General features: G+C 41.3%; 39 protein-coding genes (1 of these 39 running past the window's edge). 9 read left to right on the top strand and 30 right to left on the bottom strand.

The features are described 5' to 3' along the window. The 4 genes from DXB73_RS11705 to DXB73_RS11690 form a co-directional block, all read right to left on the bottom strand. A protein-coding gene (locus tag DXB73_RS11705; protein WP_118691252.1) for a leucine-rich repeat protein crosses the window boundary here: on the bottom strand, positions 1-633 show its 5' portion. It extends 3,384 nt beyond the left edge of the window; the window shows 633 of its 4,017 coding nt (coding positions 1-633); the start codon lies at positions 631-633; the stop codon falls past the left edge of the window. Positions 634-658: 25 nt separating this feature from the next. Next, positions 659-2,329 (bottom strand): Ig-like domain-containing protein, encoded by a 1,671-nt coding sequence (locus DXB73_RS11700; protein ID WP_182448243.1) that lies wholly within the window; start codon positions 2,327-2,329, stop codon positions 659-661. Between the two features lie 30 nt (positions 2,330-2,359). Continuing rightward, the gene (locus DXB73_RS11695; RefSeq protein ID WP_118691251.1) at positions 2,360-3,337 is read right to left on the bottom strand and encodes a cohesin domain-containing protein; all 978 of its coding nucleotides are present in this window, start codon (positions 3,335-3,337) and stop codon (positions 2,360-2,362) included. Between the two features lie 378 nt (positions 3,338-3,715). After that, positions 3,716-6,709, bottom strand: coding sequence for a cellulase family glycosylhydrolase (locus DXB73_RS11690; RefSeq protein ID WP_118691250.1), 2,994 nt, complete (start codon positions 6,707-6,709; stop codon positions 3,716-3,718). 991 nt (positions 6,710-7,700) lie between these two features. On the opposite strand from DXB73_RS11690, the gene DXB73_RS11680 reads away from it, so the two are divergent. Both DXB73_RS11680 and DXB73_RS11675 read left to right on the top strand, forming a co-directional pair. Continuing rightward, a complete protein-coding gene (locus DXB73_RS11680; protein WP_182434074.1) occupies positions 7,701-8,261 on the top strand; it encodes a sigma-70 family RNA polymerase sigma factor in 561 nt (186 codons plus the stop codon). Next, on the top strand, positions 8,258-9,784 hold the full coding sequence (locus tag DXB73_RS11675) for a DUF4362 domain-containing protein (RefSeq protein WP_118691247.1): 1,527 nt from the start codon (positions 8,258-8,260) through the stop codon (positions 9,782-9,784). Before DXB73_RS11680 ends, DXB73_RS11675 begins: the two co-directional genes overlap by 4 nt. 298 nt (positions 9,785-10,082) lie before the next feature. On the opposite strand, the gene DXB73_RS11670 is transcribed toward DXB73_RS11675, so the two are convergent. Continuing rightward, positions 10,083-13,247: a CotH kinase family protein gene (locus DXB73_RS11670; RefSeq protein WP_118691246.1), complete on the bottom strand. Its 3,165-nt coding sequence runs from the start codon at positions 13,245-13,247 to the stop codon at positions 10,083-10,085. 371 nt (positions 13,248-13,618) lie between these two features. Here DXB73_RS11670 and DXB73_RS11665 point away from each other — a divergent pair, with 371 nt between their 5' ends. The 3 genes from DXB73_RS11665 to DXB73_RS11655 all read left to right on the top strand — a co-directional run bounded on the left by DXB73_RS11665 (position 13,619) and on the right by DXB73_RS11655 (position 16,498). Then, entirely contained in the window at positions 13,619-14,119 is a 501-nt protein-coding gene (locus DXB73_RS11665) for a PH domain-containing protein (RefSeq protein ID WP_022025905.1), read from the top strand. Then, positions 14,109-15,860, top strand: coding sequence for a PH domain-containing protein (locus DXB73_RS11660; protein ID WP_118691245.1), 1,752 nt, complete (start codon positions 14,109-14,111; stop codon positions 15,858-15,860). Before DXB73_RS11665 ends, DXB73_RS11660 begins: the two co-directional genes overlap by 11 nt. Positions 15,861-16,009: 149 nt before the next feature. Next, positions 16,010-16,498 carry a DNA-deoxyinosine glycosylase gene (locus DXB73_RS11655; protein WP_118691244.1) on the top strand — a complete coding sequence of 163 codons (489 nt, stop codon included), beginning with the start codon at positions 16,010-16,012 and terminating at the stop codon, positions 16,496-16,498. On the opposite strand, the gene DXB73_RS11650 is transcribed toward DXB73_RS11655, so the two are convergent. Continuing rightward, on the bottom strand, positions 16,495-19,290 hold the full coding sequence (locus DXB73_RS11650; protein WP_182448242.1) for a M56 family metallopeptidase: 2,796 nt from the start codon (positions 19,288-19,290) through the stop codon (positions 16,495-16,497). The genes DXB73_RS11655 and DXB73_RS11650 overlap by 4 nt on opposite strands. 33 nt (positions 19,291-19,323) lie before the next feature. Next, positions 19,324-19,689 carry a BlaI/MecI/CopY family transcriptional regulator gene (locus DXB73_RS11645; RefSeq protein WP_118691242.1) on the bottom strand — a complete coding sequence of 122 codons (366 nt, stop codon included), beginning with the start codon at positions 19,687-19,689 and terminating at the stop codon, positions 19,324-19,326. A gap of 237 nt (positions 19,690-19,926) precedes the next feature. Here DXB73_RS11645 and DXB73_RS11640 point away from each other — a divergent pair, with 237 nt between their 5' ends. Then, complete coding sequence (locus DXB73_RS11640) at positions 19,927-20,826, top strand: alpha/beta hydrolase (RefSeq protein WP_118691241.1); 900 nt, start codon at positions 19,927-19,929, stop codon at positions 20,824-20,826. A 44-nt stretch (positions 20,827-20,870) separates the two neighbouring features. Beyond that, positions 20,871-22,988 (top strand): methyl-accepting chemotaxis protein, encoded by a 2,118-nt coding sequence (locus DXB73_RS11635; RefSeq protein ID WP_118691240.1) that lies wholly within the window; start codon positions 20,871-20,873, stop codon positions 22,986-22,988. A gap of 3 nt (positions 22,989-22,991) precedes the next feature. Here the strand turns inward: DXB73_RS11635 and DXB73_RS14580 are convergent, their stop codons facing one another. The 12 genes from DXB73_RS14580 to DXB73_RS11580 all read right to left on the bottom strand — a co-directional run bounded on the left by DXB73_RS14580 (position 22,992) and on the right by DXB73_RS11580 (position 35,731). Further along, positions 22,992-23,165: a hypothetical protein gene (locus DXB73_RS14580; protein WP_182448511.1), complete on the bottom strand. Its 174-nt coding sequence runs from the start codon at positions 23,163-23,165 to the stop codon at positions 22,992-22,994. Between the two features lie 2 nt (positions 23,166-23,167). Beyond that, positions 23,168-25,054 (bottom strand): leucine-rich repeat domain-containing protein, encoded by a 1,887-nt coding sequence (locus DXB73_RS11630; RefSeq protein ID WP_118691239.1) that lies wholly within the window; start codon positions 25,052-25,054, stop codon positions 23,168-23,170. 98 nt (positions 25,055-25,152) lie between these two features. Beyond that, complete coding sequence (locus tag DXB73_RS11625; RefSeq protein WP_118691238.1) at positions 25,153-25,923, bottom strand: hypothetical protein; 771 nt, start codon at positions 25,921-25,923, stop codon at positions 25,153-25,155. 811 nt (positions 25,924-26,734) lie between these two features. Next, a complete protein-coding gene (locus tag DXB73_RS11620) occupies positions 26,735-27,568 on the bottom strand; it encodes a MetQ/NlpA family ABC transporter substrate-binding protein (protein ID WP_022025899.1) in 834 nt (277 codons plus the stop codon). Between the two features lie 57 nt (positions 27,569-27,625). Beyond that, positions 27,626-28,291, bottom strand: a complete 666-nt coding sequence (locus DXB73_RS11615; RefSeq protein ID WP_118506543.1) for a methionine ABC transporter permease — start codon at positions 28,289-28,291, stop codon at positions 27,626-27,628. Further along, on the bottom strand, positions 28,278-29,282 hold the full coding sequence (locus DXB73_RS11610; RefSeq protein WP_118506544.1) for an ATP-binding cassette domain-containing protein: 1,005 nt from the start codon (positions 29,280-29,282) through the stop codon (positions 28,278-28,280). Before DXB73_RS11610 ends, DXB73_RS11615 begins: the two co-directional genes overlap by 14 nt. 218 nt (positions 29,283-29,500) lie before the next feature. After that, on the bottom strand, positions 29,501-29,911 hold the full coding sequence (locus DXB73_RS11605; protein WP_022025896.1) for a hypothetical protein: 411 nt from the start codon (positions 29,909-29,911) through the stop codon (positions 29,501-29,503). A 45-nt stretch (positions 29,912-29,956) separates the two neighbouring features. Continuing rightward, the gene (locus DXB73_RS11600; RefSeq protein ID WP_182448241.1) at positions 29,957-31,579 is read right to left on the bottom strand and encodes a peptide ABC transporter substrate-binding protein; all 1,623 of its coding nucleotides are present in this window, start codon (positions 31,577-31,579) and stop codon (positions 29,957-29,959) included. Between the two features lie 148 nt (positions 31,580-31,727). After that, positions 31,728-32,747 carry a dipeptide ABC transporter ATP-binding protein gene (locus tag DXB73_RS11595; protein ID WP_022025894.1) on the bottom strand — a complete coding sequence of 340 codons (1,020 nt, stop codon included), beginning with the start codon at positions 32,745-32,747 and terminating at the stop codon, positions 31,728-31,730. Further along, positions 32,740-33,783 (bottom strand): ABC transporter ATP-binding protein, encoded by a 1,044-nt coding sequence (locus DXB73_RS11590; RefSeq protein WP_207665550.1) that lies wholly within the window; start codon positions 33,781-33,783, stop codon positions 32,740-32,742. Before DXB73_RS11590 ends, DXB73_RS11595 begins: the two co-directional genes overlap by 8 nt. A 98-nt stretch (positions 33,784-33,881) precedes the next feature. Further along, positions 33,882-34,799, bottom strand: a complete 918-nt coding sequence (locus DXB73_RS11585; protein WP_022025891.1) for an ABC transporter permease — start codon at positions 34,797-34,799, stop codon at positions 33,882-33,884. Positions 34,800-34,813: 14 nt separating this feature from the next. Beyond that, the gene (locus tag DXB73_RS11580; RefSeq protein ID WP_022025890.1) at positions 34,814-35,731 is read right to left on the bottom strand and encodes an ABC transporter permease; all 918 of its coding nucleotides are present in this window, start codon (positions 35,729-35,731) and stop codon (positions 34,814-34,816) included. 373 nt (positions 35,732-36,104) lie between these two features. On the opposite strand from DXB73_RS11580, the gene DXB73_RS11575 reads away from it, so the two are divergent. Continuing rightward, the gene (locus DXB73_RS11575) at positions 36,105-37,121 is read left to right on the top strand and encodes an NAD(P)-dependent oxidoreductase (RefSeq protein WP_118691236.1); all 1,017 of its coding nucleotides are present in this window, start codon (positions 36,105-36,107) and stop codon (positions 37,119-37,121) included. Positions 37,122-37,222: 101 nt separating this feature from the next. Here DXB73_RS11575 and DXB73_RS11570 read toward each other — a convergent pair whose 3' ends face one another. From DXB73_RS11570 to DXB73_RS11560, 3 genes are all read right to left on the bottom strand, one after another. Beyond that, on the bottom strand, positions 37,223-37,819 hold the full coding sequence (locus DXB73_RS11570; RefSeq protein ID WP_118691235.1) for a 50S ribosomal protein L25: 597 nt from the start codon (positions 37,817-37,819) through the stop codon (positions 37,223-37,225). A 166-nt stretch (positions 37,820-37,985) separates the two neighbouring features. Next, the gene (locus DXB73_RS11565) at positions 37,986-38,210 is read right to left on the bottom strand and encodes a hypothetical protein (RefSeq protein WP_118691234.1); all 225 of its coding nucleotides are present in this window, start codon (positions 38,208-38,210) and stop codon (positions 37,986-37,988) included. 250 nt (positions 38,211-38,460) lie between these two features. After that, positions 38,461-39,819: an MATE family efflux transporter gene (locus tag DXB73_RS11560; protein ID WP_182448240.1), complete on the bottom strand. Its 1,359-nt coding sequence runs from the start codon at positions 39,817-39,819 to the stop codon at positions 38,461-38,463. 336 nt (positions 39,820-40,155) lie between these two features. Between DXB73_RS11560 and DXB73_RS11555 the strand changes: the two genes are divergently transcribed. Continuing rightward, on the top strand, positions 40,156-41,238 hold the full coding sequence (locus DXB73_RS11555; protein ID WP_118691232.1) for a histidinol-phosphate transaminase: 1,083 nt from the start codon (positions 40,156-40,158) through the stop codon (positions 41,236-41,238). 141 nt (positions 41,239-41,379) lie between these two features. Here the strand turns inward: DXB73_RS11555 and DXB73_RS11550 are convergent, their stop codons facing one another. The 8 genes from DXB73_RS11550 to DXB73_RS11515 form a co-directional block, all read right to left on the bottom strand. Beyond that, positions 41,380-42,561, bottom strand: a complete 1,182-nt coding sequence (locus DXB73_RS11550) for a PucR family transcriptional regulator (protein ID WP_022024510.1) — start codon at positions 42,559-42,561, stop codon at positions 41,380-41,382. A 118-nt stretch (positions 42,562-42,679) separates the two neighbouring features. Then, on the bottom strand, positions 42,680-44,008 hold the full coding sequence (locus DXB73_RS11545) for an MATE family efflux transporter (protein ID WP_118691231.1): 1,329 nt from the start codon (positions 44,006-44,008) through the stop codon (positions 42,680-42,682). A gap of 137 nt (positions 44,009-44,145) precedes the next feature. Continuing rightward, complete coding sequence (locus tag DXB73_RS11540) at positions 44,146-48,192, bottom strand: glycoside hydrolase family 2 TIM barrel-domain containing protein (RefSeq protein ID WP_182448239.1); 4,047 nt, start codon at positions 48,190-48,192, stop codon at positions 44,146-44,148. Positions 48,193-48,290: 98 nt separating this feature from the next. Further along, positions 48,291-49,352, bottom strand: coding sequence for a hypothetical protein (locus DXB73_RS11535; protein WP_118691229.1), 1,062 nt, complete (start codon positions 49,350-49,352; stop codon positions 48,291-48,293). 14 nt (positions 49,353-49,366) lie between these two features. Then, the gene (locus DXB73_RS11530; RefSeq protein ID WP_118691228.1) at positions 49,367-52,729 is read right to left on the bottom strand and encodes a family 16 glycoside hydrolase; all 3,363 of its coding nucleotides are present in this window, start codon (positions 52,727-52,729) and stop codon (positions 49,367-49,369) included. A gap of 137 nt (positions 52,730-52,866) precedes the next feature. Next, on the bottom strand, positions 52,867-53,682 hold the full coding sequence (locus tag DXB73_RS11525) for an AraC family transcriptional regulator (RefSeq protein ID WP_118691227.1): 816 nt from the start codon (positions 53,680-53,682) through the stop codon (positions 52,867-52,869). A gap of 268 nt (positions 53,683-53,950) precedes the next feature. Continuing rightward, positions 53,951-54,958 carry a phosphate acetyltransferase gene (gene pta / locus DXB73_RS11520; RefSeq protein WP_118691253.1) on the bottom strand — a complete coding sequence of 336 codons (1,008 nt, stop codon included), beginning with the start codon at positions 54,956-54,958 and terminating at the stop codon, positions 53,951-53,953. Between the two features lie 119 nt (positions 54,959-55,077). Further along, positions 55,078-57,396 carry a lectin like domain-containing protein gene (locus tag DXB73_RS11515; RefSeq protein WP_182448238.1) on the bottom strand — a complete coding sequence of 773 codons (2,319 nt, stop codon included), beginning with the start codon at positions 57,394-57,396 and terminating at the stop codon, positions 55,078-55,080. Positions 57,397-57,671 lie beyond the last annotated feature (275 nt).

The following is a 57,671-nucleotide window of genomic DNA, read 5'->3' as shown; positions in this document are numbered from 1 at the left end:
ATCCTCATTGACATCACAAGCTTTCTCGTTAATAGTCTGCTCATATCCACCTGCTATCTGTCTTCTCATCATAATGACATCTGTAGAATTAATTTTGTTGTCCTCATTAAGGTCACCCGGTGTAAATGCAGAAATTCCAATTTCGCCGTCTTCTGTTTTTACATCTACAGCATTCAAATCTGCATCAACCATATCTCCAGCGTCACAAGATACACTAATCTTATAGCTTTCTCCTGATTTTGCAGTGTCGCTCACCTTAAAAGAAAGTTTTAAGATGGTGCCATCTTTGATGTCATCCGCTGTTATTTCCTGTCCATCCCATACGAATTTACATGGAGACTGTATTTTTCCCGGTTTTGTCAATACTAGAGAGGAGAACGCATCTCCTGCAGTTGCATCAGTAAGCGTCAGACCCTCATCATATTTCAAACTAACAGTTGCTCCTAATATTCCCGGATTATCTTTTACATCAACAGTAACATCTACTGTTGCACCAGGCTTCGCTGTCTGACTTTGCACAGAAAGTGTAACCTGTTTTTTAGCTGTGTCTGCCTTTACATAATGCGACGGACAACCGGTCACAATCATAGCAGCAGCAAGCACACTGACAATAATTTTTTTTGCTATTTTCATAAATGCTCCTTTCTCACATCTAATGTTAAGATGCGTCTTTTACTATAGTTATTGTTCCATTGCGCAATTCCAGATCAATTGGCATTAAATCGCCATCTACAATATCACCGGAATTATAATAAAATCCAATGTCATACTCTCCTTCTGCAGCTTCTTCCGAAACATCAAAGGTCAATAACAGCATTACACCGTCTTTTACATTATCTTTGGTGATTGATTCACCATCCCACGTAAATTTGCAATTATTTTTTAGGATATTTGCCTTTGTCATAACTAATGCATCTTTAAGTGCATCTCCATTGGAGGCATCTGTTAACGTCAGAATTTTGTCGTTATAATCTATCCCCAAAGTCATGCCCAAAATTCCAGGATTGCTATTAATATACACCGGTACTTGTACTGTTTTCGCTCCCGGAAACGTCTTTACGTCTCCGACAATAATTGCCGAAGTCATATCCTTCTCATACATTGCTGTGACAATCAAATCCTCTGTCACGTTATCATATGCCTTATCCCATGATTGGAAATTATAACCTATTCTCTTTGGAACATTTGGTGCAACTGCAGCTTTCCCAATCTCCACAGTTTCTTCTTTCAGTACTGTATTGTCATAATCCACAAACTTCACCTTGAACGGTCCTGTAGGACTTGCCGTAGGCTCACTACTTGGCTTAGCACTTGGTGCTACCGTAGGCTGCACTGTCGGTTTACTACTTGGTGGCACTGTTGGTATTGTTGTTGCCCCTGGGTTCTTTGTTGGTTCAGGTTGTCCAGAAGACGAAGGTAACTGTATGTATTTTAGTCCCTCAAAACAAAAGGAAACTGATATTACATCACCTTTGTTCACAGGTATTTTCTGCGTACCAAGTGTTTCAGATGCATCATCAACATAGTCATATGGATTTCTTAACTCAAAACGATAATACCCACTTTCATCACTATCAAACCACCCTTCACCCAATTCGAGAGAACGATCATTGATCTTAACTTCTGTAACGAAACCAAACATTTTATCTTTAACATCGTTATATTTCATGTTGGTATCAACCGTCAATACCGCAATATCTGTGTCTGCATTTTGTACAGTATATGTTGCAGTATATGTTCCATCCTCTGTAATATAAACTGCACCATCTTGATAACCAAATCTATAATCTTTCCAATTCTTTCCAGCATATCCTATTGCTGCCTTAACTGCCGGTCCGATTGGCTCTGGAGATGGTGTTATTGTTGGCGCATTTGTCGGAACCGGTTGTGTAGAAGCTTTAGGAGCTTCTGTAACACTTGGTTGTTTTGTCACAATCGGCTTCTTCGTTGCTGTCGGTCGCTTCTTTATTGGCTGCACAACGATGCGGCAAGAAGCCTTTGCTTTTTTGTTTTTCTTGGAAATAGCAGTGATTTTTACTGTACCAGCTCTTTTTGCCTTAACAACACCTGAATTGCTAACTGTCGCAATACGTTTATTGCTAGATTTCCATTTCACTTTTTTGGTTGCTTTATTGGGCTTTACTTTCTTTACTTTTAACTTATGCTTTTGCCCAACAAGCATCTTTTTGGTTTTCACAGACAAATATATTTTTTTTGGTTTCTTTGTCTGTTTTGCATCTGCATTTGGTGCAATACTTAACACAGTCAAACACATGATCAGACCAATTGCCAGATGCTTTTTCATCTTTGAAACATAATCAAGTTTCATCACTATCCCTCCTTCTGTATTTTTTGACCATTAATGTGTAATTGTTATTTTTCCATTTGCGATTAATGGTGACACGGGCAATAAATTTTTATCTATCACATCTCCTTCCTCATATTTTATTTTTATTTGATACACTCCCGAAGTCGTTGACTTAGGAATGTCAAATAACAACTCTGCTATCTCTCCATCCTGAATTTGATAGTCCTCAATCTGCTGCCCATCCCACATACATTTACAGCCATTCTTTAATTTTCCTGCTTTTGTTAATGTCAAAATATCTTTGAAAGCCTTTCCATTTTTAATATCTTTCAATTTCAGCCGGCTGTCATCATAATATACAGACCAAGTCATTCCCAAAATTCCAGTGTTGTTTGCTATTTTTACCGGTACCTTCACATTAGTTTGTCCTGGCTGCACTTTAACATTTGCAACTGTTATCCTAGTTACCGTATTGTCTTCTTTATAAAGTGCTTTTATCTGTAAATCAGATTTTATATGTTCATAAGATTTATTCCATTTATCAAAACGATAGTTCTTTCTTTCCTTTACTATTGGGGGTGTTGCATTTTTATTTTGTAATACAATTTCTGCTTTTAACACATTATTGTCGTAATCAATAAATGTAACCTTATGTGTACGTTGACTGCTTTTTTGCTTTTTATCAGATTTTCCAACTGCAATGCGATTTCCATCCGAAAGATGAAGCATCAGCTCACGATTGTCATCCGTGGCGTAACCAACCACTCTAACGCGATCTTTTTCTGCATAATGTTTTTTCTTTGTCAGGGAATACTGTGATATTTTTTGTTTACCAATCTGACAATTCTTCTTATCAATAACCACCAACTTATCCAATAGCGAATCGCACCATTCTTTCTCTGACCCCTCAAAATTATTATCTCCAATTACATGCGTAATAGCATTTTGTCGGCTCGCTATATAGATGCCTCCTAATGCCAATGCCACAGCTATAACACTTGTCCATACAATTTTTTTATTAAATTTCATCTGTAATAATCACTCCCAGCTTAAATTTTATATTTTTAACGTTCCTATCATACCCTATCGTTTACCATTGAAATTTCCAATTTTTTCAATATCTTTCATTGACCTCAATTTGATTAAATCCGCTCTATTTCTACATCTTATTTTTATGCTGATCATGTTCATTCTACATTACACCGGGTGAATTGTATAATTTGCACAATTTTCACATGTGAACTTTGTGAAACTTTTTCGTAAAAAAAATATATTTTTGCCCCACCGTCTTAACCTTACAATGCTTCAGCTCGCTTTCTATAAACATCCGTACTATAAAAGAGACCGCCAATCGGCGGTCTCCTCTATATCCCACAACACTTATCTTTCTTTAATTCCTTGATATTCCTATTTTACCTTGATCTTTACGCTCTTCTTTTTGCCACTGCCATCGGTTGCATAAACTGTAATCTTCACAGTACCTTTTTTCTTGGCCTTAACTACACCCTTTGCAGATACTGCAACTATCTTCTTATTAGAAGATTTCCAGCAATACTGCGTGGATGCCAGCTTTTTGCCCGGTTTTGCTTTTACCTTTAATTTCAGCTTTTTGCCTTTCTTAAGGTTACGCTTTCCTGCCTTAACGGTAAGTTTCTTGACGGGCTTTTTCATGACTTGGATACGAACTTTTTTGCTTAATCCATTGGCTGTCGTAATCGTAATGACTGCCTTGCCTGCTTTTTTGCCTGCTTTTACAGTACCATTTGCCGTTACTTTCACGATGGACGGTCGGCTGCTCTTAAATGTTAGTTTTTGACTTGCAGCATTTCTCGGAACCCACTGAACAGTAAGTTTCATTTTTTTCTTAGCAGCAAGTTTATAGCGAGAACCCACTGCAATTTTACCTGCTCCCTTAACTTTAGCATACACAACAAATCCTTTCGCCGTTACACTTGGTTGTCCCAGCTGATGCGATGGCATCGCACTCGGACTTGCACTTGGGCTCACGCTTGGGTCTGTGCCCGGATTCACACTTGGACTTGTACTTGGGCTCACGCTTGGCGTTGTACTCGGTTTCGGACTCGGCGCTATGCTTGGACTCACGCTTGGCGTTGTACTCGGTTTCGAGCTTGGTGCTGTGCTTGGGCTCACGCTTGGTTTTGTACTTGGTTTCGCACTTGGCGCTGTGCTTGGACTCACACTTGGCGTTACACTCGGATTCGCGCTTGGCGCTGTGCTTGGGCTCACGCTTGGAGCCTCGCTCGGATTCGAGCTTGGTGCTGTGCTTGGGCTCACGCTTGGCGTTGCACTCGGTTTTGTACTTGGCTCTACCGACCCATTTGCCTTTGCACCGCTAACAGCAAAGGTAATTTCCACTGTATTGTTTCCCTGATACGAAGCGTTATTAAAGGAAGCTTTTTTCTGTCTTTCTGCCGACACATCCTGAATATGTGTCATGACATCTGCCCAAATATTAATAAAAGAAAAATCAAACACATTATTCGATAGTCCATCGGATGCTGCCGATTTCAGACTGCCATCATAGGTATACGTGTCATCTTTGATCGTGTACTGTTTCCCATTTACTGTTATTGATTTCAGCGTAATAACTGCATAGTTAAGTGCTGAATCTGCCGCTTCGGCTGCCTGAATATCTTTGATATACAGCGAACCGATGTTTTTAAGCTGCGTATCTGTCGGCTTAACAGACAACGTAAATTCTTCATCTTTCGTTGAAATATCTGCACTTTGTTCACTGGCGATCGTTGTCCAGCCGGATGTATCTAACATATACAGCTTTGTCCGTATATAGGAAGGTTTTGGCACGGTCACGTTGCATGTTGCCTGACATCCGGACGCAATTGCTGCCGTAATTGTACAAGTACCTGCACCCACTGCTGTGACTAAACCGTTGGAATTTACTGTAGCTACTTTCTCATCATCGGATGTCCATTTAATAATATCTTTGCTGTCAGATGGTGTTAAGGTTGCATTAAGCTGTGTTCCCGCATCCCCAACATGAATTGTGATTTCCTGCTGATCCAAAGCTATCCCGGTTGCCGTGGAAGATGCACGATAGATCTCCATCATTGCATCAATAATGTCTTGATGCGTTACCTGACAAGAATACCGATTTATCAGACAAAAGCCATAGTCGCCATCGTATCCATTATCCCATGCGACAGGCACCAGTTCGTACTGTTTTGCATAATAACATACTTTCTGATAATAATCGGCTCGACATGCCTTATTCTGCGTATCATAGTTTGCTTTGTTGATGGCTCCAAACTCGCCGATGATAACGCCATATCCCTGAGACACGAATTTATCATTCATTTTCTTAAACTGCGAAGCCATATAACTTTCATCACCCCAAGTCGGTACTTTGGATTGGTTTGTTGCTTCGCTGCCCCACTGCGTTTTGTCGGCTGATTCTGTACCACAAAAATCCCATGGATCGTAGTAGTGTACAGAAATCATAATTCTTTTTTCGCCGGATGCAATATCAGACGATAAATACTGATCCGTTGGCAGCACAAAGCCATAATTGTCTGCCGTATAATTAATGTTTGTATTCCATCCAGGTATCAACAGCCATCTGCGATCGTTGTTGCCACCGGTCTGACGAACCGTATCCACAAAAATCTGATTATAATCATTGATATTGTTATACGCTGTCTTATTTGGAGTACCATAGGTTCCATCAAATTCTTCGTTCATTGACTCAAAAATCAAATGTTCATCATAATTTTTGAAACGATCAGCAATTTGCTCCCAGCATGCCTTGTACTTGGCTTTGATCTTGGTCTGATCGCTGCTTGCGCAGAGCAGCCAGCCACCGCTTACCGTTGTGTAACCGTCTCCATGCATGTTAACGATTGCATACATATCGTTCTGTACACAATAGTCTACTACTTCCTGTACATGATCCAGCCATGCAGAATCAATTTTGTATCCATTGTTATCATCGATTTTGCTCAAATAAGATACCGGAATTCGAATTGATTGAAATCCCGCTGCTTTTGCTGCCAAAACAAATTTTTTGGTTAAAACCGGATTCCCCCATGCTGTCTCGTTTGGAGTTCCACCACTATTTGCTTCCAGGGAGTTTCCTAAATTATATCCAACACCCATTGCCTCCGTGATCTGTTGTCTGTTTAGATCTTGGAAGGAATCTGTCCCCGCCGTCTTCTTTGTTGAAACTTTCTTTGTCACGCTGGCGACTTTACCATTTTCTGTTACGCTTGCCGCTTTCTTTGTCGAGGTTCTGTCCGTCACGCTAACGATCTTACCTTTTTCTGTTGTACCTTCTGCCTTTCCTGTCGCGCTAGACATTGTAAATGATGTTACAACCATCGCCGCACTTAGCAAGTACGCCCATATTCTCTTTTGTTTTCGCATGTTTTCACCATACCTTTCTATTATTTGTTAAATTCTTTTTCCCACGAACATACACTTTCCTCCGTACAACAAATACGATAAATTGTTCATGCACATCACGTCCCTAAATACTTCCTTCATTATACTACAAAGCAATCTAAGTGGATACACTTTTCTTATATTTTTGTCTTTCTCTCCTACTTCGGTGACTGGATTCTCCATTTTCGTCATTCCAGCTTGCCTTCCTCTTGTTTCGGTTGACTGATTTGACGATTTCGATAATTCCAGCTTGTCTTTCTCACCTATTCCGTTGACTGGATTCTCTATTTTTGTCATTTCAGCTTGTCTTTTTCTTGCTTTGGTTGACTGATTTGATAATTTCTATAATTCCAGCTTGCCTTTCCCTCCTACTTCGGTGACTGGCATCTTAATTTTCAATTTTCCAGTTATTTTATATCGGCTTTCTCCATGACAGTATTCAATCCCCCTCCAAAAAGATATCAAAAAATCTCTCTAGTCCAAATAGATACCAAAAAATCTCTCATCAATCCAAATAGATTTATTGCAGAAAATGACGTTCCACTGCAGAATATGACGTTCCATTGCAACAAATAACATTTCCTTGCGTCTATTTAAATGTAACCAGTTCAAACTTCGCACATCCAAATCTACTGCCAGGTCACAGATTGCTTATTATGTCACAAAAATAATAGCTACTTTGCAGCCAACAAGCTGACTTGTTCTGCCGGCAGTGAACTAAGATAATTGCTGCAAGGCAATTACTATAGTTCTCTGCTGGCAGAAATCGCTATGTTGTGGCTGCAAAATACTTAGTATTCTGACATAATAAGCAATACGTGACAACATGATAATTTTTGATGTGCGAAGTTTGAGCAACTCATAAAAACCATCCATAAACGCAGATTTCTGCGCATCGTACCACGATAGAGAATCTTCCCTATTCATGGTATGATAGATGGAATCTTACAGCACTGACAAAAAGGAGGGAATCATGGAAGACAACGATATTGTAGCGCTTCTTTGGGAACGGCAGGAGCCTGCACTTGCACACTTACAAGATAAATATAGTACATATCTTATGCAGATCACGCGACGTATCATCATTGATGAAGAAGATGCTAAGGAATGTGTCAATGATGTTTGGCTCAAAGTATGGAATTCTATTCCACCCGGCAAGCCCAAGCATTTAGCAGGATATCTGGCAAAAATCGCCCGCAATCTTGCATTGGACAAATACCGTCAGCACAATGCCGCGAAACGAGGAGGGGGACACTTGGAGGCTAGTCTTGAAGAATTGGAAGAATGTATTTCCGGTTCTAACGAAATTGAGGAAAAGATTAACATAGAGCATCTAAAAACCGTGATCCAACAGTTTTTGGAACGCTCACCGAAAAAGAAACGAATCATTTTTTTACAGCGTTACTTTTATATGTTAGATACTGCCGAAATCGCATATATGATGCAAATGAAAGAAACCAGTATACGCTCTATCCTTTCACGCATGCGAAAGGAATTAAAAAGCGTTTTAGAAGAAGGAGGGATCTGGGTATGATGAGAGAGCAAGACCATAACCGCAAATCAGAACTGTTATTGCAGGCAATTGGCGAGCTGCCGGATGAGATGATCGCACAGGCAGCACCACAAAACTTACCACTTACGAAGCATCGAGGCGCAAAATTGTTGCGTCCACAAATGTTTCCCGCTGCTGCAATGGTAGGTATTGGTGTCGGTCTATGCCTGTTGGCACATCATTATACGTCTCAAAATAATGGTGATCCAAACGCAACAAATTCATCAGAATATGCATATACCAACACATCTCCAAATCCAGACAATAATAATGCTTCCGGGGCAGATACAAACGAGATGGAGGACAATTCGAATTCCATAGCAAATCTTGCTTCCTCTCTAGGTCTGCAGGTGATCGCCTACGCAAAAGAAAACGAAGGCAGCAAGGCATACGGTTGCTATAGCAGCCCTACAAAAGCACCATCGAACGAAACTGATGATGAGGGTACAGCTAAGAAATCCCGTTCAAAAGGCGACACAGAAACTCCTACAGAAAACTCTCGTTCGAAAAGTAATACAGAAATACAGCCAGGGAACTCTCGCTCGAAAAGTAATACAGAAACACAGTTAGGGAACTCTGACGCAGAAGATGCGCAGCAATCACAGTCGGAACCTTTAGAGGATTACAAGAAAGTCACCTTGAAAGCGGAAAATCCATGCCTTCTTGGTGAATATTCTCCTTACATGAGTTCCGTTCCGGCTATGCCATTTTCGTTTGAATTGTCTTCTTCTGCCGAAAACATCCGCATTGAAGTTGCAGCCGATTCACATGGCAGCATACAGCTTTGGGGCAAGAATTCATCCGAAGGCAGCCTAACTATGACAAAAGAAGCGAAAAAACTTTCCTGCAAACCCGGTGACATTATTTACTGGGCACCGAAGTCTTTCAAACCTGGCAAAAGCCGTTTAACCGTGCGCTTATACAAAGGCAACGAGCTGCTCGGAACACAGGCTATACAGATCACTTGCGACAAGAATTATAAATACCGTGCAAAATTACTGTCCACGGATACAGCCTTTGCCACACCAAAAATGGATGCCAAATGGTATTCAACCAACGAAGCTGCCATTCAAAAACGACTTGCATCGTACCCGGCATCATACTCATCTGCGAACGCTGCTGCCAAAAAACAGGTTCTTATGATTCCAACCATAAACAGTTCTGCCAAGCAAGCACAAACTGCGACTGCGATATTAAACGAATTTGTTTCACGTTTTCAAAAATGTAAAAAAAAGCAGCTTTCCTATAAGCAGGCATTAGTGATCGTGCAGTTTACGGTAGAAGGTGATGCGATTTATGATTATATTCTAAATAAGGATGGCGTCCTGTATATCTACGAAGATACGAGCCGCGATGCATATGCCGGCGGTAATACCAGTCGCTTCATACGCACAACTACTGTACGCAAAACAGTACAGAACAAGGAGGACAACCAGCTTATTACTTATGAATTTGGTCCCGCCGATAACAATTGCAGCATCACTCTGAATAGTAGCAAACAATAAATACAAAATACAACATAAGCAGAAAAGGCATCTGTACCTCACTGTGCAGCAACATAAGCAGAAAGGACGTCTACAATACACCGCAAATATAGCGTCAGAAAAGAAAAGCACCCTCTGAGCGGACGTAAATCCAACGATCCGTCCCCAGAGGGTGCTTTTTATCAAACTCGCAAATTCGCTCTTTCAAAGCTTTTCCGTTTGTTTCACAAACTTACTTGCTCGTTAACGAGCCCAGAAAAACAAATGTCTGCTTCGCAGCCGCTTGTTTTTCTCTGAGGCTCATCATATCACAAATTCGCTATGCTACCTTCTTACTTTTAAGCCATTTCTTATACGCTTTTTTCTTGCTCTTTGGCACCTTGATCACAACCTTTTTCGCAATACCAGCAAAGGACTTCTTCGTAACTTTCTTAAGTTTCTTCGAAGTGATCCGTACTTTTTTCAGCTTCTTACACTTGCTAAAGGCGTTGGCACCAATCTTTGTAACATTCTTACCGATAACAACGGTCTGCAGTTTCTTCTTGCCACGCAAAGCTCCTGATGCAACTTCTGTTACCTTGTAGTTTTTACCCTTGTATTTGATTGTTGCAGGAACGGTCACTTTCTTGACATCCTTTTTGATACCGGTCATCTTGACAGTATTTGCGGATAATTGCTTATAACGGGCATTTCCCACTTGGATAATTTCTGTCTTCTCCTGCGGCAATGGAACTACCTTCCCCGGCGTCTTTGTCGGCGCTGGCGTTGGTTTCACGGCTGTGCCATCCTGAACAACCACGCGGCATACCTTTGCTTTGTCCATTCCATTCATAGTTACCAAAATATAAGCTGTACCTGCTTTTTTCGCATGAATCAGACCACCGCCGAGAAGCTCAACGATATCATCGTCACTGGATGTCCAGTAAAAGGATGCATAGACTTCGTTTCGATCCGGTTTCAGGTTCAATTTCTTCTCCTGTCCCACTTTCAGTACAATATCATTTTGATCCAAAGTGAAATCTGTCGCAGTGTATGCTTCCTCATTCTCAAAATATTCTGAAATTGGAATAACATGGACAACCAATTTGGCAGAGACACCATTTCCTGCCGAAATGGTAATCGTTGCCGTTCCTGCTTTGACTGCCATCCAATCACGTGAGTCTGGCTCTATATAATCAGAATCTTCATGATCTGATTCTTGTAACCGCACAACAGTATTGTCTGAACTCGTCAACGTAACATTCGCTGTGTTGGCATTATACGGTGCTACACCATAGTTAATATGGAATTCATGCCACTCCGGTACATAAATCTCTGACCGCTCCAACGCAATCTTAGTTGGCTTTACTAACTTACTCTCATCTTCCCACTGTGCTGTTAGAGTGGTATCCTCTGTAAAGATGTCTCCCTTTTGCTGTCTGACACTGAAATCATCTTTATCATAGTACCAACCGGTAAAAATATATCCCTCTTTGGTTGGTGCGCTCGGAATATCGTTTTCCTTTGTCGATGTTGTGGTGACTTTCTTGTAAACTTCACCATCCACCATGTAAGTCAGTGTAACCGGCTTTGGTGCAATAGCGTCCAGATTATTATCAATCCAGTCAACACGATCTGCGATCCAAGTTTTCAAACGCTGAATTTCCTGTGCATAGCTCAACTTTCCTGTTGCGCTGTTATAGTTATCGTCATACCCGCCGTCACTAAAATCGTTAAATCCCCATTTATTGAAATTGTTATCTGCGGATACCGCAAGTTCCTGTGCATACCGGTCCAAAATTCCACCGTCAGCAATGGCATCCTCCAATGCTCCTGCTAGCGTTACCCAATACTCTTTTACCTGCTGTGCAAACTCCGGATCTTCCATCAAGCGGTTAAACCATGTTCTCTGAGTAACAAATCCGCTATAGGAATCTTCCTCTTCGCTATAGTCATTGGAAGACCAGGCTACATAATCAAAGTCCCACAACGGTCCCCAATATAGCTTACCCTTGGCATCCGCTGTGTCCTGTTTTTTGTACAGATAGGTGCTCGTGGAAATAAATGCATCTCCATTCATAGAGACCTCCTGCATCCAATAATAGGCAATTGCTGACTTCACATCCATTAAGTCTTGATACGATGTTCCATCCTCATTTTTGAAGTCATCTCCATAAATTGCATCCTCTGTCTTCTTCATGTAATTCTCGATATAAGCCTTTGCCTGTGACTGACACGCTCCCGTTTCCGGAGATTCGATCAAATACGAATTATACGTTGTTTTGATCACGTTGTCTGTCTCTTCGTTTGGTTCCATGGATAACAGATAACCACCACTGACATCGGCACCTTTATCTGCCTTTTCAAGATCATTTTCATCCACACGATTCTCATCCAAACGAATCTGTTCGCACAGCAAATAGCTGCCTAAATACTCATGATTCATAATGACGTCAACCGGTACACATTCCGGTGTATATTCCATGCCAAGCTTACGTCCCAAATAATAGGTCAGGCGATTACGTACCAAACTATTATCATAATAATTTGCTAACAATACCCAATGCTTATTTTTACCCATGCCAAACAGATCCGCTTTCTTATCCAGCTTGATCTTATATGGTTTCTTTGGGACAGTCCAAGTTGAATTGCCACGGCCGCGTATATATTCCATATCGTAGCTGCCAGCCGTCTTCTTCGCTGCTGCCTCCGGATCCTTGCCATACTCTGCTGCATAGCCTTCCGGTACATCGATATTCATCTTACCATAGCATTCCGTATTATGTGAACTATCACCATTCATCTCGCTAATGCTTCCCAAAGACTCATCAATATCAAAAGATACGGTCGGAATACTTTCCTGCACGAATTGGATGGAACGCAGCAGTACGCTTGTCTTTTTGTCTGCTGCCGTTGTCTCATCCTGAAGCTGAACACGTACCGTATGTTTACCGGTCAGTTTCTCATTCTCTGCAAATTCATAGCTGTAAACTTTGGTCCTTGTCCAATTGTCTGTCTTTGGCTGATTTGGAATTCGCACTCTCACAGTTGGTGTAACAGCATCATCCAAATACACTTCCATATAGGTCTTTGTCGCTTTCTTAGCCAATGCATCGATCTGGATACGCTGCACCTTGTCTGTGCCAAAATCCAATGTGTTCTTTAATGTAATAGCCGCTCCGGATACTACCTTATTCTTGCCGGTGAGTAACAAGTTGTCGGCTGCTGTTTCAGTGTCAAATGTAATCCCCTCTGTTGTACAAGAAAGCCCCCCCTCCTCATACAGTTCTGCAAACTTCTGTGCCTTAAAATCCGCTGATATCGTTTTCAATGCTGTTTTCGAAACCGATTTCTTATTTGTGTCCCTCTCTGCTGTCTGATTAACTTGCCTTCCTATGCGGGTTTCAGCTTTTGCTCCTACCGTACCAGGAACCAAGCTAAAAATCATGGCTGCAGAAAGTACTAAGCTTGTCAATCGTTTGTGACGCTTCTTAAATTTCTCCATATGCTTCCTCCATTTCTTAATAATATACACTCAAGATTCTGAGAGTACATAATGCAGTGCTGATATCCTATGCCGGTTATTTTGAACAGGACTCTTCCCCCTTCGTAAACCAGCGTCACCCATCAGGCAACAAAACATGTTAGCACTATTTTTTCTACGTTTACATTGTAACACAACCCCAAATTCTAATAAATGACATTTTTATTACAATGACATATTTTTGCCACATTTTTGTCAAATTGCAACGCATTTGTCATTTCAAAAATTGTCATGCATCTCTTGTTCTGCTATACTTGAGATAATACGCGTTGAGGGAGGGCGTATCACGGAAAAGCATTTACAGAGAGCAAGAGAAAGGATTGAAAATTTTTATGAAATTAGAAAAGTTAAACAAAAAAGCATTATACTGCATGTATTTGGTCACCTCTATCGTTTGTGTGGTCATTGCCGCCGTTCTGGGCGTCATTGTCTTCTTTACCAGAACTGAAGCTTTCACTTCCAATAAAACAGTCATTGGATGGGTTACTATCATCTGCGCCATCATTATGATACTCGAGATCATTGAAACGATCGTATCCCCACTTTTTCGCTACCAGCGTTATGCTTACGGATTGACCGATGAAGAAGTACAGATTAAGGAAGGCTACCTCTTCTTAACACATACGATTGTGCCGATCAGCCGCCTTCATAAAATCGAAATTTCTTCCGGTCCGCTTGACCGCCTGTTTGGCCTTGCCAAAGTTGAAATCACTACTGCCGGCGGAGACGTAACGATCAAATTTCTTGAAAAAGATAAAGCAGAACATATTGCTGACAGCTTGAAACAGCGCATTAACGAAATCGTAGAGGAGGAACGTGCTAATGGACAATAAGTTTCGAAATCACCCGTCTCTAATGTTAGAGCAGCTTGGTGTATTCGGTGTCATTATTATCACATTTTTAATATCCTCCTTGGATGATCTTGACGAAATACTGGGCGATATCAAAAATTCTGATAGCACCACACTGCTTATCATCATATTAGTAATCCTTGCCGTGATACTATTTCGACTGGCAGTTAACACCATTGTTTGGTATAAGACTTGGATCACGGTAGATGAAACCAGTATCACGATTACGAAAAATACCATTTTTCGTTCTGTAAATACGATTGGTCTGCGCAATATTTCCAATATCAACATCGAGCGTAATCTATTGGAACGCATTCTCGGCACCAGTACGGTTAAGATCGATACCGAAAGCCGAAGTACCGCCGATACTACAGACGTCACCATTCTGCTTCGCAAAGACAAAGCCGAGGCACTTAGAGAGAGACTCTTAGCGGGGGCAACCGCTGCCAAACATACGCAAACTATAGCTGCCAACGAACAGCTTGATGGAACCGCAGGGGCTGCTGCTTCTGTCCCAAATAGCGAACAGACAAGCGATCCTACTTCTGTCCCAAACGACGGTCAGATAAGTGATCCTACTTCTGTCCCAAATAACGATCAGATAAGCAGAGCCACTTCCGTCCAAAATAATGGGCAGATGAGTACTGTTTCTTCTGTCCCAAATAACGGACAAGTAACCTCAGCAAATGCTGCTCCAAACAGCAGACAAGTATTATCCGAAGTAGCTTACAATACCAAACAAGTGCTTACCCACTGTGTTTACAGTGCTTCTATTATAAGTCTGCTCGTATGCCTTGCCGCTCTGATCGCCATTATTGCTTTTTTCTTAAAAATGGTTGTTTTCGGCGATCACAGCATCGGTTCCTTGATCCAAATGATCCCAACTGCATTAGGTGGAATCGTTGTCATTGGCTCCTTTGTCTATGCAGCACTGCGTAGTCTGATCGGTGATTTCTTCCGCTATTACAGTTTCCGGATCAAACGTATGCCGGATCATCTGCATATGGAATTTGGTCTGTTCAAACGCACCAGCTATGAAATCCCAATCAAACGCATCAGTTCGATCATCGTACAGCGTCCGGTATTTAGCCGTATTTCAAAGCGATGCTTTGTCGATATTATAAATATCGGTATGGGCGATGAAAAAGAAGAAAACACGCGTTTACTGCTCTCTATCCCAGAGAAACACTTACCGGAATTACTGCATCGTCTGCTTCCGGAATTCGATGCTTATTTCACCGAAAGTGATACCGCACCGATCCGTCCACCGAAAGCGATCTGGTGGAAAAAGATCATTGGTTCTGCCAAACTGCTTGTATTTTTAGCAATTGGGTGGGCTCTTATGATTACAGTCTTTGGCGTAACCGGTCTACCGGCAGTCCTGGGCTGTATCGGCTCTTTTGTGCTAGCAATGTTGATATATCTGATCGGCTGTTATGGCACTTACAAAGCCAACAAATTGCAGCTTCGTGAAAATTACATTGCAATAACAAACGGAATGTTTGCATCCTCTACACAATTTATTGATTATCACAAAATACAATATATGGAATTGCAGCAGACTCCGGTAGAACGCCTGCTGCATCTCCAGCACGGAATCGTCTATATTCTCGCCGGAGCGATGAATAGCTTTACCAGCATTCCATGCTTTGCAAAGGAACAGATTGATCCTATCGTACAGCTCTTCTTGGAAGATAGCTGCAACCGCAGAAAAAAATCGTAGTAACGCTAACTTCACATACCAAACCTTACTGACAGCCTACATATTGCTTATTATGTCAGTAATAAGCAATATATGGCTGGATAGTAGTTGAGAAATACGAAGTTAGAATAGAAAATTAAAAGCCGTGGATACAGAAAGGAGAGGTTACCTTGGAATATACTCACGTTGTACATGAATTTGCCCCTGTATACGATGCAGATTCTACCGTATTGATCTTAGGATCCTTTCCATCGGTAAAATCAAGAGAACAGCAATTTTATTACGGGCATCCGCGCAACCGCTTTTGGAAAGTGATCGCTGAATTATGCAATGAGCCTGCCCCGGAAAGTATCGCGGATAAAAAGATTCTATTGCACAGACACCATATCGCACTCTGGGACGTAATCGCCGAGTGCGATATCAAGGGGTCTAGTGACAGTTCTATTCGGAATGTGATCCCCAATGATATTCCTAAGATCATAGCCCTCTCCTCCATAACCGCTGTCTATGCCAATGGACGCAAAGCATACGACCTATACCAAAAATATGTGTATGATAATACGGGGCTGTCAATCGCACTACTACCATCGACCAGCCCCGCTAATGCAGCTTGCTCTTTTACACAGTTACTAAATACTTGGAACCGTATTCTAAACTAATCTAACTTTTCTTTCTCATAAGCAACACATTTATCATATCCTGCCTGTTTCACCTCACGGTACATCTTCTGTATACATGACTCAAATTCTTGATCGTCTTTGGCAAATATAGCATTCCAAGTCCCATCTTGAATCACTTTGCAAACTTTACGCAGGCACGACGGATACTCTTTTGTCTCGCCAAAGTCTACATCCAGATCCGGATAAATCGTATAGTTCCCTCTATTTTCCAAATACTCTGTAATCTCTTTGGCATTTTGATCCTTCTGCCACTGCGACAGAACCGTCTTATTATTGGCAGCCGCAAATTCCTGTTGTCTGCTCTCCGCTTCCGAAGACCAGCCGGAAATATCAAATGTTTCTCCACTGTCCGGATTGATATCAGACGCATAATACGGCGTATAATTTGCCGGACAACCATCCAGAAACATGATTCCATTGTACATCGCATACTTGGAATCTTTGCTTTGAAGTTCTACCGTGGCATCTTCTGCTGTCTTCTTGCCAAGATCGGTAAGATGTGGTTTTCCGTCTTTATCATAATACCAGCACAACCCTTCCGGTCCATGTAAGTTTTCCATGTAGCCAAGTGGGGATGCCAGATAAGCAGCAACCTTTTGCGCCAGTTTCAAATGTTTGGACGACCGATTAACCCCCAGACACCAACTCGCCTTACCGTCTGTCGTCGATGGGGAATATGCTGCCAGAACAGCAGATTTTGGGACAACCGGATACATCGGCCGCTCCTGTGCCGTTTCTTTCCATTTAGTATCATATTCACTGTTTCGATTGATTCCATCGATCAGACATAATACTTTGCCGGACTTTTTATCTGCCTCATAAGTATCCATATCCTTTGTCCGGGATTTCGGATCGAGCAGACCTTTTCGATAACATTGATTCCACTGTTTCAATATCTTCTGATATAAATTGGTATCCTCCGATCCATGCACAGCCGTCAAAAGATCCTGTACTTTGCCATCCGCACCGCGAACCATAAACTTACCTTCCCGAGAGTAGCCATAATATCCACTCAGCAACAGACTGACCGGCATACTGATCGTTTCATCCTTCTCATTATAAGACATCATACTCATTGCATAATTATTGCCGGATTTCTGCTTCATCTTGACCAAAACATCAAGCAGATTCTCAAAAGTATTGATCTCCGGGGAACCACACTCTTTGTACAAGTCGTAGCGCAGATCCCATGTATAGGCAAAGTTTTCATGATAATTTTGGCTGACGTTACGTGTATAATAATAACTGCCATCCGAAAGCTTCGCTAATTGATCATTCGTCAATCCATCAAACAGACTGAACTTCCCATCCTGCCGCATATCAATGAATAAATCATATGTTCCATCCGTATAGTTGATCTTCTCCGGGTCCGGCACCTCATAGACCACTTTCACGCCAAAGCGCTGCTCCAGCAGTTTGCCATACCATCCTGCATCTTCCCCGCTAAAATCACCGCTATGCGCAATATATAACGTCACAAGGTCTTTCTTGGCCGCCTGTTGGTCTTTCTCTTTGGAAGGTGTAATACCTTTTCCATTGGTCAAAAATACCGCAGCAACAAAGACGGCTAACACTGCCACAAGGATACCTATATATTTTTTGGTATTTTTGCTGGTTAATACATTTCGTACACGATGCTTGGTCGTATGTGCCCCAAATGCCAACTGTCCCGGTGCATTCAACCGATTCTTCTTAGCAAACCAGAGCAGGCTCTCTGAATACTGCGCCCTCTGCTCTCTGCTGCAGTCACGAAGTACATATTCGTCACAACTCATCTCCATATCACGTTCCATCATAACAAAGGCGATCCACACCAATGGATGGAACCAATAGATTGCTGTCAGCAGTGCCGCTGCACATTTTATCAAATAATCTTTACGGGTTATGTGATATTTTTCATGTGCTACAATATACTGTCTGCGATCCTCCTCCAAATGATATGGTATATATACTGCTGGGTGCAGGTAACCAAACACAAATGGGCTCGCAATCCCTTCACATTCATATACCTGATCCTCTACCGAAACCGCACGGCTTAGATATTTTTTGGTGCGCAGTGCACCCAATAACATATACAATAATCCTGCAACTACACCGATAATCCATACCTCTAAAATATACGGAGCCCATTTTGCAAAGTCCCATTTTCCGGACAGCACATCGGTCACCTGTTTCCATCCTGCCTGTATACTGCTCCCTACCGAAAGCTTAGCATCTGTTTTCTTCATGGAAGAAGCTGCCGTAGTACCGGCAGAAGTTTTCGAATCACTTTCCTTCCCTGCAGAGCTTTTAACATTATCTGTGGCAGAGCTTTTTGCATGATTCCCTACGGAACTCTTTGTATGATCTCCGACAGAATTCTTGGATGTATTCCCCTCTGCCTTGATCATCTCCGAAAGCTCTCCCGTTTCACACTGCACAGTATCTGTGGCACGTTTGACATTCGGTGCTGTCTGTGTATTTCCCGACACTTGCTGCCGGTCTGCCACCGTTGTATTCTGCTCATCATCTGATGTAGCTGCAACACTTTCTGACTGCGCTGTCGAGATCTGTTTGGCAACCTCGCTGCCATTTGGCACTACATTGTACAAACTGATCGGCGATGCGATCTGTACCGGAAGCACCAGCGATAACACCACTACAAACCATAAATAATAAGAATACTTTGCCGGGAATTTACGCAAAAGCAGCCTTCTGATCAACAATACTGCCACGATCACGATCGCCGTACGATAACTCGCATCCCATAACCAAAATAATACATTCTCCATACGCATCTCAACTCCTTTCTCAAACCCGTAGGCTTACTGCTCTTTCCGATAGCGGTCGATCATTTCCTGAATCTCTTTTGCTTCGTTGTCGGAAATATTACGTTCCCCTAGAAAAGCCGCAATAAAACGTGGTAAAGAACCCGAAAACGTTCGATCCACAAAATAGGCACTCTCATCTGACTGCACACGTTCCTGTGGGATCAACACCGATACGATTGCATGTTCATTTTGTATATATCCCTTTTGACATAACTTGCGAATCGTCGTATAGGTCGTCGATTTCTTCCACCCCAGTCTCTCCTCGCACAGCTTGACCAGTTCCCCCGAATTGATTGGCGCTTCCTGCCAAACCACTTGCATAAAACGATAGTCACTATCACATAACTTCAAGTATTCCATACCATACCCCTTTCTGCTGTATCTAAAAAATGATCACTACAACCATTGTCTTCAGCAACTTGGTTTATAATTATAAACCTGTTATAATAAGTTTATAGTTATAAACCAGATTTGTCAACGCTTTTCTTGCATTCTTTTTTTACAATTTCTTTGGCACTTTTGACGGTTCTATTGATTGTGACGGCAATCTGGTTTATTATGATAGACAGAACATTTTGAAAAGGATACGTGATACATATGAGTAATTATATTGAAACTGCATTCATGCAGCAGCGAACAGATTTCATGAAAACATTGCCGGATCGCCGTAAGAGCTTTTCCATCCCCGACGACGTGGACATGTATCTTGATATCGAATATGTGAACGATCAGAACGAAGCACACCGATTGGATGTTTTTCGACCTTCTGAATCGCCGGACAAAGAGCTTCCGATCATTTTCAATGTGCATGGCGGCGGCCTGATCATGGGATGCAAAGAGTTCAACCGTTACTTTTGTGCCAGATTATGCAAACTTGGCTATGTCGTGTTTAGCATTGAATACCGTCTCGTCCCGGAATATACCTTCTATCATCAGTGCACGGATTTCTTTCAGGCGCTGCGGTATGTTCAAGACTACGGTAATCTTTATTATGGTAAAACTGACGAGATCTATGGTGTCGGAGACAGCGGGGGAGCCATGTTATTAACCTACTGTGCTGCCATGCAGAACAACGCCGAAATGGCCGCTGCCGCGCAAGTGTCTGTATGCCCTGCACCACTTCAGGCACTGGGTCTGATCAGCGGTATGTTTTACACCAACCGCTTTGACCAGATTGGTTTGTCTTTACCAAAATATTTATATGGCACGGATTATAAACAAAGTGATTTTGCACCGTATGTGAATCCAACCTATCAGAAATTAGTACAAGCACTGCCGCCTTGTCTGCTGGTAACAAGTAAGAACGATAATTTACATCATTACACCACGAAGTTTGAGAAGGCATTGACAAAATACAATATGCCACACCGCCTGCTTGACTTTCCAAAAAACAAACAACTTACACACGCTTTTAGTGTATTTGAACCTTTCCTGCCGGAAAGTACGCAGACGATTCAGGCAATTGCAGAGTATTTTGCCAAAATACATGAGCAGTGAATCGCAAAATGACAATATATGAAAGAATTATGAGGTTAACGATTATGAATTATGACGAAAACATTTTTAAGGAAAAGGCGAACCGCAAAGCACGCAAGATATGGCTGATCTTTGCGCTATTATTATCGGCTAATTACGGCAGTGACGTTGCTAACGGCCTTCAAAAAGCAGATTACTATATCATCTTTTTGATCCTGTGCTGGCTGCCGATCATCCTTGGCGAAATATTACTACGTGTCAAAGGGTTTACAACGGATATTTATAAGTATGATCTGGTGATCGGCTATGGTATCTTTTATACTTTTGTTGTAAGTACCACCGCTTCTCCCATCGCCTTTACTTATATCCTGCCGGTGACGAGCCTGCTGGTTCTCTACAAAAACAGGCGTTTCATGATAAATTGCGGCATTGCGAATTCCATCATTATTATCGGCAGTGCTGTATATCGTTACATGAACGGGTTTAATTCGGCTACAAATGTAAAAGACTATCAATTACAATTATCCTGTATTATTTTATGTTATATCTGCTATGTCATGTCCATCAAGCACTTGAATGAATCCGATGGTGCCATGACAGACAGTATCAAAGCGGATCTAAACCGTGTTATTACAACAGTAGAACAGGTGAAACAGGCAAGTAACTCCATTATGGATGGCGTCACGGTCGTTCGAGAACTTGCTTCAGAAAACACACACGGAGCCGGGGTCGTTGCACGAAGCATGCAGCAAGTCAATGAAAATAATCTTCACCTGACAGACACAACGGCTTCTTCCAATGAAATGACCGCCAAGATCAAGGCTCAGGTCAATCATGTTGCTTATTTGATCGAGAAAATGGTTCTGCTGACTGCCACTTCCGGCAAGCACACCGAAGTAAGTTCCAAAGATCTTGACAGCCTCGTTGACACAACGAACAATATGGCTGCACTATCACAGGAAATCGAAATGACTTTGCAAGACTTCAAAAACGATTTTGCGATGGTAAAAGAGGAAACCGGAACAATCGAGGATATTTCCAGCCAAACTAACCTATTGGCATTAAACGCATCGATCGAGGCCGCCCGCGCCGGAGAAGCCGGTAAGGGATTTGCCGTTGTCGCAGAACAGATCCGTACCCTCAGCACCGGTACAAAAGCTTCCTCCAGCAAGATCAGTCAGTCTTTGATGCATCTGGAAGAAACCTCTACCAAGATGATGCACACGATGGAAGAAACGTTATCATTGATCCGCATGACTCTCGACAAGGTAACAACCGCTGGTGCCAGCATTTCCAAAATATCCGAAGATACCGCACAATTGGAAGAGAATATTCAGATCATTGATACGGCAATGAAAGATGTGGAACAATCCAATATCCAATTAGTCGACAACATGGATCAGGTATCCTCGATCATGACGGAAATGTCAAAACATATTTCCGATTCCAATGAGATCAGTCATCGTATGCTGAGCAAATATGATGAATCCGCCAATAATATCAATTCAATCGAAACGGTCGTTGAATCTTTGATGTGTGAGCTTGGTATTGGTGGTTTTATGGGCGTTGAGGACTTACAGCCGGGCATGAAATTCACAGTGACTTTGGAGGATTCTTCAAATTATCATGGCGATATAGTAGAACGCACCGAAAATACACTGACTGTTTCCTTGGGCAATTTCCCACCGATCACTAAAACGACAGAATGCGAATTACAAGTGACCGTCGGCAATGTATTGTATCATTGGAAGCGTGCATTGATCACGAAAGATTCGCAGATCATTATCGAGTCCCGACCTAAGATCAATAACCGCCGCAAATATCCTCGTGCAGATCTTTCCAACACCTGCAGCATCACCATTGCTGACACGACGGCAGATAACAGTCTGCCATTACCAATCGATGCCACGATGGATAACATCAGCGCCAATGGATTTGCTTTTCTGACGAAGGATCCATTCTTTGCAGATCACAAGGGGGCAGACATCCATATTACGATCCATGATTTTGATCTGCCAAATCATAATGAATTGACCGGACATGTCATCCGATGCTCGAATAACGAAGGAATGTATACCGTCGGCTGTCAAATGCCGGAGGACGATTTCTTCATTCGCGATTACGTCAAACAGCTATTAGCAGAACAGTCTGATGACATAACACAAGTTGTCAGTGCGGAATAAATGCTATCCGGCGATAATGATAAACACGTTAGATATAATAATGCGCAAATAACCAAAAAGGGAACAACAAGACGATATCCGCCTTGTTGTTCCCTTGATATCCAATGATTTCATATCAAATGGTGTAAGATCCAGTCTTCGTAATTTTTTGCAATTGGTAAGTTTAAGCTTCTTCATACTTACCACATAATTACTTTTGCTTTAATCTTCTTTGCTACTGCACGTATCCACTTTTTGTCAGAACTGCGTAACTTCTTGTTAATAATAATCCGGCGCGGTGTATATTGTTTCATGACAAATTTATAACCATTGGCCAATTGCCGTTTCTTCATTGCGCTGCTCAACCGTTTCCACGCAGATATATCCACAGTCTTTACTTGATTTATATTGTATCCACCTAAGTAATGCTCATAAGTAAAAATCCCACTTTCTTCAGCATTTGTTATTGGGTCAGAGCTAAAGCGTTTATCTTGTATTTTATACTCATATCTCCAATCCGCTTTTTTTACTTTCGGATAAACCACTTTACCAATATTACTATTATAAATCGATAAATAGAGCAGATTTTTATTGCCCTTAAAATCTAAAGATTTCGCCTTGGTTCCCCTTATCGTAACTGCATATAACTTAGGACATTTTCTGACTGACAATTTTTTCACTTTACCGCCTCGGTACTGCAGGTGTTTCAAGCTTTTACTCTTGAGTGATAAATCTGTCGTTCCGCGATTTATAATACCAAGTTCTTCAAGCTTTGTACACTTGTTGATATTACACTTGGTCGTACAATTACCAACATAAAGTTTTTTTAATTTTGTCAATCCTGATACATCTATAGACTTTATTTTAGTCCCATATAAATGTAATTCCTGCAAAGTTTTAACTCTTACATGTTTTTTGGGATTTTTAAGCCGCACTGTCTTAATAGAACCAGCGCCACTTCCATATACCTCTTTTAACTTTTTCATCATCGATAAATCAAGTGTAGTAAATTTTGTCTTTTTATAGACTTCCCGAAATTTCGTGTAAAACTGCTGTCTGTCTCCCACATATAACGTTTCTAATGTATTTTTCAATGGGCTAACATCCAGTTTCTTCAACGGACAATTAATGATAGAAAGTGTGGTCAGTGTTTTGTTGGATACTTCTTTCAAATTCAAAGATGTAATATAACAATTTGATATTGACAAACTAACAATCCCGGTATTCTTCAAAGGTAATAACGTTAATTTTTTGATCGGACAATTGTCAATATCTAACACATTCAATTTTGTTTTGCGAAGAGGTGCCATATCCAATTTACTAATTTTAGTTTTTTCAATTTCCAATCGATGTATTGTTATTCCCGACAAAAAGGATAAATTCATGTCTGTTACCTTTTTACCACTAATGAATAACGTTTCAATGTCTTGAAAGCCATCTAACGTACCAGATTTTCCAACATTTGTATCATACAAATAAATGTACTTCGCCTTCGGAAAACATTTTCCTAAAGAATAACTTTTTGTCGAGATATTTCCAGTGATATCTATTTCTTTAATGTTTGGCGCATACATTTTGCATACTACTTCTCCAGTTTTTAATATTTCATTTTCAAAAGAAATATCCAACGCTTCTAATGTATTAGATTCTCCACTAAGTTCAATTGATTTAGTTCCAAAAGAAACAATCGACAATTGCTTTACATGAGGAAAACATTGGAATAAATTAGATGCTTTATAATTCCAATATATTTCCTTTCCATTGACCTTACAGCCCAATTGCAGTCGAACTTTGGTGATTTTTGGGAAATTCTGCATTCCTGTAAAATCTATTAAATGGCTTCCATCTACCCCATATGCAGCTGCCGTATACCAATCCCATAATGCATAATCAACTATATTTCTTTCCTCATCAGACAAAACACCATCTTTATTGACGTCTTGTTCTTGTGCAAATTTGCGTACACATGAATCCGGAAATGTTGCTTCATCTATAGTTACTGTTGATGCATTTGCATGAATTTCCGGTAGATACAAAATTCCCAATGTAATTATCATACATGCCAATATTTTTTTTAGTTTATTCATAAGATCTCCTCCCATTCTACCATCATAGCACTAAATTTCTTTGTTACATTTCCAGTACACCATACATTTCTGCTTGCGTCAACGACCTTGGGGCAATCTTAATAATTCTTAAGAATTTGGACATACTCGTCATTCTTGCGACAAAGCATCTCGTAGGATACTGCCATGTCAGATAACTTTCCAAAGCAGTCACCATCCACCACATAAAAACGATCCACGGCGTAATGGTTGCCTTTGTCACAGGATAATATCTGATTTTTGGCATTCAACAATAACGGTTCTGTACTTGGATATTCTTCCCTTGAGATTCCATTCAGAAACACATATTGTTCTTTCGGATTTTTCTGAAGTAATTCCGCGATCGCACTATCTACTTCCTCTAATCCCGCAGCAGATACACGCTGTCCATCATTTATAAATCGAACACAAGCGCATCCCTTGGTGTTCTCTGGAAACACATACCGCGCAGACCCTCTCATATCCACTTTATTCGCACTAATATTCCAATAATAGATTGATTTTTCAGAAACAATAATCGTTTGCTGTCCATAGAAAGCAGGTAGATTTTCATCATCTACAGCACAATCCAAGAACCCTATAAATTTTTCATGTTCATCTTCATATCCTTTCGCATCACGAATAATATTATTGATTGCTGTTTCTAAGGCAGTGGGTGACTTAGAATGTATTTTTGATGCATGTAGAACATAAGACTCTTCCTGTGCCGGAATCTCGGTTGTCTCAAATTCTGTCGAAGTATATGCGATAGGATTATTTGTTTTCTGCTTTTCCTGCTTTGCTTCAGAACAGCCGCCTAATAGAAACATACAGCAGGATAGTGATAATATAAGTACGATTTTTTTCTTCATAGAACGTCTCCCCCTAAATCTATCATTCATCTTGTTCCATTCAATTAGCTATGCTCTATTCATCTATATAATCGTATTACCATATTCTTTTCAAAAACCGTCATCTTTCTGTATGCATTTTTATATACTCAAACTTCGCACTTCAAAAGATTCTGTCAGGTCACATATTGCTTATTATGTCGCAATAAATAGCATATTTTGCAGTCGACAAGCTAACTTATTCTGCCAGCAGAGAACTAAGATAATTGCCGCAGAACGCAGAGTTTTTGAGTGATTTCTTATTTTGTTAAGTCTCTGATGAATACATGCCCGAAGGGATGTCTGAGATGTCCCGGTTTAGCAAGGTATCATCCATTTTTGGACGGGACGCTTTCGCTACGATGCGCTACGTCACGTTACTTAATGTCTCTGAAATACGAGACATAAGTAACGACGAGCGCAAAGTCCCTTTCAAAAATGATGAATACCTTGCTTCCGGGACTTCGAGTTTCCGAAGGGCATGTAGATCAATCATCAGAGACAACAAAATTTAGAAATCACTAAAAACAAAAATGCGGCAAGGCAATTACTATAGTTCTCTGTCGGCAGAAGCCGCTATATTGTGGCTGCAAAACACTTAGCATGCTTTGACATAATAAGCAATATGTAACAGCATGATAATTTTTGATGTGCGAAATTTGAGTTATATACAATAATTCCATATAGAAAGTGAAATATTTCTACTACAGCCAAAATAGCCTTTTGCCTGCACAAAACAGGCAAAAGGCTATTTCCTTATTAACAATTTCTTATGAGTTTTTAGAGGATCTGATTAGCCCGCAAATGGGATAACTGCTCCATCATATTTGTCTTCGATAAACTTCTTAATCTCATCAGATTTTAATACCTTTACCAAAGCTTTGATCGCATCGCTGTTCTCATTACCTTCCTTGACACCAATGATATTTACATAAGTCTTAGCAGCCTCAGAATCGGACTTCTCATATGCTAAAGCATCTTTACCAACGCTGTATCCTGCCTCTAATGCATAGTTACCGTTTAATACTACATAAGCAACCTCACCTTTTACTTTGGATACCTGTGCTGCTTCAAGCTCCTGGAATTTTAATTTCTTAGGATTGTCTTTAATGTCGTTGATGGTTGCTGTCAGGCTTGCACCGTCTTTAAGAGTCAATAAACCATTATCCTGCAAAAGTAATAATGCTCTCGCTTCGTTTGTTGTATCGTTTGGAATTGCAATGGTATCACCCTCTGCAACATCTTCGAGCTTTGTCTTAGTTCCACCGTAAATTCCAAATGGCTCATAGTGAATATCGCCGGCATCAACGATATGAGTACCATTCTCTTTGTTAAACTGCTCCATGTATGGCTTATGTTCTACATAGTTGGCATCAAATTCGCCACTCTCTACTACGTTATTTGGCTGTACATAATCATCAAATACTGTAACTTTCAGATCATATCCCTGTTTCTTTAAGGTCTTAGCGGCCTCTGCCAAAATCTCGGAATGTGGTGTCTGTGATGCAGCTACTGTAATTGTTTTGCTATCTGCTTTGTTATCGTCTTTCTTTGCATTACCGCAGCCTGTTACCAAACCTGCTGCCAATGTCAACGCTAATGTCAATGCTACTACTTTCTTCTTCATAATAAATTTTCCTCCAATTCTTTTTGTGTTCCAATCTTTCAATACGAAAGCTGGTATTTATTTTCTTCGATCAAGCTTTGCGGAGATCAACATGCCAATTCCCTGCAAAATTTGAACGAGGACAATCAAAATAACGATCGTTACGATCATGATATCCGGCTGATAACGATAATAACCATACCGAATTGCGATATTTCCCAAACCGCCGCCTCCGACAGCACCTGCCATCGCAGAGTATCCTAGGATCGTACCAAGTGCGATCGTCACACCGACGATCAAGGATGTTCTTGCTTCTACGAGCAATACTTTCCAAATGATCGTAAAGATGCCGGCGCCCATGCTCTGAGCAGCCTCGATCACGCCATGATCTACTTCCTTGAGCGATGATTCCACCATACGTCCAATAAAAGGAGCGGCAGCAATAACTAGTGGTACGACTGTAGCCGAAGAGCCATAAGACTGCCCCACGATAAATCTGGTAAGCGGGATCACTAATATCAACAAAATAATAAACGGTATACTTCGCAGTACATTCGAAATCACATCCAGCACACGATATACAACCGGCTGTGGTCTGATTCCGGTTTTGTCGGTAACCGCAAGAGCGATTCCCAGTGGAAGCCCAAGCACATATCCCATAAAGGTTGACGCTAAGGTCATGTACAGCGTTTCCCAAATACCATTAATGATCATCTCCTGAACAACTGCATCAAAGTGAAACATCTGCTTCCACCTCCTTTACCGTCAGCTTACAATCACGTAAATATGTGATCATCTGCTTTGCAATATCTTCATCCTCCGGCAACTGCAAGATCATTTCTCCGGTTGCAATGCCGTTGATATCCTTGGTATCGGCATGCAATATATTAACCGGTGTCTTGTATCGAAGGATCATATTACCGATAACCGGTTCAAACGATGAATTTTCGCTAAAGACGATTCGCACCAGATGCTTTCCTTCCATCTTTGGAACACTGGTATCTTCACCAAAAATCATCTTCTTAGCGGCCGCAGATTCCGGATTGGCAAATATCTTGGAAACACTTCCCGTCTCCACCAAATGTCCCTTTTCTAAGATTGCAACTTTATTACATATCTTTTGTACCACGGACATTTCATGGGTGATCAGCACGATCGTGATACCGTAATCATGGTTGATCTGCTGCAACAATTCCAAGATAGACTGTGTCGTCTGCGGATCCAAAGCACTCGTTGCCTCGTCGCAAAGCAGGATATCCGGATTATTCGCTAATGCTCTGGCAATTGCCACACGCTGCTTCTGTCCACCGGACAATTGTCCCGGATATGCTTTTGCTTTATCAGCAAGTCCCACGATCTGAAGCAATTCCACAGCTCTCTTCTTTGCCTGTTTCTTGCTTACTCCGGCGATCACAAGCGGAAAACAAATATTGTCCAACACGTTCTTCTGCATCAACAGATTAAAATGCTGAAAGATCATTGCAATCTTCTGTCTCTCTTTGCGAAGCTGTCTGCCTTTCAAAGTCGATAAATCTTTGCCATGAATCTTGACAACACCGGCGGTGGGTTTCTCTAAGTAATTAAGACATCGTACTAATGTACTCTTACCCGCACCGGACATACCGATAATTCCATAAATATCTCCACTTGCAATTTCCAAATTAATCTGGTCGAGTGCTTTGACTTGATTACCAAAATCTTTCTCCACACCCTCAACCGTGATCAATGCATCCATGGAAGTATCACCTCCTACGATTCTTTTCCTTGTTTTCATATCATTTATATATGAATTGTATGTTATAATATAGCAGTCTCATCCATTTGTCAAGAACTTTTTTCATTTTTTTACTCAAACTTTCCATATCTTACATCAGAGACTTGAACAAATAAAGAGCCTGCACACGAATTTATTCGCGTGCAGGCTCCATGTTCAAATACCATTACAGTTCGTTATCAAGTTGCCGGATGCAGACAATTGTTCAATAAATATTCCACATCATCTGCTGTTACTGCCAGCAGTTTATCCGGTGCATCGCTCAGCTCCAACACCATAACAAACCGCTCCCCACAGTCATTAAAGGTAATACGTTTCAACACATTCTCTTCCTTATATCCTACGTACTTACTCTTGTTGATCTCGATCAGCTTATCATTCAATATGCCAAATCCATAGATCACTAACATGGTAGAAAACTGAAAGGTTAAACGCTTTGCAAAGTCTGTATTGATATTAAACACAGCCTGCATCTCGGTAATACCACCACGATCTGTCATTGCGGTACCCGGTATGGTACGAAACTTGCCGGGCGTAAAATAATCAGATAACTTTACCAGTTCCAGATCATTTACTTTCTCTGTTGTCATTACACTCCCCTCCTTTATCTGGGATTCATCTCTGTAAGAGATGACTTATTTCTTCGTTGTCTTATAGAAAAAAGTATAAGCGAGACCATCTGTATAATAACCTGTCAGAGATGGATCGATCAAGTCCTGATTGGATGGGCTAAATAATGGGCAGATAACCGTATCTTCGGATACTAAAATCTTTTCTGCTTCCATCAACTGTTTCTGACGACTTGCCTCATCTAGGTTCTTGTCAGATTCCTGAATCAGTTTATCATACTTCGCATTGCTCCACTTCACATCATTCTGTGCATTGCCGGTCTGGTACATCTTGAGCCAGCTGGTCGGATCATTGTAATCAGCGTACCACTGCATTCTTGCCATCTGCAGCTTACCGTTACGACGCTCATCAACGTATACTTCATATTCCATTGCCTCTAATTTTACATCTACTCCCAGTTTCTTCCACTGTGCCTGCAATACCTGTGCTACGTTTGCCTCATAACTCATTGCCGGATAAGTATATGTGATCGTTGGAAGGCCCTTGCCATCTTTGTAACCGGCCTCTGCCAAAAGCTCTTTTGCCTTTGCGAGATCTTCATCTAACAGAGCTCCCTGTGCTTCGCCCCATTTCTTGCCATCGGCTTTGCTCTTGTAATTCTTGCCAACGAAACTGGTACCCGGCTCGCAAGCCGTACCAACGACTGCTGCAATATCTTTACGATTCAATGCCAGTGAAAATGCCTGACGTACTTTAACATCATCAAATGGTTTTTCATTAATATTGAATAAGATGTAGTTTGTCTGTGGAACCTCTCGGATCGACAAGTCATCTTTGCCTTCATAAGATTCTGCGATCTCACTAGGTGCACCCTGCAGGATGTTGATCTCACCTGTCTGATATGCCGATGCTTTTGCCTGATCGTCATCCATAAACTTATCCGTAATCTTTAATACATTGGTGCTCTTTGCATCACGGTAATATTTATTCTTCTCAAAAGATACGTGATCTCCGTCCACATGCTCAGACAAATGATATGGTCCATTACCTAAGTTCTGTTCCGGATTCATATCCCAATCCTTATTATCATCTGTTGCATATTTGCAATTAGATGGCATATAGGTAGGCAATTTACAAAGATCTAAGAAGTAAGAACATGGCTCTTCTAATGTAAACTTAATCGTCTTGTCGTCGATACACTCGATGCCGACATCTTTGAAGTCGCATTTTCCATTAAAGCACTTCTCTGCATTCTTAACAACGAACAAGAAGTCAACGTACCAAGAACCATTGTCCGGCTCTAGCGCTCTCTTCATCGTATTTTCGAAGTCAGCACTTGTAACATCCGATCCATCGGACCACTTCTCATCGTCTCTAATATAGAAAGTATACTCTGTCGCATCATCATTGACATCCCAATGATCTGCTGCCGCAGGTACGATCTTTCCTTCCTTATCATAACTTACAAAACCTTCGTAACAGTTCGTCTGTACACTGAAGTACTCGTATGCAGCAGCTCCTGCAGGGTCATACTCACCACTTTCCGGCTGTACCGCATTGATCAGTTCCGCAATTTCTCCTTTGTCATTGGTACTTGTTGCACTGTTTCCTCCACCACAGCCGGTAAGACTCCCTATCACCATTGCCGCTGTAAGTAGTGCCGCCATAATTTTCTTTGTCTTTCTCATAAGCGTTCCCTCCTTGTGTCTCAAACATTGTGTCAGTTGCATTCCCATTACCCTAATCCATTCGCAGACAATGCACTTCGCACTATCTGACGCATGAGCGATGTTTCTAAAACATACTCATTATATCTAAAAGATCCTTAAAGATCTTTTAAGCAATAATTTGTTCAACAGTTTTGCCAACTGCCTTATACTGTGCCAAATTTTTGGGCGAATATAAGTTGCAGGCAACCTGTCTGTTATCATACATATATGTGTCCGGTTTTTTGGACTTACATTCCTCGGTTGCGTACTTACATCTTCCCGCAAACGGACATCCTTTTGGCGGATTGATCGGACTTGGTACCTCGCCCTCCAGGATGATTCGTTTCTTTTCTTTGGCCATCTTTGGATCAGCAATCGGTGCTGCAGAAATAAGTGCTCTCGTATACGGATGCAATGGTTTCTTGTAAACATCATCGGATGATCCAAGCTCTACCATATTTCCCAAATACATAACACCGATTTTATGGCTGATATGATGTACCATTTCCAGATCATGTGCAATGAAAAGATAGCTAAATCCTTTTTCACGCTGCAGCTTTTCAAGCAAGTTGATAACCTGTGCCTGAATTGATACATCCAACGCTGAGATCGGCTCATCACAAACGATAAACTCCGGACGAAGTGCTAATGTTCTGGCAATACCGATACGCTGTCTCTGTCCACCGGAGAACTCATGTGGATATCGTCTGATGTGATCCGGTTTTAATCCAACTGTCTCGATCAACTCCTGTACGATAACTTTACGCTCGTGTGCGGTACCCATATTGTGAATGATCATTGGCTCTTCAATAATCTCTCCAACGGTAAATCTTGGATTTAAGGATGCATAAGGATCCTGAAAGATCATCTGCATCTTTTTGCGATAAGGAAACATTTTACGGTTACTAAGTCCGGTAATGTCAACTCCATCAAAAATAATCTGACCACTCGTTGGTTCATGTACCTTTAGGATCGTACGTCCCATGGAACTTTTACCGCAGCCGGATTCTCCGACAATACCGAGTGTCTCGCCACGTTCCAGCTTAAAAGAAACTCCATTCACCGCATGTACTTTTTGGCCATGTGCTGCGGGAAAGTGCTTTGTTAAATTTTTTACCTCTAATAATGGTGTTGGTTCGTTACTCATGTGCATCCTCTCCCTTCATCACTTCCTGCCAGCGCTCCTTGCAGTGAAGCCAGCATTTGCATTTATGTGTCTCGCCAAATTCTGTCACAAGCGGTGTTGCCTTTGTACAGATTTCCATTGCCTCGCTGCATCGGGAAGCAAACGGACACTGATCACCAAGTTTTAACAGATCCGGCGGTGTACCGGGAATTGGCTTGAGTGGTTCTCTATGATCTGCATTGGAATTAGCAATACTATTTAACAGGCCTTTTGTATATGGATGTTTTGGATCATAAAAGATTTCATCCGTTGTTCCTTCTTCCATAATATTACCACCATACATAATGCTGATACGGTCACATAAAGAAGCAACTACGCCAAGATCATGTGTTATGATAATAACACCGGCATCACTTTCCTCGGTAATCTTGCGAAGCAGATCCAAAATCTGCGCCTGCACGGTTACGTCCAATGCTGTGGTCGGCTCATCCGCCACGATCAGCTTCGGATTACAGGCCAGTGCGATCGCAATAATAATACGCTGTCTCATACCACCGGAAAACTCAAACGGATACTGTTTCAATCTGGATTCCGGTGCCGGAATACCTACCATTTTCATCAGTTCTATGGCACGCTCTCTAGCTTCCTGCTTGCTGCATTTATCATGTGCCCGTATCCCCTCTGTCATCTGCTTTTCGATCGTTACGATCGGATTTAAGTATGACATAGGATCCTGAAAGATCATGCTGATGTCGTTACCCCGAATCGCGTTCATCTTCTTTTCATATTCTTTTTTCTCTTTCTTTGTCTTATATTTAACCGGAGAAATGTCTTCCCCGTCGAAGATCATTTCTCCGGCGGTTACGGTACCATTCGGTGCCAGTAGTCCCATCAGTGAAAGCATTCCCACACTCTTACCTGAACCGGACTCTCCTACGATTCCAAGGACTTCTCCTTTGTCAACGGTATAATCTATTCCCCGCAGTGCCTTTACTACGCCCTGCTCTGTCTGAAACTCTGTCTCTAATCCTCTGATCTCTAACAAACTCATATCCATCACCATGCCTTTCTCTCGTTTTTCTTCGCCGTCCAATGCTGTCCAAAATCTCGGACACGTTATATACTGTCCAACATATAGGACACCAGACAAATTGCTTAACGTTTTCTCTTAGGATCCAACGCCTTTTCTAATCCCTCACCAACGAAGTTGAACGAGAAGATCGTGATACAAATTGCAATCATTGGATATACCGTCTGCATCGGATATGTCATGATCAACTGTCTTGCATCCTGTGCTAAAGTACCCCAGCTTGCCATCGGTGCGGAAATGCCGACACCTAAGAAACTCAGCCAAGCCTCGGTAAAGATTGCCTGCGGCACCATCAAAGTTACCGTAACAATGATCTGTCCCATCGTATTGATCAGCAAATGTTTGATCAGGATACGACTTGGGCTTGCACCTAACACAAACGCTGCCATCGTAAATTCCTGTTCTTTCAAACTCTTGACCTGCTGCCTTACGATACGCGCCATATCGATCCAACAGGTGATCGATATACCAAGCATGATACTAATCACGCTTGCCCCAAAGATCAACATGATCAATACAATGTAAAGCATTGCCGGTACCGAATAAATAATATCTACGATTCGCATCATGACCATGTCGACCTTACCACCAACATATCCTGCGATACCACCATAGATCGTACCGACGATCAGATTGATCACGGCTGCCAAACAACCAACTGCTAAGCTGATCCTTGCACCGAATAAGATTCGTACAAAAATGTCTCTTCCCATTCGATCAGTACCAAACCAATGATCCATGCTGGGACTTGCATTTCTCAGTGACATATTCTGTTCGGCATAAGAATATTTACACATCATCGGTCCGAAAATCGCCATCAATACAACAATGATCAAAATGATCGCCCCAGCTACAGCTCTCTTATTTCCGGTAAAATCATGCCATACCGACTGAAGGAACGTTCTGCTCTCTACAGCAATAAACTCGTCGTTTTTTTCATCATCATCTAATTTACGAAATAATTTTGTTTCCATGGCATCCATACGCGTTCCCTCCTTTACAATGTTTTGCGGACTCTAGGATCAACGACCGCACAGATCAGATCGGATAACAAGTTACATATAATAATGATCGCACCGATAAAGATCGTAATTCCCATAACCACCGTATAATCATGGTTGGTGATCGCTGATACGAATTCTTTACCAATACCCGGTATTGTGTAGATCTGTTCGATAACGACGCTACCTGTTAATAAGAATGCAATCATCGGTCCCATATAGGTAATGACCGGAAGCATCGCATTTTTAAGAATGTGCCGGAACAATAATGTCCGTTTGCTGATTCCCTTCGCCTTTGCCATCGTTATGTAATCCTGCTTAACAACTTCTTCATAACTATTCTGTGTCTGTCTGGCAACTGCTGAGATCGGATACAATCCCTGGGCGATAGCCGGAAGCACATAATGCATTGGTGTTGTAAGACCAAGCACAGGGAACATCTTCAGTTCTACACCGAATATAATAAGAAGAAGCAATGCTACGATAAAGTTTGGAACACTGACACCAAAGGTCAATGCCGATAGCCAAACACCTTTTACTGCGTTACTCTTCGCTCGTGCCATCAGGATTCCCGAACTGACACCAACCACTAATACTAATACAAAAGTTACAATACCAAGCTGCAACGTTGGCATCATTGTCTGTGCGATGATCTCATTTACGGATTTACCAACCTTCTTATAAGAGGTTCCCATATCGCCATGCAGCAAGTTCTTACAATATATAATGAACTGTTCTACCGGCGGTTTGTCTAATCCATAAGTTGCTTCCATCTTTTTCAATACATCACCGGATATATTTTTGGATTGTAACGGACTTCCCGGCATAACCTTGGTCATTGCGAATGTGATCGCGATCAATACGAATAAGGTTAATATACCGAGCAGCACACGCTTTATTATGTATTTGACCATATACATCCACTCCTTTCTTTTGCAAAAAGAAAACGGCAAAGGGACTTTTTTGTCAGCGCCTTTGCCGTTATGATCTTACTATTAAATTTTTGCTTTGCATCTCTCACACAAGCACATTTTTATCATTTATCCAAAGCGGTGTCAACAAAAACTGACGTTTTTTGTAATTTTTACAAACAAACTTGTTCAGATTCCAAATTTTACGTATTTTTTTCAAATGGATTGACTTTTTTACGAACTTCTCTTATTCTTTCCCATATGATTTGCTATTGACTGAATTAATATGTTAATCAATCCAATATAATATACATTTGGATTTCACGAAAATGTATCCGCTGCTCATGCAAGTGGATATAAGGAATGGAGGCTTATTATGAAAGTTGTAGTTATCCCGGAGCCGGTGCTTCAGCCGGACATTACAAAAGAAGATATGGACTTAAAGTGGAACCTGTTAAAAGAATTACCGGAAGTCGATGAGCTGGTAATCAAGCATTTTGACGGCTATCCCAGCAATGAAGAACTTCATCCCGTCATCGCAGATGCCGACGCTGCTATCGGCGTGTGGGTCAACGGCAGCAATATAAATGAAGAATTCTTAAGCAAACATCCTAATCTCAAATATGTTGCAACACTTGGTCATGGTTTTGGCGAATTTGATGTTCCTATGACAAAGGAAAAGGGGATGGTGATCACCAACACCATCTATGGTGCACAGACTATTGCGGAATATGCATGGGCACTTCTTATGGAAGTATGTCATCACGTGGATCTTCATTCCAAAGATGTCAAACGTGTTGATTGGGCACATGCCACCAAAGAAGATTATGAAACCTTTGGCCGTGTATTAACACCGCAGATTGAATTGTACGGTAAAACGTGTGGTATCTTTGGTCTGGGAGCGATTGGTTTTGCCTTTGCCAAGATGGCGCAGGGATTTGGCATGCGTGTGATCAGCTACTCCCGCCACAAAAAGACAGATCCGAAATATGACTTTATTGAGCAGGTTGATTTCGATACGCTGTTAGCGGAAAGTGATGTTATTTCCATTCATGCACCACTAACACCTTCCACGGAGGATACGTTTGATGCTGATGCCTTTGCCAAGATGAAGGATGGTACGATCCTGATCAATACAGCACGCGGTGGCTTGATCGTCGAGGAAGCTTTGGTCGATGCTCTGCAATCCGGCAAAGTATACGGCGCCGGTTTGGACGTAATACGGGATGAACCTCCAAAGGGAGACAACCCTCTGCTGCATCAGGACAATGCTGCAATTACAGCTCATATTGCATGGCTTACCCGCGCGTCACGCTTACGTGCTATTGATATTGCCATTGATAATTTTAAGGCATATCTACGGGGAGAACCTGTATCCGTGATCAATAAATAAACACCCTTATCACAAAGCATAGAAACAGCTAACAGGGGATGTGGCATAAATGCCACATCCCCTGTTAAATAATCTTATTATTCCGTTTACAAGCTCATGAATTATGCTTCTGCTGTCTCTTCTGCAACAGCTTCCTCTTCATCCTCTACAGTATCATTCCGACCTGCTACAACGCTTACAACCGGTGCATCCAAACTCGTCTGAATATCAACCTTTCCGTCCTTTGCAATCGCAAGATCGCCGACAGTAAGTACATCTCCAATGTGCATACCAGTGCAGTCAATCTCAATCTTCTCAACCAGATTTTCTGGTGTGGCCTTATATGCGATCTCCTCCAGATGCTGCTCCAAAATACCCTCTGGAACTTTCTCCTTATTATGCAAAATTACCTCTGCAACAGAATGTACTTTTTCACCTTTGACCAAAGCCTGAAAATCCATTTCCAAAATCTGATGATCCAGCGCATTAAAATCTAACTCTTTGATCAATACATCATAAGTCGTGCCTTCCAGCTCTAAGTACAACTGACTTCCTTTCATGCACTCTCTCTGAATACGATCAGCTTCGCCCTTTTCAATCTGCAACGGTATTGAGCCTTCAAATTCCTTGCCAAACAGATTGCCTGTCACATAGCCCTCTCTTCTGAGTTTCTTTGCCTTAGTTTCCATGTTTCTTCTTTGTACTTTTAAAGTAGTCATTTGTCTGTTCCTCCATTCATACAAATCGATAACATAGGGAAGTTTGCGGAATGTCGATATTAAATTGGCGTTTCGTTTCTCATGTTATGTTTTTTAGTTGCAACTATGGTTTAGCACTTTTTTTCGATTTTGTCAAATCTGACCAAGCAAATTCTCTCATATTCTCTCATACAGCATGCCACAGCCAAACATAATTTACTTCATTTTCCTCTTGGTTGACTGTTTTCTCATTTTTTTGATTTCCAGCTTGCCTTTCTCGCCCTCTTGGTTGACTGTTTTCTCGATTTTTTGATTTCCAGCTTGCTTTTCTCGCCCTCTTGGTTGACTGTTTTTTCAATTTTTTGATTTCCAGCTTGTCTTTCTCGCCTAACTGGTTGACTGTTTTCTTCATTTTTCAATTTATGGCTTGCATATTTGACTTTTCACATATAATGATCTCTACAAATAAAAAGCACCCTCCAGAAAGACTAAATCCAAAGATTCATCTTCCAAAAAAGGTGCTTTTTAACTAACAAAGAACTGCTGTTCCGTTATTTTTTTATTCTTAAGATACTATTATTGTATTACTTTGTCCGGCTGCAAAATGTGTAGTATTCTTTGACATAAAAAACAATCTATGAAGCGCATAGTAGTCTGCGTTATTAAATAACTGCACCGCGTTTCCATTTGCCGCTCTTTAATCGCCATGCATTGCAGACGCATCTTGCAAACCAGTCGATCGTCATGGCGATCCAAACGCCCCAGACGCCAAGTCCCATTGGCTGCATCAATCCACCGATCACATAGGCCAAACCAATTCTAAATACCCACATAATGATAATGGAGCTGACCATGACAAACTTGACATCACCTGCCGCACGCAAAATTGATGGTAATGTCCACGCTGCCGGCCACATCACCATACAGCAGGCACTATGATACCAGATTAAAATACGTGCTAAGTGATCTGCCTCCGCAGACAGATTGTACCAGCTTGCAATTGTTGGTGTCATAAAGATGATGACGATATTCAATCCCCATAACATCACATATGCCCATTTCATTAACTTCCAAGAATACTCTTTCACCGACTGATAGTCGCCTGCCCCAACACACTGGCCGACAACAGTTGTGAGCGCTAATCCCATTGCCGCAGCCGGAATTGTAGCTAACAGCTCGATCGTACTTCCGGTCGCATTGGCTGCGATCGCCGCCGTTCCGTAACTGGTGATCAAGCTCTGTGTAAACAGTTTGCCGATCTGGAACATACCATTATCAATACCACTCGGAATACCAATCCTTAGTATTTTGCCTATAATCTGACCGTCCCAGCCAAATCGAAAATACTTGTCGATATGAAGATCGTATTTTTCATTGCGCAGAATAAATACAACAACGATACCTGCTACCACGCGCGAGATCAGAGTACCGTATCCAACACCTGCGATTCCCATATTATAACCAAATACGAATATTGCATTAAATAAAATATTCAAACCATTCATAATCGCAGATACAAACAAGGATATTGATGCCTTTCCCATTGATCGAAGCAAAGAAGATGCTCCGTCATATACCGCAATAAAAGGAAAAGAGAAACCCGTAATAAAGAAATAAGTAACGGCCTGATCCATAACGGCCTGATCAACCTTTCCATAAATTAATGATAAGATCGCACGGTCAAATACGATACACACTGCCGATATGACAACGGATACGATCAGGCAGATCAGTACAAGCTGATTAGCAACAATCTGACCAGTCTTTTTCTTCTTGGCACCTAACGCCTGTGCCGCTACTACTGCGCCACCGGTTGCTAGTGCATTAAATATGTAGATCAACAAATTGCTGATCGTATTGACAAGGGATACACCGGATACTGCGGTATCCCCGGCACCCGACACCATGATCATGTCAGCCATGCCTACAGTAACTGCTAAAACTTGTTCAATAACTAATGGCAAAACTAATGCAATCAGATATTTTTTGTCAAACTGAACTCGTGCTGTCGTCTCTTGCATATTCATTCCTCCATTCTTAAGAAATGTACTCTCGGAGTCTTCTCAAAACGAGTTATTTCGGCTGCATTTTTATATAACGATTCCGAAACTACATATATCTTGTGTTCTGATAATTGCTAATTGTAAGTAGGCACTCATAAAAAGTCAAATGTTTTGGAAAAAATGCCAAAAAAATGTAAATATTGAAAAAAAAATGGATTTTTTTTGTAATTTTTACATTGCTTTTCTATCTTAATCGTATTAGAATGCAGGGCATAGCAGTCATAAGCAAATCAAAGCATGACCTCACACAGAACACGTTGACCCAGAATTTATGACTAAAAAGGAGTGTTGATTATGCAGAAATATGTAGAATTACTTAGAGAGCCAATGCAGGTAAAACCGGAAAGTTTACGAGCAGCCCGCCAGAAGAGCAGCTCTACACCACCTCATGTGTACCGTCTCAATTATAACGAAAGTCCTTATGGTTTGGGACCGGCATCACAGGCCGCATTAGAGGAAGCAATAAAAACTCCTTATGTGTATCCGGATTGGTTCTCTGTAGAACTTAAAACGAATCTTGCCGAATTGTATGGCCTTAAATTTGAAAATATCGCCGTTGGTCCCGGATCCAGTGCAATGATCAATATGCTTGGAGAACTTTTCATTAATCCAGGTGATGAATTCGTATTTGGTGATCCAAGTTATGAGGCATTTCGTGATGTTGCCAATGATTATGGTGCCGTTCCGGTCGCTGTTCCTTTGGATGATAATATGAACTATGACTTAGACGCTATGTTGGCAGCTATTACTGACAAAACGAAGATCTTAGTTGTCGTAAATCCTAACAATCCAACAGGAACTTTCATCGACTCTGCTAAGCTGGAGGCATTTATCCGTAAGGTTCCAAAGCATGTCATTACTGTAATTGATGAAGCATATATGGAATTTGTCGATGACCCAAATAGTTACAGTATGATGAAGCTGATCAAAGAAGAAATCGATCAGCCGCTCATTATCATGAGAACATTTTCTAAGATCTACGGTATGGCAGGACTTCGCGTCGGCTATGTGATCACAAGTCCGGACATGACGGATCATTTCGGTAAATCCAGCAATGCTTGGAATGTAAGCTTCATCGGTCAGAAAACTGCTGCTGCAGCTACGAAGGACCAGGAGCATGTCTCTATGGTACACGACATCAATGCGAAGGAGCGTGAGAAAGTCACTAAGGCTCTCTGCGATCTGGGCTGCCGCGTTTATGATTCACAGGCTAATTTCATACTGTTTAAGGCTCCGATCGATACAATGGAAGTTTATACCAAATTGGAAGAGCAGGATGTGTTGATCGGTGTTCATGTAGGTATGAACCGTGTCAGCCTTGGTAAACCGGAAATGAACGAAAAATTCTTAAAAATTATGAAAGAAATTCTCAAATAAAATTCGGGAAAGATCAGCATCACAAAAGCAGCTTGCAAGGTATGATTTTGTACCTTGCAAGCTGCTTTTAATTCTTTCGTAAAAGAAGCTTTGCCGTTCAGCTTATCTTTGATGGTTATATAATCACACCGTTCGGCTAAGTCAATCATTCAACGTCATTACATTATGCAGTAAATAACAGCGAATGATCAATGCCATCTCTTCTGCCGTAGCAAAATCCGGCAATCCCAGTAACTGTTCTGCTTTGCGAATGCGATAGCGCACTGTATTACTATGCTGAAACAACTCCTCCGACGTCTTTGCAAAATCACCATTATTTTTGACATAAGAAATAACGGTTTCCAATAAATTGACATCATGAGATGCATCATACTTTTGCAAAATGGATACGCTTTCCTCTACCTCATGGTATAGCATCGGATTATTTACAAGCGACATAACATATTTGTAAATTCCGATCTGGGAATACGCTGTATCCGTCTGCTCGAAAAACTGTCCGACGATATTTGCATTTTTTGATTTAATGATAGCCTCATTCAAGCGATCTAATGGCAAAATTTCATCACAAATACCAATATGATACGACTCAGGTAAAAAACCCGCCTCTACCAATATATCATTAATATGATGCAGCATATTCTGATAATCCTCCGGTATATTATCTTCCTGATAAGAACAGATCAGCATAATGCCATGCCCCATCTTTACAAAAGAATAATCGTGTACTTTTGTGTCACGATACTGACGGTACATTAACTTGTCAAAATATGTATGGATCTTCAAGTTGTTCGACATATCCCTCGATGTAATATTTGCCGTAATAATACTCGGATGAAAGTGCGGATTGATCTCCAATGCAATTTTTTCTACGGTAGACGGTTTATGTTTTTCGTTCACAATAGAATTTAATTTTTCCTCTGCAATAACATACTGCGCACGCGTCTTCATCGACTCATTGATACATATGATCAGATCTTCCATAAATTGCTCATAAAAAGAAAACAACGGTACATGATACAATTTCGCTAACTTGATAATATCTTCCGGCAGTTCCCGATCCGGCGGAATCTTAATTGCAATACCGGATACCTGCTTTTGGATCAAGGTACGGAGTGTCCCATTGACCAATTCCGGATCAGAATCAGCAAAGAAATAGGATAACAGTACAAAATATCCATAACCATATCCTTCATAATCTATCCGGCTGCTCTCATACTCCAAAATAACCGTCGCATTCACTAAATTATTAAGGTATTTTTCCCCACATATTATCTTAAAGTCCTTAAATAGGGACAGTTCCAAAATCTCGCTAATCTGAATCATAACTATCCTCCACGCCTATACAATCTTATACTTCCAATCATTAGGCATATCTGTGCATTGCGAATCATATTCGCATTTTGTCCGCCTTGGTGTCATTTTGAAAATATTATACCTTGGGTTAATATGCTTTGCAATGCCGAAATACTAACATAGAGATGATCGCCGTCAATCCTTCTGCAATCCAAAACGCATGCCATACTCCCGTCGCTCCTATTGCGTAACTCAACAACATCGCTGCCGGAATAATGATCACAATATAACGGCACAACGAGATTACTAACGATTGCATTCCTTTCCCTAATCCTTCTAATGCCCCGGAGGCTGTCACAGAGATCGCAGATGTTAGAAAGCCTGCACTGATCAATCGAAGTGCCGTTTCTCCAACACGGATCGTCTCCGGAGTATGCGTAAACAGTCCCATTAAAGTTGCCGGGATCGTCATGCAGATCACCGTTCCACCTAACATGATCAAACCATTCATTACAAGAACAAGTTCAAAGATCTTTTTCACACGCTTGTGTTCTCCCGCACCGTAATTATAACCGATCAGCGGACGCATCCCTTGGATAATGCCATTCGCCGGCAGATATAAAAATGTCTGCAGCTTATAATAGATCCCAAGTACTAAAATATAGGCTTCGGAATACACTGCCAAAATTGCATTCAGTGCAGAGATCAACACGGAAGACAACGCCATATTTAAAGTCGCAGGAATGCCGATCGCGTACAACTTTCCAACCATATGTTTATCCGGCCGTAAATAACTTCTTCTCACATGTACCGACAATGGCCGTATTTTACAGATTACGAAATAAACGCACAGCGTTAATACCTGTCCGATCCCCGTAGCAAGCGCAGCACCTCTGATCCCCATTTTCGGAAAAAATCCCAGTCCAAAAATCAGGACAGGATCTAATGCAATATTGGTGCAGCAGCCGATCAGCAAACTGATCATTGTCACTTTCATACGCCCCACTGCCTGAAAGATCTTCTCAAATGCCATGCTGAGCGAGACAACCAAAGCAAAAGAAAATGCAATATCGGAATACTGTATTCCTAAAGCTGCAACCGCTTCTGATCTGGTAAATAAACGCAAAAAAAACGGCATGATCTCAATACTAACTATGGTCAAAAGCACACCGTGCACTGCCGATAAAAGCAGTCCCTGCGTCGTTGCCATATCTGCTTTTTCATAATCCTTTGCACCCAAATAAAAACTGATAACCGCATTCATTCCAACGCCAAAACCAATACCGGCAGCATTGATAAAATTCTGTACCGGAAATACGAGCGATAGCGCCGTCATCGCATCTTCACTGATCTTAGCGACAAAATAACTATCCACAATATTATATAAAGAATTGACAAGCATCGATATCACCATGGGAAATGCCATCGATACCAACAATGAAAATACCGGTTTTTCTTTCATAAATGTTTCATTCATAACAAAATGAGTCCTTTCTGTTATAAAGAGTAACGCTCACTGCGCCTGACTCATTATAACAGAAGGACTCCTAAAAATCATCTGTTTCTAAGGTATCTTCTCAAATTTTACCGTATCATGATACGAAATTCACAACATTATTTCGTCTTTGCCGAAACGACACCGGACCACTTACCAATATTTTTTCCTTTTTTACTGACAGCGCAAATCTTAAAATAATATCTCTTAGATTTTTTCAATTTCTTAATGGTCTTTTTGGCGCTTGTCACCTTGATAACCTTCGTTCCCTTTACAGCTTTGAGTTTTCCGTTCTTTATCTTTGACAGTTTCTTTTTACTTGTACTGTACGCAATACGATAGGTCACATTTTTCTGACTCTTCCAGCGAAGTGATAATGCCTTTTTCAGCTTCTTCACTTTGATCTTCGTAACCTTCTTCGGAGCTTTAGCAGTTTGTTTTGTGCCCGGATTTTTCCCGGCATTATTTATGCTGCCACCGTTATTACCGGTATTATTGTTTCCAGTATTTCCAGTGTTATTTCCGGTATTGTTTCCAGTATTACTGCCACTATTATTTCCACCGTTGTTATCATCTTCTTTCGGCGGATTCAAAATTGCTTCATCCTCATCGACCGGATCAGCTGCAGGCTCTCCGTCTGTCACCACCGGATCAACTTTTTCATAAGAAACCTGATCCATATCAAATGACTGATCCCTGTACTCCTTACCAACAGTCATGCTGTCATCCGTATTGCTGACAGGTACCAATGTGTAACGATAGTCATACACTTTATTGTTTTTCACCAGGTATGGATCCAACGTATCAAATCCACAAGACGCATTACCCGTTCCGCTAACTGCAGCATCGACAGTGACAAACGTTTTGGTAAGTGGCTTTAACTCGTTAACATGTTTTGCTTTGTCGAGCTGCTCCGTCATAAAATGCAAAGCAGATGCATTGACATCCTCATTGCCACAGATCAACATTCCGGTTCCATTTGTTTCATTGTCAAGACGGATCCATTTCACACCTGTCAGATTCCCACAATCTTGAGGTTTTGCAAATGGATAGAACATCTTATTAACCGTAGAAGTATATGCTCCTACCCTCGTATAAGTCTGTCTGTCACAGTAACTTTCATCATCACCATTTCCATACCAAGAGACATTTTCTGTCCCTTTCGCAAGCGACAATCGTGTTCCAACTTTAATAAACTTTTTGACTTTTGTTTTCGTAAAGTCGAGTTTCATACGTACCGTTACCGCCCCAGTATCTTCGATCAAATAACTCATTTCTATCGTTCCCGGAGTCTTTGTTTTGCTGTCCAACAGATAGGAAGAATTCCATTTCGTGGTAAGCATATAATTACCATCTGTACTCTTTCCCACCGTTGGTTCCCCATCTAATGTCAGATAACTCATTATATCCTTGAAATGAGAAGAATCATTGTCAAGCTTTGCTCTGGAAATATTAGGCTTCGGACCTTCCTTCATGAGCAATTGGTCTTTGTAATAATAGGACTCCAGTAATCCCGTATCCAAATTCAATTTGAACCGAAAGTCTTTGCCGGATACTATAAAATAATGGCTCTGCTTCTTGATCTGCACATTCTTTCCATTCAAAGTATGTGCCACTTTTGTACTTTTAGCATCAATGGTGAATTGCGCATATGCAACTTCGTAACCTGCCTTCGCCCAGTCTGAATCTTCTTTTGTCTTTACATGAATATTAAGATAATAATCTGCACCAGACTTAAGCTGTTCCGGCATCACATAAGGAACCGTGATCTTTTTCTCCTCTTTCGGAAGAACTTCATCATTCAGTGTTCCCTGTGAAATGATCCGGTCATTTTCCTGCAATGCCCATGTCACATCATACTCGGACAATTTTGCAGAAATACTTTCGTTGCTTACCGTTAATTCATTATTTGTCAACTTATCCTGATCGGATTTAAACCAAAAGCTCTGGTATTGATATTTCACTTCCTTCAACTCTGGCTGTGGGTCGCGATCTGCAGACACAAGACCATTTTGGCAGAAGTTTTCGTCTCCACCGGTGTCGCCCCAGTCACCACCGTATCCCAGGAAGTATCCATCTAACTGATTCAAACCGCTCTGATGAGCATCTTTACTGCTATAATAATTCCAATCTTTTTCTCCGATCTTGACTTTTCTGGACTGATCCACCCAATCCCAAATAAAGCCCCCAAGCATACTATCATATTTGCGGATCGCATCCCAATAATCGCTTAAATTGCCGACCGCATTACCCATTGCATGATCATACTCATTCAGCAAGAACGGCATTTGACTCTTACTTGTACCATAACCGATAATGCTGTCCGGTGTATAATACATATGACTTATCATATCAATTGCCGTAGAACCTTTGTCTCCACCACTCATACCTTCATAGTGAACCATTCTGCTATCGTCGCGATCCTTAAAATACTGCACCATATGAGCAAATGCGCCGTTAGCATAATTACCATCTCTTTGTGTCCATCCTTGAGAGCTTTCGTTACCAATAGACCAGAACAAGTTACTCGTCGTATTCTTAAATCTTTCGTACGAAGCAGTCTGTCTTGTCATTGCAGCCTTTTCAAGCGTTGCTATTGCATCCTCATCTGTGATCAATGCATGCGATTCATTATTCGATTCGCACATCAGGTACAGTCCATATTTATCGCATAGATAATACATATAATCATCATTTGGATAATGCGATGTACGGATTGCATTGATATTATTCTGTTTCATCAACATAATATCTTTTTCATACACCTTTTTGGAAATATATTTGCCGGTTTCCGGATCGGTGTCATGTCGATTCACGCCTTTGATAAGAAGTCGTTTCCCATTTAATTTAACGGTATCATAATGGTCGGTTGCATTGTTATACTTTCCATCATTTGTCACTTTTGTCGATGTAAAAGTCAACTTACGAAATCCTACATTTTGACTCACACTTTCGTAATGAAGTTTGGAGCTTTTATCATACAAAGATAATACCATTGTATACAGGTTTGGATGATCACTGTCCCAAAGTTTTGGATCTGTAATCTGCATCTGCAGTGACGTCTCCGTCTGTTTACCGGATGCGATTGCTGCAATATCTTCCTGCGTTGTGGCGCATAAATTTCCCTGATCATCATACAAATTAAGCTGCGCTGCCATGTTCGATGATTCTGTTGCAGCATCATTGATCGTCTGCATTTTCACCTTAAGATCAGCTGTAGAATAATCGTCTGACAAATCTGTCGTCAACGTATAGTCCTGTACATGCACCGTAGGTGTACTTGTCAAATATACATCACGGAAGATTCCGCCATCATAAATCATGTCCTGATCTTCCATCCATGTTCCATCACAGAACTTATATACCTTTACGGCAAGTACATTCTCCTTGCCCGGATCATTCAATGCATCTGTAATATCAAATGTGTGTGGATCATAACTATCCTCACTATAACCGATTTCCTTTCCATTAATATATAGATAATATGCCGACTCCACTCCACCTAAAGTGATATAAACCTTTCCATTCTTTTGCAGCATAGAATCTTTCACCTTGAAAGTTTTACGATAAAGACCCACGGGATTTTTCTTCGTTGGTGCCAATGGAAACTCTGTACTTTCTTCAAATGGCATCGCTGAATTCGTATAGATTGAGTGATCGAATCCATAGCTTGTCCAGCTGGCCGGAAGAGTGACCTTTTTCCAGCCGTCTTTCGCATCCATCTTATAGTTCGTATTTTGGAATGCACCGGCTGCTTCTGCTTTTGCCGGATTATCAAATACGGTCAGATCCCAGTCCTGTCCCTCTCCGGTAAGTAACTGGTAATACGACGACTTGTCTCTTGCATAATCTTTGGCACCGGCATATGCAGATGCAATATCTGCATACGGAACCAAATTAGAACTATCCGGCAATGTATTCACCGAAGTAATATCTAAATTATTATCCTCTCCTGTCCATTCTCTGCCGGTAAGAGATTTCCTCGTAATCTTAGCTGCCGTAGAATCCGGCAGTTTTCCGTAATCAAATGCCTCACTCTTAAACTCTGTATCCGCCGCCTTTGCCTTATGTGGTAATGCAATCGACAATTGTGTCGGTAAACTGCTAAGCATCAGCGATATTGCAAGTACACCGGTGCCTATTCGCTTTCCCCATATTTTTTTCATCCTAATCCTCCATTCTGACATACATCATCTTATATATCTGCAAACGCCCGACTAAATAGCCGGGCTTGTTTGCAATTTATTTCTATTTTCGTGTTACACTATACTACCTTGATCGTTACCTTCGCTTGTTTCTTTCCAATCTTAATTTTCAGAACACTTTTGCCTTTCTTAACACCTTTTACTTTAATCGTACAAGTCTTTTTCCCTAAGGTTTTCTTCAGTACTTTAGCCTTGTTTTTTCCAGATAATTTTACACTTTTGATCTTATCTGTTGTTTTCGTATTTTTGAGTGCTGTTGTCAGCTTAAATGTTACTTTCTTGGTTTTTCCTTTTTTGATCACAACTGTTTTTTTCGTTGCTTTGATCTTCTTTACAACATTTGCTTTATTTGTTTTTTTAGAAATTGGAATAACCTTTTTGCTGTTGGTGTCAGGTGTTGCCGTTGGTGTTGCTGTATTCCCAGGTGTCGGTGCAGTTGTTTCTTGTGGTGTTGTCGGAACCGGAGTCGGTGTAACATCAACAATTGGTACTACCGGAGCTGCCTTCACCTCATCGGATGCGCTATATGCATAGCATGCCTTAAAGTTTACATGAATCTTCTTTACATTTGCGATGTCTTCCTGCTTTGCCTCTCCCAGTTGGAATACAAGCTGGATAGACGCCGCACTAATATCAGCACTTGAAATCGTCTTTCCAATTCCATCGGTCTCACTAGCAAAATCAAGTATTGCTTCATAAGTACCACTCTGGTCAATGGTTACCCCTGTTGGCTTACCAGATGCCCATCCTCCGATACCTGTTGCCCAAGTAAGCGGATATGCTTTATCCAGATCATAATTTGTAATGTCAAACACTACTTTTACTTTCGCAGTATCATCCGGTAACTGTGCATCGTCCAAAATATTTTTTTCTCCATCAAATTTTGAAAATAATTTAACCCAATGCTTTCCATTGTCTTTTTCATAGCTGCTTAACTCCTCTTCGTCAGATACCCTCGCCAGATCAAAACTGGTTTCGTGAACTGTTCCATCCTCACTCTGAGCAAACGGAAGCTGTGTTTCTGACGCATGCACAGTCTTTACCACAGTAGCTGCCGGTATCGTCAGTGCTACAGCAAGCAGACCTGCCAAAATCATTTTGTGTGTTTTTTGTAATCTCATATTTTTTCCTCCTTTTAGCGGCTGAATTTTTTATAACCGCTTTTCTTTAATTTTTTCAGGTTCGCTCTTCGCACTGCTGCAGTCGAACCTTTTAATTTAATTTTGTGTTTACATCCTTTGTACGCATTCTGGGACACCTTTGTTAATTTTCCTTTTACAACAAATGTCTTGAGCTTTTTCGCTTTTTGGAATGCATACTTTCCTATCTCTTTCACATTTTTTCCAAGAGTAACTTTGGAAGCCTTAATGCCCTGACACGCCTTCGTTCCAATTGCCGTAACACGATATTGATATGCTCCAATCATGATCTTGTCCGGTATAACCAAAGCAGCCGCTTTTTTGTACTTTTTGTTCAAACCGGACAACTTAACAGTTCCGGCTTTTTTCATTGTTGCCGCCTTAGTCACTTGATAAACTCCAATATTCTTATTGACCTTCGTTCCCTTTTTCGGGCTGTTCGGACGATCCGCCTTCGGCGTTTGCTGCGGAGCTGCTGTAGGTTTTACGGTTGGATGCACAGACGGTGTCTGTGTCGGTTTAACGTTTGGACGTTTCGTTGGCTGAACATCCGATTCTTTTTGTGCATGTTTAGCGCCTAAGATGCCAACCATATCTACCGCCATTGTTCCATCTAATACCTCTACAGTTACTACATGCTTTCCATAAACAAGATCTGTTACTGCAACTGTCATATTCATATTAGCTGATTTTTGTGTTTCTTGTTTCGCATGCTGATTTCCATCGACGGTCATCTGCACAGTACAGGTCTTTTTCATCTCTCCTAAGATTTCTAATCCTGTTCCGGTAAAGGTATACGTAAGAGTTGCTCCATTGTCCGTATTTTTGGACACACTTCGCTGATATACATACATTCCCTGACCGTTCGTGTGCAACCATTTGTCATTGTATTCAAGTTTTGTGTTTTTCTGTGCGGACAGATCATATTGTTCCATATTATCTAACAATTCTGTATAATATGGTACATAACCGTCCAGCTTTTTGACCTCCAAATTATCAAACTGTGTATATGCATTGGAACTTCCTAACGCTATTCGTCCTGCAGTGATAGGCTGTTCATCTATATAACTGCCAACCAGCGTATAATTGACATATGCGTTAATCGTATTGCCTTTTCCTTCCAGCGTGATCGTATTCCACTGATTTGCTCCTGCATCAAACTGTGTTTTGGCATCACAGGTACCGGTCACAACTTTTTTGGCTTTACGATACAATTCCCATTTACCATCCGGATATAATTTGAATGTGTAACCGCTTGCAGATGTAATATTATGAGAACCACCCATTTCTCGTATTGCTACAGCCGCATAATTTTTAACATCTTCCCGTTCAAATAAGACATCCACAGAGGCTTTGTAATTTGTCCAGCGGAGATCTCCAATCAAGGTTACCGGAGCACCGGAATTCCAGCTGCCACCCACACCGGTCTCTATAAAATCTGTCTGCTGACGCAGTACATGGTCACCAGACTGTGTCTTATATACTTCAAAGGCACCATTCATGGTATGCGTATAACGTGCCATTGCACCGGTATCACCACCGCGAGACTGGATATAGTCCTCCGTCTCACCGGTAAAACCACCTTTGCCATCAAGCACCGGAACCGTCTTCCCAGCATACTCAAAATCATCTGCATACAGATAATCGCTGTCGACATCCTGTTTACTTCCGGTACGATCCGTATCCAATACCGTTCTTTCACCTTCGACAGGAAGAGCCTTTGTATGCTCTTCATCTCCTGCAACTTGCAGCGTAGTAACTGTCACGGCAGAATAAGGATTAACCTTTACCGTATAGACTCCATTATCATCTGCCTTCGTTGTACCGATGCATTTCATATAATTTTCATTAAAAGCACCGTCATCTGCCGCACGTGTTTCCCATATTTCCAAATTCTGATCTTCAGCAAGCTTCATATTCTTGGTTTGAATCTTATATTCCATTGGATATTCACTATCATTAACGATCATTGTCGAGAAATTGTCCTTGGCAGGAGATGCCAGTGTCATATAATTCTCTCCGCCGTTACGTCCATTTACCGGATTCGTTCCATCTGCAGTACATTTACTTGCCTGCGGCACAGCACGCCAGATTCCTGCTGTATTATCCTCATTTTCCCAGCCGGTTACCGCGAATTTGCTTATATGTGCAAGCATGAGTAATCCGGCATCATAATGGATCCAGCCTGACCACGGATCACGCGCGCTCACTAATTCCTTGAAAGAAAACTGTGCGCCCTCATAAAATGATCCAATTGCCGGCTGATAGATTACATGTGATCTTCTGGACTGTACAAAACCTTTGATAAATGTATTTGCCATTTCCAGCGCACTGCCGGTTCCTCCAAGACCTGTTCCTTCTGTCGTTGGATCTTTTACATTATTAGCAGGGCGAAATGCTGAATTAGAAAATGTAGCCTGTGCCTCACTATTCCAAACCTCTTTATCTTTGGTCTGTGCAAGCCATTTCATTCCGCCATTGGAATCATCCCAAGGACTGTAATGGTATCCAACAACGTCTACCGAATTATAAAAATCACTGTCCGATTTCATGGACTCCACAACGCTATCAGACGCTGTTCCGGCTTCATCCGAAACAACTAATTTAATCTTATGATACAACGCAAGTGCTTTCTCATCCGGAATCGTTTCTTTGGTTTCTGCCGCGATCCATTTTGCAAATTTTTTGGTAAACGCTACATCACTGTCCACATCCCATTTTTCATTGATATTTGGATTAATATAATCGACCATATAACCGTACTTTTCGTACGCGTCTAAAATTGTCTCTTTATACCATTGATAAATCTTTTCATCCGTTCCTGCCCACACCGGAGCTTCCCAGCGCAATATACTCACTTTGATTTTAGGATTGATCTTCCTAGCATCAGCAGCTAACTGCCATCCCGGATTGCGCAACACATTTGCCTTCTCTTTTTCTGTTCTCTTCGTGCAAGATTCCGGTCCTGTTGATGTGTTACGATCATTTCCCATTTCCAATTTTACATGATTCATGATCGGATAATTGCCACCAAACAAATACTGCATAAGCTCCGCATATGCCTTTGGCTGCTCTGCCTTATAATCCATAAGCAGATCACTGGTAGAATTACCGCTAAGCATACCAAAGCCTTTATAGGTAAGACCATTCACATTATTTACGGCGATATCATTTCCATCCAAAACAACATTGCCCATTTTCGTTTCGGGCTGTGAAACATCCTGTTTCCCCGTTTCAGACTTCGCAGCCGCATAAGCTTTCTGCGTCGATGCACTGATTGACTGCACTGGCAATCCATTCATCGTAAGTGCGCATGCCAAAACAATGGCACCTATTCGGTTTCCCCATTTTTTTCTCATACCTTGCTCCTTCCGTATAAAATGTTATACTTACTACTCACAAGGTATTATAATTGTCATCCTTAATTCTTTACAATCTGAAATATTTTGCAAACCCTTAAAATATTAGTACATAGGTTGTGCTTACTACATTCTTTTTATCCTATGTGATTATGACTATTTCTATATTCTCTCGGAGAGATTCCCTCATATTTTTTGAACACAATTCCAAAATAATTAGCATCCTTATACCCGACCCTCTTTCCAATTTGTGCGATTGGTGCATTTGTGTCCAGTAATGCAACTTTTGCACTGCTAATACGTTTCATCGCCAAATACTCCATCGGTCTCATGCCAATTTTGTCATGGAATACCCGACAAAAATGCTGGGTAGATATCCCACAAACAGATGCCAACGTCTGCAAACTAATATCATCTCTATAATTCTTTTCCATATACATTATGGCATTATCAACCACTGTTCCTGTGCGATTTTCCTGTTGTACGATCAATAATTTATGCATAAGCAAAATGTATTGATAAACTAACATTGAGCAGTGTCCTGCACCATCTCCCGGTTCTCTTGCAGCAGCCGCAATCTGCTCATAAAGCTTTTTGACTTCTGTAATATCATTGATCGTTTTTACAACATAACGTCCAAACCCTAAGCGTGCCATCATAGCATCCAAAGAATCTCCACGAAAAACCACCCAGTATGTCCTCCAGTCACCATCAATTGGATAATATGTATGCGGCTCACCGGAAGCCACATAAAAAATACTGCCTTTACCGGCTGTGTATTCCTTATCACCAACAATTATTTTTCCTTTGCCCGACATTGTAAATAATATTTGATGAGATATTAATCCTTCCTCTCGATGCGTGTGAAATTCCGGATCTGATATCCCTATTCCGGTCAAATAAACCGGATAACATTCCTGTATTCCAATAACCGGGTAATTCGCCTGAAACATAATAACCTTCTCCTCTCCTATTCATCTGCTTTCATCGTCATTTATTTTTCTCTGAGAGTTATCATTATTATACATGAATAAGTATATATTTGCACCGACAAAAAAATCCTATCTTCCTTTTTGCTAGGCAATTGTATGCCTCCATTCTAATAAGAACGAAAAAAGGAACATAGGATTTTTTATTTTAATTTGTGATGTATTGCATTTTGTAATACGACGTTTCAGCAAAACCCATGGATCATATAATACACATAAAGGCTTGTTTAAATTATGCTTCCTCACCATGATCGCTGTCAGCCAGCGCAGCTGTGATGATTGCCATCGAATATACCTCTGATGCATTGCAACCACGTGACAGATCATTAACCGGTGCATTCAGTCCAAGCAAAATCGGACCATACGCATCAAAATTACCCATACGCTGTGCAATCTTATAACCGATATTTCCGGCACTGATATCTGGGAAAATAAAAGTATTCGCATGACCGGCTACTGTAGACTCCGGACACTTCGTGCGTGCCACACGAGGAGATACTGCTGCATCAAACTGAAGCTCTCCATCGATTGGGAGATCCGGATACTTCTCCTTGGTCTTCTGTGCTGCATTTCGCATCTTATCTACTGCCTCGCCCTTACCGGATCCGTGTGTGGAATAGCTAAGGAATGCTATCTTAGGATCTACATCAAAGATACGGGCACATTTTGCTGTTTCTCCTGCGATCTCGACCAGATCGTCTTCCGTAGGATTAATATTGATCGCACAATCGCCCATAGCAAGCACTTCATTATCACCGGTAGCACTTGGACGAACAAGAATAAAACAGGAAGAAACCAAATTATTTCCAGGTTTTGTCTTGATCAACTGCAAAGCAGGACGAACAGTATCTGCTGTTGAATATGTTGCACCACCAAGCAGTGCATCTGCAAATCCCATCTTTACCAACATTGTTCCAAAATAGTTAGCCTGCTTCAGTACTTCTCTTGCCTGATCCGGTGTGACACCTTTCTTCTTACGAAGCTCACAATATAACTCCACCATTTCATCTATCTTGTCAAACTTCTCCGGATCAATGATCTCTGCACCGCGAATATTAAATCCACTTTCCTCTGCAGCGTCCGCGATACGTTTCTCATCACCGATCAAAATAGGGTGCAGGAAATAGCTTGCAAGTAATCGTGAAGATGCCTCCAAAATACGTGGATCTTCACCCTCTGTAAATACGATCTTCTTAGGATTCTTCTTTAAGATTCCTATTAACTGTCCAAAACCGAACACATCATCATCTCCATTCTTTCGTTTCACTTAATAATATTATAATGGGAGAATTTCTCATAACTCCTTAAATTCACCATGCCCATTGTCTAACATTATGAGGGCGATGTCAAGGGATTTTCTCAAACAATTTTGATCTTTATTTGAGACTTTTTATTATTATACGTGTATACATAAATACACACTGTCCCTCGTCTTTTTGCCTTGATTTTTCCGGCACTATTTACCGTTGCTATCCTCTTATTGGATGACACAAAACGCAGTTTATAACTCGCACTCCCCTTGCTTAATATTGTCCTTGTCTGTAATGCTTTTCGTTTTTTTATTTTTGCCTTTTGAGCGGTAATCTTTATTTTCTTAGGCGCCTTTTTTACTGTGACACGTATGGTCTTTTTCTTGCCGTCTACCGTCTGAATAACGATTTTGGCCGTCCCTCTTTTACACCCTTTAACCACGCCATTATTCGTTACCTTGGCAACCTTAGTATTTGAGCTGGTCCACTTAACTGCTGCCTGCACCGAACCGCCGGTAACAGTCACCGGAAGAGTGATCTTCTCACCTTTTCCGATCGTATATTTGGCTTTCGCCTTAATCTTGGTCTGATAACGGCCACCGGCATTTGGTGAAACCGTCCATTTCGGCTGTTCTGTCGCATCCGAAGGTGCTGCTGTCGATGTCGGTGTGCTTGACGTCGATGGTTTTGCTGTCGGTGCCGGCGCGCTTGACGTCGATGGTTTTGCTGTCGGTGTCGGTGTGCTTGATGTCGATGGTTTTGTTGTCGGCAGCACCGCAGGTGCTACCGTAGGTGTTGCTGTAGGCGTTAGTGTTGCCACCGGTTCGTCAGCAGGGTTGCCAAATACTTTGATGCAGGCATTATTCAGATCATATTGCACATCATCTACAGATATCGCCGTATTGTCATACCACTTAGCATCTTCCGCGAAATAAGTATAACTCTGTCCCGCTGAGGCACTATAACAGTGTCCATTCTGCGGATCATTTTTTCCCTCTAGCGGAACGCAGGCAGAATCATCTACGGTCGCATATGTAATAACCACCGAAAACTTCTCGCCATCTGCAACGCGAACCTCTTTCGGAAGCTGTACCGTATGATAGCCTGTTTTGGCAAAGATGCCACTCACACTCGCTTCTTTGATCTGCGTTCCGTTGGTTGGATCTTTCCCTGATACAGAACGATAAATATCTACTGTATATGGCTGATCCTCCTGTACCGTATAAAAAGCAACTGCCTGTAACTGCTGTGATCCATCTGCTGTAAACACATTGGCCGTCTTCACTTCTTCTGGTGAACGAAGCGAATTGTTCCAACCATTGCCATCATATTGAAAGATGGTCTGGTAGGTATCTGCCGAAACACCTTCAAATGTGTAATATTCACAAAGTGATGGATCATAATAGGATACCCAGAAATACCCATTTTCATCTTTGGAGTAATTGGTACCGTAGCTATTTGCAATCAGCCACGCCCCAGATTCCGGAGCGTCCTCACGAAAATCATTAAAATCATCATCCCAACCGACAATTGTGACACAATGATTCGCCTGATCAGGTCCCACCATGTAAGCATAACTGGCGTACACACCATTCGTCTCTTTGTAATATCGATTGGACGGATTATAATACAACGCCACATCCATTGCCCCATGCGTCAATATTGCTTCCTTGATCTCATTTCTTGATGTGATATCGCTTGCCAGATATGGATCATAACATTCGGAGTCTGTCAACTGGATCAACGACTGTGTACGCAGCGAGGATGCCGCATTTTTCATGACAGATGCCATATTAGAAGCCGTATCAAAGGGAGCCTCACTCTCTGCCACAGCCCCCCATTTGTTTGCTAAGACAGCCTGTGCAACATCTGCATTTCCACCTTTATTATAACTTGCTCTATCAGAAACATAGTCACGCGACATATGATCACCATACAATGGACTGGTCGTATCATCCAGGGCATGATAGGCGTACCATGCCAAGTGATTTTCGGACAGATCCGCAGTATCTTTGGTTAAGATCCCCTTCATCAGACAATCAGATTCCAACGCTTTTAATGCTCCAAACGCCCAACAGGCACCTGTATCCTGCTGATTGCGTATTGGCGTTTCCTGCTCTGTTCCACGCGGATCATAGCTCACTGGAAGTGCCATGGAGCGTTTATTCTTAGCCGCAGCAGACGATGTATACCTAGATAACGTGTTGCCTGTATCATCCTGCAGCGAATAGGAAATATGGCCCGCCGTATTTTCCTTGTATACTTTATGATATAGCTCTGCTTGATTGGCCAATTTGGTTATATCTGCTACAGAGCTCTGTGCGGTGTCAGCAGTCATCGCATCTGCCGCCTGGCGATCCCAATTCCCCACCCCAGGCACAGCAAGCGCAATTGCTACTAACACCGCAATTCTTTGTTTCTTTTTCATATGCCACCTTCCTTCCATTCTGATCACATACGTAATTTCATAATAATTGCTCATTATATCATGCAAACACGAAAACTATCCCTTAATACTTCTATTATAACATGAAAATCTGTTTAAATTATGTCTCTTCTCATTTTTGGACCCATTTCGCATTCTTGTAACCATATTTATTTTACATAGGCAAATGATTATTTTACTAAAACTTCCCATACCGAAAGTTACTATAAGAACCACATATTGCTTATTATGTCACAAAACTAATAGCTATTTTGCAG

The organism is Clostridium sp. OM05-6BH (genome assembly GCF_003481635.1).
Lineage (GTDB): Bacteria > Bacillota > Clostridia > Lachnospirales > Lachnospiraceae > Butyribacter.
Note: the sequence above shows the minus strand (reverse complement) of the source record. Positions and strands in the feature narration are given on the sequence as shown.

Excerpts from the sequence above, each read along its gene's own strand:
- DXB73_RS11700 (WP_182448243.1), bottom strand. The coding sequence starts at position 2,329 with ATGAAACTTGATTATGTTTCAAAGATGAAAAAGCATCTGGCAATTGGT.
- DXB73_RS11695 (WP_118691251.1), bottom strand. The coding sequence starts at position 3,337 with ATGAAATTTAATAAAAAAATTGTATGGACAAGTGTTATAGCTGTGGCA.
- DXB73_RS11690 (WP_118691250.1), bottom strand. The coding sequence starts at position 6,709 with ATGCGAAAACAAAAGAGAATATGGGCGTACTTGCTAAGTGCGGCGATG.
- DXB73_RS11680 (WP_182434074.1), top strand. The coding sequence starts at position 7,701 with ATGGAAGACAACGATATTGTAGCGCTTCTTTGGGAACGGCAGGAGCCT.
- DXB73_RS11675 (WP_118691247.1), top strand. The coding sequence starts at position 8,258 with ATGATGAGAGAGCAAGACCATAACCGCAAATCAGAACTGTTATTGCAG.
- DXB73_RS11670 (WP_118691246.1), bottom strand. The coding sequence starts at position 13,247 with ATGGAGAAATTTAAGAAGCGTCACAAACGATTGACAAGCTTAGTACTT.
- DXB73_RS11665 (WP_022025905.1), top strand. The coding sequence starts at position 13,619 with ATGAAATTAGAAAAGTTAAACAAAAAAGCATTATACTGCATGTATTTG.
- DXB73_RS11660 (WP_118691245.1), top strand. The coding sequence starts at position 14,109 with ATGGACAATAAGTTTCGAAATCACCCGTCTCTAATGTTAGAGCAGCTT.
- DXB73_RS11650 (WP_182448242.1), bottom strand. The coding sequence starts at position 19,290 with ATGGAGAATGTATTATTTTGGTTATGGGATGCGAGTTATCGTACGGCG.
- DXB73_RS11645 (WP_118691242.1), bottom strand. The coding sequence starts at position 19,689 with ATGGAATACTTGAAGTTATGTGATAGTGACTATCGTTTTATGCAAGTG.
- DXB73_RS11640 (WP_118691241.1), top strand. The coding sequence starts at position 19,927 with ATGAGTAATTATATTGAAACTGCATTCATGCAGCAGCGAACAGATTTC.
- DXB73_RS11635 (WP_118691240.1), top strand. The coding sequence starts at position 20,871 with ATGAATTATGACGAAAACATTTTTAAGGAAAAGGCGAACCGCAAAGCA.
- DXB73_RS14580 (WP_182448511.1), bottom strand. The coding sequence starts at position 23,165 with ATGAAGAAGCTTAAACTTACCAATTGCAAAAAATTACGAAGACTGGAT.
- DXB73_RS11630 (WP_118691239.1), bottom strand. The coding sequence starts at position 25,054 with ATGAATAAACTAAAAAAAATATTGGCATGTATGATAATTACATTGGGA.
- DXB73_RS11625 (WP_118691238.1), bottom strand. The coding sequence starts at position 25,923 with ATGAAGAAAAAAATCGTACTTATATTATCACTATCCTGCTGTATGTTT.
- DXB73_RS11620 (WP_022025899.1), bottom strand. The coding sequence starts at position 27,568 with ATGAAGAAGAAAGTAGTAGCATTGACATTAGCGTTGACATTGGCAGCA.
- DXB73_RS11615 (WP_118506543.1), bottom strand. The coding sequence starts at position 28,291 with ATGTTTCACTTTGATGCAGTTGTTCAGGAGATGATCATTAATGGTATT.
- DXB73_RS11610 (WP_118506544.1), bottom strand. The coding sequence starts at position 29,282 with ATGGATGCATTGATCACGGTTGAGGGTGTGGAGAAAGATTTTGGTAAT.
- DXB73_RS11605 (WP_022025896.1), bottom strand. The coding sequence starts at position 29,911 with ATGACAACAGAGAAAGTAAATGATCTGGAACTGGTAAAGTTATCTGAT.
- DXB73_RS11600 (WP_182448241.1), bottom strand. The coding sequence starts at position 31,579 with ATGAGAAAGACAAAGAAAATTATGGCGGCACTACTTACAGCGGCAATG.
- DXB73_RS11595 (WP_022025894.1), bottom strand. The coding sequence starts at position 32,747 with ATGAGTAACGAACCAACACCATTATTAGAGGTAAAAAATTTAACAAAG.
- DXB73_RS11590 (WP_207665550.1), bottom strand. The coding sequence starts at position 33,783 with ATGGATATGAGTTTGTTAGAGATCAGAGGATTAGAGACAGAGTTTCAG.
- DXB73_RS11585 (WP_022025891.1), bottom strand. The coding sequence starts at position 34,799 with ATGGATGCCATGGAAACAAAATTATTTCGTAAATTAGATGATGATGAA.
- DXB73_RS11580 (WP_022025890.1), bottom strand. The coding sequence starts at position 35,731 with ATGGTCAAATACATAATAAAGCGTGTGCTGCTCGGTATATTAACCTTA.
- DXB73_RS11575 (WP_118691236.1), top strand. The coding sequence starts at position 36,105 with ATGAAAGTTGTAGTTATCCCGGAGCCGGTGCTTCAGCCGGACATTACA.
- DXB73_RS11570 (WP_118691235.1), bottom strand. The coding sequence starts at position 37,819 with ATGACTACTTTAAAAGTACAAAGAAGAAACATGGAAACTAAGGCAAAG.
- DXB73_RS11565 (WP_118691234.1), bottom strand. The coding sequence starts at position 38,210 with ATGAAGAAAACAGTCAACCAGTTAGGCGAGAAAGACAAGCTGGAAATC.
- DXB73_RS11560 (WP_182448240.1), bottom strand. The coding sequence starts at position 39,819 with ATGCAAGAGACGACAGCACGAGTTCAGTTTGACAAAAAATATCTGATT.
- DXB73_RS11555 (WP_118691232.1), top strand. The coding sequence starts at position 40,156 with ATGCAGAAATATGTAGAATTACTTAGAGAGCCAATGCAGGTAAAACCG.
- DXB73_RS11550 (WP_022024510.1), bottom strand. The coding sequence starts at position 42,561 with ATGATTCAGATTAGCGAGATTTTGGAACTGTCCCTATTTAAGGACTTT.
- DXB73_RS11545 (WP_118691231.1), bottom strand. The coding sequence starts at position 44,008 with ATGAATGAAACATTTATGAAAGAAAAACCGGTATTTTCATTGTTGGTA.
- DXB73_RS11540 (WP_182448239.1), bottom strand. The coding sequence starts at position 48,192 with ATGAAAAAAATATGGGGAAAGCGAATAGGCACCGGTGTACTTGCAATA.
- DXB73_RS11535 (WP_118691229.1), bottom strand. The coding sequence starts at position 49,352 with ATGAGATTACAAAAAACACACAAAATGATTTTGGCAGGTCTGCTTGCT.
- DXB73_RS11530 (WP_118691228.1), bottom strand. The coding sequence starts at position 52,729 with ATGAGAAAAAAATGGGGAAACCGAATAGGTGCCATTGTTTTGGCATGC.
- DXB73_RS11525 (WP_118691227.1), bottom strand. The coding sequence starts at position 53,682 with ATGTTTCAGGCGAATTACCCGGTTATTGGAATACAGGAATGTTATCCG.
- DXB73_RS11515 (WP_182448238.1), bottom strand. The coding sequence starts at position 57,396 with ATGAAAAAGAAACAAAGAATTGCGGTGTTAGTAGCAATTGCGCTTGCT.